Here is a 43,130-nt window from a genome sequence, read left to right as displayed (position 1 = left end):
TTTCGTATCACGACGAAAACGCGACTCAGCGTACGCCGTACGTCACGCTGGCCCTGATTGCCGTCAACGGCCCCGGGCTATGAGCGAACGTGGCGCACCCGAGCTGCCGATACCAGTGTCGCTGGACAGCGAGCCGTTCCTGAATGACACCGACGTTGTGGCCGTTGGCCACCAACTCTTCCGCTTCCATGAGCGCCATGCGCTGCGCGAGGTGCGGACATTCTGCATTCACCCCGGCTGCGAATCGGGCCGCGCGCGGCGCGAGACCGTCTGGCCGCTTGACCGCGGACGGTCGCCACGTCGCCCCCGAGCCGTCATCGCTCGGCGCGTGGTAGGCCATACGATCGGGCGCCGCCGGCCGATTCACACCGGGTAGCCGGATCGCATCGACCTTTTCCGCATCCGGGCAAGGCGCATCCGTGTAGCTGATCTGCCCCGCGGTTTCGCATCGAAATATCGTGCGGCCACTCGGTGCCTGACTGGCGGCATGGGTGGGCAGCAACAGCGCGCCGAGGGCGATGCAGAGGCCTGCGAATCCGGGAAACGCCTTGGCGCTGCGCCTGGGGTCCACTGCGGGGAAGCTGCTTCAGCCCGAGATCCGCCGCGGCTCAAACCGTGGCGCGTCTCTTGGTGACGGCGCGATAGATGGCGAGGATCACGATGGCGCCGATGATCGAGCCGATCAGGCCTGCCCATGTCTCGCCATCGCCGATGCCGAGCACGTTGAAGAGGAATCCGCCGAGCAACGAACCCGCGATCCCCAGCAGGATCGTCATGAAAATTCCGCCCCCGTCGCGGCCCGGCATGATCAGCTTCGCCAACGCGCCCGCAATAAGACCGAGAAAAATCATCGCGATGAATTCCATGACGCACCTCGCCGCTGGGGATGACCGGTGACGGATATGCAGCGACCATGCCCGCGCGGTGCTTGCGAATGCACCGTTCCAGCTCCTATCCTTGGCATCGCGACAGCAGCTGCAACACACGCGTCATTGCAAGGCCTGTTCATCCCTTGGCGTAGCACCAGGCGCCCAACCCGGTTAAGCGAGAGGAGCGATGACCATGCAGAGCCGAGCAGCACGGATTCGCGCGGGGCTTAAGCACCCGGTGATCGACGGCGACGGGCATTGGATGGAGCCGATCCCGATCTTTCTGGAACATCTGCGTGAAGTGGCCGGTCCCGGCGCAGTCGATCGCATCCGCGAGCTATGGCATCGCAATAGCGCGTGGTACCGGGCCACCTCGGCAGAACGGCAACACCAGCGGCTGCGCCGCGGCATCTGGTGGGGGGTGACCGCCAATACCCTCGATAAGGCCACCGCGCTGCTGCCTGCCTTGCTCGATGAGCGCCTGCCCGAGCTGGGCATCGACTTCGCCCTGATGTATCCGAGCTTCGGGCTCACCATCAACACCGTCGCCGACGACGAGCTGCACGCGGCCACGGCGCGGGCCTACAACCTCATGACGGCCGAGATGTTTGCGCCCTTCGCGCAACGATTCGCGCCGGTGGCGATCGTTCCGGCTCGCACGCCGCAGCAAGCGCTAGAGGAGCTCGAACATGCGGTCGGTACGCTGGGTTACAAAGCGATCATGCTGCGTGGAAACCAGGAGCGGCCGATCCCGAGCGCGGCGCAGGACGTCGACCCGCAGAAGGCAGCGTGGTACTGCGATACGATCGCGCTCGACAGCCCGTTCGACTACGACCCGTTCTGGCGCCGTTGCGTGGAGCTGGGCGTGGCGGTGACCCAGCACTCGGGCAGTCCGCGCTGGGTCGATCGCGCTTCGATCAGCAACTTCACCTACAACCATGTCGGTCACTTCGCCGAGTCGAACCACGCGTTCGCGCGCGGGGTGTTTCTCGGCGGTGTGGTACGGCGCTTTCCCAGCCTCAATTTCGGCTTCATGGAAGGCGGCGTGAGCTGGGCCTGCCAGATGTGCGGTGACATGATCGAGCACTGGGAGAAGCGCCGCCGCGCCGGACTGCAGGATCCGGGCACCACCGATATCGCCGAGCTGCGCCGGTTGATCGAGCGCTATGGCAATGCACGGCTGAAAGCCAACGCGGACGCGATCATGCGTAACCTCGATGCATTTCGCCCTGAAGTGGAAATCGCCGAGTTGAGCCGGCCGGAGCATGTCGTGGACGATTTCGAAGCGTCCGGCGTCGCATCCAAGGCCGATATCCGGGCGGTTTTTTCGGACAACTTCTACTTCGGCTGCGAGGCCGACGACCGTGCCACCCTGTGGGCCTTCGACCCGCGCATGGGCGTTCGGCTACGCCCGCTGTTCAGCTCCGACTTCACGCACTTCGACGTGCCCGATTTCAGAGACGTGATCCCGGAGGCATTCGAGATGGTGGAGCACGGCTTCGTGACGGAGCAGGATTTCCGCGAGTTCACCTTCACCAACGCCGCACGCCTGCATACGCGCAACAACCCGAATTTTTTCGCCGGCACCGTGGTGGAGAAGGCCGTGGCCGACGAACTGGCGCCCGAACCGACCCTCTCCGAGAGATAGGCCGGGATAAGGAAGTCACGCCCCGAAGCTCCCCTTTATTCGGGAGAGCCGGAGGTAAGGGGAGTTACGGCCCAAGCTCCCCTCTCCCTCCGGGAGAGGGGCCGGGGGTGAGGGAAGGTTCGAGCGCATCCGCGGCCGTCGTCCACGGCAGCAACGCGCAGCGCGCGCGCGCAGGAAATCGCCTCACGGTATCGAGCATTGCAATCCACTCCACGCGGGTCGTGGCCGCAGGCTGCGTGGCAGGGTCTTCGAGCATCGCGATGAAATCCCGAATCATCCGCCGTGCGTCTTCGACCGGCGCTCCCTTCGCCGTCTCGGTCAAGATCGAAGCGGAGGCCATCGATATGCCGCAGCAGCTGCATTGAAAAGCAAGATCGGCGATCCGTTCGTCTTTCAGCTCGAGATACAGGCGCACTTCGTCGCCGCACAGCGGATTGGTACCCACGGCGATCCGCCCGGCAGCATCGAGCACGCGATAATTGCGCGCGTTCTTGATGTGCTCCATGACGAGATCGTCGTACAAGAATGCGTCCTCCTGGATCGCGACCGCTCGACGCCTGTTGCGGCGGCCAGCGGACAGCGAAACGCGCAGCCGTGCGGGCGTTGCACACGCCGCGGCCAATCGTCCGCTTGTAAAGCTTGGCGCGCTCGATAACCCGCGACCTGCGATGCGGGGCCTGCTGGATCAGGATCATCCAGCCGGTCGGATACGCTCGGCGCGAGAAAGTTCCTGCTCGCAATTGCGCTATCGAGCGTTCCCTATTTCATGTCACGCTCGTCCCTCACCCCCAACCCCTCTCCCCGGGGGGAGAGGGGAGCGTCGCGTCCGTACTGGACTGTCGTCCAATACGGAACGATCAATAGATGGTGGCGCGTGCGGGAGCGAGCGCTTCCAGGCTCTGCAGAATGCGCCCGATGTCCTCGTCGGTGTGCGCGGCGGAGAGGCTGATGCGCACGACGCTCAAGCCGCTGGGCGTTGCCGGAGGCACCATCAGGTTGGTGTAGATTCCGGCGTCGAGCAATGCCCGCCAGTGGGCGATGGCGGTCTCGCGCTCGGGGTAGATCAGGGCGGCGATGGGGCCCGCCACGTTGGATCCGAGGCAGTAACCGAGCCGCTCGAGCTGGGTGTGGAGACGATGCGCGTGCCGCCACAGGCGCGTGCGCAAATCGGCGCCGGCGAGCACGCGCCGCAGCGCCTCGCGCGTGGCACCGATCACGGCGGGCGCGGGCGAAGCGGTGAAGATGTAGGGCCGGCTCGTCATACGCAGCAATTCGAATTGCGCGTGCCGGCTGACGCAGAATCCGCCTACGCCGCCCAGGCTCTTCGAGAACGTGCCGACGACGAAGTCGACGCAATCGAGCAGGCCGAGCTCCTCGCACAGCCCCAGCCCGCGCGCACCGAACAGCCCGAACGAGTGCGCCTCGTCCACGATCAGCCAGGCGCCGTGGCGCGCCTTGATCTGCGCGATCTCGCGCAGCGGCGCCCGATCGCCCAGCGTGCTATAGAGCGCCTCGACCACGATGAGCGCACGCCGGGCCTCATGGCCCAAACGCGCGAGGCGCCGGTCGAGATTGTCGGGGTCGTTGTGCCGGAAGCGGATGGTGGTGGCCGGGCTCAGGCGGCAGCCGTCGTGGATGCTCGCGTGGCTGTCGCTGTCGACCAGCAGGTAATCGCCGGCGCCGGCCAGGGCGGAGAGCGTGCCGAGGTTCGCCTGGTATCCGGTCGAGAACACGATCCCGGCCGGCCAGCCGAATGCATCGGCGAGGGCACGTTCCAGACCGCGGTGGGGCTGGTAGTTGCCGCTCGCCATGCGCGAGCCGGTGCTGCCGGTGCCGTAGGCCTCGATCGCGGCGATGGCGGCAGCGCGGCAAGCCGCGTCGAATGTGAGACCGAGGTAGTTGTTGCTGCCAGCGAGCAGTAGCCGGCGTCCCTGGACGGTCGCTTCCCGCGCCGAATGGACCTCGTCCATCGGCGTCGCGACAGCCGGCACGCCGGCCGTTTGCACCAGCTCCAACTGCAGCGATCGTAACGCTTCGAGCTTGTCGAGCAGGCTCACTCAATCGAGCCGCATGATGCCGGCGCAGAGCTGATCGAACGTGCGCGAGTCGGCCAGCGTGTCGACCGGGATGGAGATGTCGAGGCGCTCCTCGATCTGCATGATGAGCTCCATGGCCTGGGTCGAATCCAGCCCGAGCTCGCCGCCGGGGCCGATATCGGCCTCGCCGGGGCGCACGGCATCGAGCGCGTCGCGAACGACCTCCTCGACCGCAGCCTTGTCCCTCATGCCGCGCTGGTCCCTCGTGCCCGCTGGTCCTTCATGCCCGCTGGTCCTTCATGCCCGCTGGTTCCTCATGCCCGCTTTCCTCATGCCCGTTGGTCCCTCATGCCGCGTTGATGCCGATGTTTCCCCCTGTCTGCAGGGCACCACGAACCGCCGCCAGGGATGCCGCGGGCATGGCCGTGCCGCGATGGACGACGAAGCCGCTTCGAACCCACGGCAGGTCGCATGCGCGTTCGACACCGTGCCGTTCGAGAAATTGCTTGCGAGTGGAGCTGCGTGAGAGCTTGCCCGACGAGGTACGCGGCAGCGTGCGCGGCGGAACGATGTCGACCAGACACTCGATGCCGAGCTCGGCGTAGACTGCCTGCCGCAAACGCTCCGCGAGCGACGCGGCCGAAGCCGGGTCCATTTCGCGGCACTGGACCACCAGCACCGCCGCTTCCCCGCCGTTGCCGCCGGGAATCGAGAACGCCGAGGTATCGGTTGCGCGCAACTCCGGCTGCTGTTCGGCGAGATGCTCGATGTCCTGCGGCCAGATGTTGCGCCCGTTGATGATGAGCAAATCCTTCGCCCGACCGGTGAGAAAGAGCGACCCGTCGACGCGATAGCCCAGGTCGCCGGTGTTGAGCCATCCATCCTCCGACAACACTTCGCGGCTCGCCTCGATGTTGCCGAAATAGCCCGACATGATGCTCAGCCCGCGCAGGTAGATGCGGCCGCAGTGCCGATCGGGGAGCGTGCGACCCGCTTCGTCGCGAATCTCGACTTCGTAGCCAGGCAGCGCTTTGCCGCAATTCACGAAGCCCGAGCGCTTGCGACCGGGGTGGACAAAGCCCGAGCGCGTGGGCTCGGGGTCGACGAAATCCGAGCGCAAGCGCTCGGGGTCGGCGCTCGGCGCGGCTACGGCCTCGTTGTGCCGCGCCAGGCGCTCGGCCTCGACGAAATCGATGCCGAATCCGCCGCCAACGGGCGCGAAGCTCACCGCCAGCGAGCATTCGGCCATGCCGTAGCAGGGCAGGAATGCCCACGGATCGAAGCGGGCGGGCGCCAGGGCGTGTGCGAAGTTCGTCAGCCACTCCGGGTGGATCATTTCGGCGCCCACGCCGGCGATGCGCCAGCACGACAGATCGAGCCCGTCGGCGTCTTTGGCCCTTACGCGGCGCGCGGCCAGCGCATAGCCGAAGGGGGGACTGAACGAAATGGTGCCGCGGTTCTGGGAGATGAGCTTCAGCCACAGGCGCGGTCGCATGGCGAAATCGCGCGTCGCGAGGTAGTCGACCGAGCGCTGCGTGGCAACGCACCCGAGCACGATCCCGACCAGCCCCATGTCGTGGTAGAAAGGCAGCCAGGAGCAGAAGCGGTCATCCGCAGCGATCTCGAAGCCGTGGGTGAAAATGCCTTCCAGGTTCGCCATCGCCGCCGCTTGCGTGATCATCGTACCGCGCGGAAAACGGGTGCTGCCCGAGGTGTATTGCAGGTAGGCAAGCTCGTGAGTCGCAGGCGGCGCGGGCAGCTCGTCGAGCGCCGGCAGCGCCATGAAGTCCTGCAGGGTGCCGACGCGCTGCACCGGAAGGTCGGCCGCTGCCTCGTGCAACATGCCGATGAAATCGGCCGGTGCGAAAGCGGCGACCGCGCCGCAATCGCGCACGAGGTCACTAAGATGCCGGATATAGGCGCTTCGGCCGCCCAGATGGATCGCCGCCGCCAGCGGCACCGGTACGAGCGCCGCGTACTGGCAGGCGAAAAACATCACCGCGAAGTCGGGATGAGTATGCGCCACCAGCGCGACGCGGCTGCCGCGTGCAAATGTCTGCAGGCGGCATGCCAGTCGAAGCGCCTTTTCGCGCAGCTCGCTATAGGGCAGAACGCAAGCGAGCTCGCCTTTGCCGTTATAGAAGTTGAAGCCGGTGCGGCCCTCGGCAGCGTAATCGAGCGCCTCGGTCAACGTGCGAAAGTTTGCTCGACGCAGCGCTATCCCGCTACGCGTCGCAGTGGCTTCGTCCTTGTCCTTATTGCCCTTGTCTTCCCGCAACGACACACCTCCCCGCGCCTCGCGGACTCGTGATTCCGCCGAATTCGACGCGAGATTGTAACCATACTGTCGCGCTGCCGCAGCAGAAAACCGGCAGGCGCGCTTGTTCCGGAGCAATCCTGACGGTATTCTCGCAACGCTATGCCGCAGGCTCTCAGAGAAAGACCCTATGCCGCGGAGGCCTCCGGCGATCGAACCGCCCGCGTCGCGCCCAGCGGCGTCGCCGCCGATGTGAGCCTCGTCGGCGAGGACAACTCCGGGAGCAGTTCCAAACAATCGCCCGCCTGGTTCGAGCAGGCACGCACGGCGGTGAACGACCTGCATACACGTTCCGCGCCCGTCTACTGGATCGACTTCACGCTTGCGACGGCTGCGGCCTGGAGCCTCGCGGCGGCGTATTTCCTGGCACCGAAGTGGAGCCTGCTGCAGATCGCCGCATACCTGGCGAGCATCGTCCTGCTCTTCCGTAGCGGGACCTTCATTCACGAACTGGTGCATACGCGGCGCGATCAGATGCGATGGTTCGCACGGGCGTGGAACCTGTTCATCGGCATCCCGTTCCTCATGCCGTGGATCTTTTATCGCAACCACGCCGACCACCACAACGCCCGACACTTCGGCACGCCTCGCGACGGCGAATACCTGCCGCTCGCGGCCTCGCCGTTGCGCGAAACGGTCAAGTACCTGGCGCAGGCGCCGCTGCTGCCGCTTTTCATGTTCGTGCGCCTCGGCGTGCTGGGGCCACTGTCCTGGCTCAATCGTGGCCTGCGCGAATGGGTCCTTACGCGCGCCTCCGCGGCGGTATCGAACCCCTATTATGCGAAACGCTTTCCGCGCCGCGACGAGAGCCACCTCGTCATCGTCGAAGCGATTTCCTTCGTGTATCTGTTGTGCATCGCCGGCCTGCTCGTGGCCGGCACGATCGACGCGGGACACCTCTTCATGGGTTACCTGCTGGTCGCCGGCGCCCTGGGGTTCAATTGGGTGCGCAACCTCGCCGCTCACCGCTACGGCAACCGCGGCGAGCGCATGAGCCATCTCGAGCAGATGGAAGATTCCATCAACATCACCGGCCAGAGCTGGCTCACGGTGCTGCTGTTTCCGGTTGGCCTGCGCTACCACGCGCTGCATCACCTGTTTCCCTCCCTGCCCTATCACAATCTCGGCAAGGCGCATCGGCGCCTGAGCGCGTTGCTGCCGCGCGAAGCGCCGTACCACGCCACCGCACGGCGCAGTTTCTTCGCGGCGCTTGCCGAGCTGTGGCGGGGCGCAAAGGCTACATCGGTGGAGCGATCCGCAATGCGCAGGTGGACGGACAAGCCCGATCTGCCTCGAACGCCGTGAGCTCGGGAGCAGCGGCGGCGCGGGCAGCACCGGCTCTCGCGCAGCGTGCGCCCTGCCTCCTCGTCAACCCGCGAAGTTTCAGCGCCTCGCGCGGCGGCATGGCGGAGCGAGCCGCGCAACTTGCCGGCGCACAGGGCATTGAAGTCATCCGCGCCACGGATTCCGCAGAAATCGCCGCCGCGATGGACCTTCTTCTCGACAGGAGGCAGCAGAAGATCTTTATCCTCTCGGGCGACGGAACCGTGCAGGCTGTGGTGGATCGGCTTGTTTCTCTGCCGGCCGACGTCCCGCAGCCGCAGTTGCTCGTCCTTGGTGGCGGGCGAAGCAACGTCACGGCGGGTGACCTCGGAGGACGCGGTGACGTGCTGTCGAAACTCGAAACGGCGTTGCAGCGTTGGCGCGACGGCGCCGCGCTCGGCGTCGAGGTTCGGCATGTGCTGCGGATCGAGCAGCCGCCGGCACCCGCAAGGCATGGCTTTTTCCTGGCAGCGGGGCTCGTCGACTATGCGATCCGCACCTGTCACAGCGACCGTGAGAAGGGCAGCGGGACGCTGCGCGCAGGAAGTGCGGCCACCCTCTGGAGTCTGCTGAAGCTGGTGCTGCCTGCCATGCTCGGCCAATACAAGCCGCCGCTCGACGATCTGCGCATTGAGGTGCCCGGCCGCAAAGTGCTGGCGAAGCCCGCGCGCTTGCTGATTGTCACCACGCTCCAAAAGCGCCAAGGACTTTTCAACCCGTATGCGGAGGAAGGGCTAGGCGCCCTGCGCTTCACTGCAGTCGGCGCTCGCGGCATGGGCTTCTGGGCCCGGCTGCCCTTGATAGTCACGGGCCGATTCACGCGAGACATGGACGTGAGGCACGGCTACCTGAGCGGGCGCTGCGATGCGCTGCGCGTGCTGCGGCTGTCGAGCTACACTCTGGACGGCGAAGAGTTCGACATCGATCCTGCCCGGCCGGTCACGATCCGCGCGGGATCGCGCCTGACCTTTCTGACGCTATGAGCGCTTTTCCCGCCGCAGCCCGCAGCCGTGGCACCATCGCGATGATCGGCGCCGTGCTGCGCCTGTATCCCGGCCGCAGCGCCGCCGGGCTGGGCGCGGTATTCCTCGCCGGCCTGCTCGACGGCCTCGGCCTGTCGATGCTGCTGTCCATGCTCTCGCTCGCAGCCGGAGACGTGCAAGCCGATCCCAGCCTGCCGCAGCGCATCGCGCTCGGCGTAACCGAGCTCCTGCACGTGCAGGCGACGCCGCTGAACCTGCTCGGGCTCGCTGTACTGCTGATCGCGTGCAAGGCGGCGCTCACGCTGGTCGCCAACCGACAGGTTGGATACACGGTGGCACGCATCGCCTCGGATCTGCGCCTGGCGCTGATCCGCGCCGTGATCAACGCCAACTGGCGCTACTACGTGCAGCAGTCGGTCGGGCGCCTGTCCGCATCGATCGGCTCCGAGGCCCAGCGCGCCGCAGAAGCCTTCCAGCACACCGCGCAGGTGCTGGCGCTCGCGCTCAACGCGCTCATCTATCTCGCCATCGCGCTGTCGATCTCCTTGCCGGCGGGTATCGCCTCGTTCGTTGCCGGCGCCGTGCTGCTGCTTGCGCTCAGCCGGCTGATCCGCAAGTCGCGGCGTGCAAGCCGGCACCAGACCGAGCTGTTCAAGTCTCTGCTCGGCGCGGTCGGCAGCCGCCTCGCAGCCGCCAAGCCACTCAAGGCGATGGCGCGCGAAAGCCACGTCGAGGCGTTGCTCTCCGATCTCACGCGCCAGTTGCGGCGCGCGCTGCGCCGGCAGGTGGTCGCCAAGGAGGCGCTGTCAGCCCTGCAGGAGCCGCTGCTCGCGATCATGGTTTGCATCGGGTTCTACCTCGGGCTGGTCGTGCTCGAAATGCCGATGGCGAGCCTGCTGGTGATGCTGTTCCTGCTCGCGCGGGTCGTGAACTACCTGTCCAAGAGCCAACGCGCCTTTCAGCAGGTCGCGATGCGCGAGAGCGCTTACTGGTCGATTGCCGCGGCGATCGATGCGGCGCGCGCGCAGCGCGAGAGCGCCGGCGGCTCGCAACGCGTCGAGCTCGAGCGCGAAATCCGCTTCGAGCGGGTGAGCTTCAGTTATGACGGTGTCACCATCTTGCAGGACCAGTCGTTCGTGTTGCCCGCGCGCGAGCTGACGGTTCTGGCGGGCCCCTCGGGCGCCGGCAAGACCACGGTGCTCGACCTCGTGACCGGGCTGCTGCAGCCCGACCGCGGCCGCATCCTGGTGGACGATGTGCCTCTGACCGAGATGGATCTTCGCGCCTGGCGCTGCCAGATCGGGTACGTGCCGCAGGAATCGGTGATGTTGAACGAATCGGTGGCGTACAACGTCACGCTCGGCGAACCGGTCCCGGAAGAGGAGCTGACAGCGGCGCTGCGCGCAGCCGATGCGCTCGAGTTCGTCGAGGCGATGGCGGAAGGCGTGCACACGTGCATCGGCGAAGGCGGCTCGCGCCTTTCCGGCGGACAGCGCCAACGCCTGGCGATCGCCCGGGCGCTCATCCACAAGCCGCGTCTGCTGATCCTCGACGAAGCCACCAGCAACCTGGATCCCGAAGCGCAGGCAATCGTGCTCGAGACGCTATGCCACCTCAAGGGCAAGCTGACGATGCTCGCGGTCGCGCACCAGGAGCGTCTGATGCAGATCGCCGACCGTCTCTACCGCGTGGAAGGTCGCGAGATACGCACGTCCGTGCCGGCGGCGCCCGCGCCTGCCGCGCGCGCATTCCGGCATGGCTGAGCCCATGCGATGGCTGCGCCGCGGCGGGCGAGTCTGCCTTTTCGTCGCACTCCGGGTCCTCGCCCGCGCGACCGGGTTCCGCCATGCGCCCGCGCTGGCGAAACTGCTCGGCGAGCTCGAATACCGTGTGGCCTGGCGCCGGCGGCGGCGCTGCGCGCGCGACATGGCGCTCGCCCTGGGCCGGTCGGTCGGCGATCCCTGGGTCGAGGCGCAACTGCGACGCGCCCATCACGCGAATGCCCAGACGACGCTCGAAATCCTGGCGATGCTCGATCGCCGCCAGGACGAGCGCGCGCTCGCCTCGCGGCTTGCGCTCGAAGGCATGGAGAATCTGCAGAGCGCGCGTGCCGAGGGCCGCGGCGCGATCCTGCTCGGCACGCACGCCGGAAACGGCATATTGCTCGTGGTGCGTCTCGCGGCGGCAGGCTGGCCGGTGAGTGTCGTGTATCGGCAGTCGCGCATGGCGCCGGCGGGATTTTTCGCGCACGGCCTGGCCCGATACGACATCGAGGGCATCCTCGCGAACGAGGGTTTGCACGCCTACAGTCGGATGCTGGCAGCGGTGAAGCGCGGGCGCCTCGTGTTCGTCACCATCGACCAAGGCGTGAGAAGCCCGCAGGACGGGATCGTCGTGCGCTTTCTCGGCAAGGACATGGCGGTGGCTGCGGGACCCGCACTGCTCTCCCGCCACACGCGGGCACCGGTGCTGCCGATTCTCGCCACGGGATACGACGGCGCCTGGCGCTTTCGCATCGAGCCGCCGCTGCCGCCCGCCTGCGGGCCGCTTGCAACCGACGTCGAGCGCCTGGCACGTGCTTCCGAGCGGCAGGCGCTGCGCCATCCCGAGCTGTGGAGCTGGCATCACCGTCGCTGGCACAAGTACCCGCCGGCGCGTGCGACAATGCCGGTCTGGAAGGAGGAAGGTGACCATGCAGTACCTCGATGAATCGACCCTGAGCCGCCTCGATCCTCAGGCGTTCCGCAACCAGCGCCCGTACCCGTGGTGCAATCTCGCCGGCGTGCTGCGCGAGGAAGCCTTCCAGCGGCTGCGGGAGGCGCTGCCGCCGCTCGCGATGTTCCAGGAACTCTTCGGCAAGGCGCGCCGCTACGGCCAGCAGAGCCACGACCGTTACGCCCTGGAGTATCAGCCGGGCCTGGCCCTGCCGCCGAGCTGGCAGTCTTTCATCGACGAATTGCAGGGGCCGGTCTACCAGACCTGGCTTGCGCGTGCGATGGGAACCGATGGCTTCGAGCTGCGGTTCCACTGGCACTACACGCCGGCCAGCGCGTCGGTCTCGCCCCACTGCGACGCGAAACGCAAATTGGGCTCGCACATCTTCTACTTCAATACCGCAGACGATTGGGATCCGGCCTGGGGCGGCGAAACCGTCATCCTCGACGACGGCGGCCGCTTCAGTCCGCACTCGGCGCCTGCCTTCGAAGACTTCGCGTCGGTCGAGCCGTCCGAAACACTCGGCAATCGCAGTCTTCTGTTCGTACGCAACGGCAACTCCTGGCACGGCGTACGCGAGATCCGGTGCCCGCCGGAAACGCTGCGCAAAGTGTTCATCGTCGTCATCGAGCGCGCCACGCTCGCTACGCGCCTGCGCAAGCTCCTCGCCGCCTGAAGCAAGACCGATGGCCGGCGCTCCGAAGGTCAGCGTATTCATTCCGGTTTACAACCGCAGCCGCTATCTGTGCGTCGCGGTGAACAGCATCCTGGCGCAGGCTTTCACGGATTTCGAGCTGCTGCTGGTCGACGACGGCTCCACCGACGGCAGTCTCGCACTGCTCGAGCGCTACGCTGCACGCGACCCGCGCGTGCGGGTCGAGTCCAACGGCGCCAATCTCGGCATCCCGCGCACGCGCAACCGGGGATTGGAGCTCGCCCGCGGCGAATACATCGCGCTGCTGGACAGCGACGACTACGCCTATCCCGGACGCCTGGAAAGCCAGGTCCGCTTCCTCGATGCCCACCGCGACCACGTGCAGGTGGGAAGCTGGGGAAGCTTCATGGACGAACAAGGCCGGCTCGCGCGCCGCGTGCGCCGCCAGCCGATCGCCGCACCGGATGTCGACGCCGAGCTCCTGTTCCGCTGCTGCCTTTCCAACCGCTCGATCATGGCGCGCACGGCGGTGCTGCAAACGTATCGGTATGGTGAAGATTTCCCGCGCTGCCAGGACTATGACATGCACGTGCGGCTTGCCGAACGCCATTCGATGGCGAACCTTGCGACCATCCTCGTGTGCGGCCGCCAGCATGCCGGGCGCTACACGGGCCTCACCCAAGACCTCGGGCGCGAACGCAAGATGGCGATCAACCGCGCGCAACTCGAGGCGCTCGGCCTGTCGCCCAGCGAGGCGGACCTGGAGCAGCACTACCTGCTCTCGCGCGGCGGCCTGGCCGAGCGCGAGTATCTGCAGTGGGCCGAGGCGTGGCTCGGCGACCTGCTCGCAGCCAATCGGCAAGTCGGCCGCTACCGGCAAGCCTCGCTCACGCGCGCGGTGGGCAAGCGCTGGTTCGTCCTTTGCAAGCAGGCCGGGCGGGCGATGGGCCCCTGGGCCGCAGCGCGTATGCTCGCTTCGCCGCTTCTGCGCATGGCGGCGCCCTATGTCGACTGGCGCACGCTGCGACCTGCGTTGACGCCGTCGCTCGCCCTCGACCCTTCCGCACCCGCATCCTGACAGAAAAAAGCGCCCGGCTCGCTGCTGCGCTTTTCCGTCAACACCGCGCAGGCCTTGAGGAAGCGCTCCTGCGGGAAATCGCTGAACGCGAGCGTCGGAACGAGCCCATGGCGCGGCAGATCGGCGATTCTGCCGCGCAGGTAGTCGCGCCCGAGCACGTACAGCCGCTCCCAGCCGCTGTCGTTGACGTCGCGAAACGGCTCGATGCCGAAGTAATGGCGGTGCGTGACCCGCGCGACTTCGGCCAGCGCGCGTTCACGCACGCGCTCCATCTGTTCCAGTGCGAGCACCGTGTAGACCAGGTCGAAGCTGGCCTCGGGAAACGTCAGTGCGGTAGCGTCGCCCTGGCGGAAGTCGATGCGGCGAAACGCCGTCAGGTCCTGCAACGGCTCGGGCGCGAAGGCAACCAGGTGTTCCGGAAGCCGCTCGAGCTGCTGCAACTTGCGTGCGGCGCCGTGGCCCTCGCCGGTCAGCTCGACGCCGGTGAACGCAATCTGCGGAAACCGGCACGCCAGCAGGATCAGGTGAATGCCGAGCCCGCATCCCACCTCGAGCACGCTGCGCGGCTGCAGCCGCTCGATCAGCCGCACCAGCACGAGCTGCCGGAAACGCGCGGCGCCGAAATCGTTCGCGAGCAGGCGCTCCTCGCCCCAGTGCCAGGGACGGTAGCGCGCGGGCGGGTTGGCCGGATCGTAGCTGCCGTAGCCGACGCGCCATACTTGCGTGTACTCGTCGATGATCGAAGCGGGCCGGCGCTGATGCCGCGGCAGCCAGCCCAGCGTCATGCGACGAAAATTCCGCCGCAGGATGTTCTTCTTGCGCTTGCGCACGATGGCGTCCCACTCGGCATCGTCGCCCTCGATGCGCCGCTTCACGAATGGCGCCATGACCCGCATGATGTCGTTCCGGGACAATTGCAGGTCCGCCTCGGACAGGCTACTGAAATGCATCGTACCTTGTGCTCCCTTGGGAAGCCGGGCTTGCGCGCCGGATCGGCCAAAAACCACTCATGAAGCTTTCATCCCGGCGCGGGTCGGCCCGGTGAAAATTTCCGGGCTAGCTCAGCCGCTGCACTCCGAGCCGATCGAGCGTGCGTACGTACCAGGCATCGTCGCCGCGTCCCGCGAGCTCGAGCGCCGAAAACGCATGAGCATGCGGCACCAGCCAGCGCGCGGTCAGGAGGGTCGTCCCGGCGTCGCCGATCACGCGGCTGAGCCGGGCGCCGCTGGCGAGATAGACGAGCTCCGCCGGGATCGCCGCGGGCAGCAGGCGGGCGCCCAACGCCGCCGCGCCGAGGAAGTCCTCCCGTTCGCGCGGATGATACTTCACGATGCAGTCGCGGCCTGCCTGCCGCGCCGCTCGGATCTCCTCACGCAACCCCCCCCGCAGCCGTTCGCGCGCCTGCGCCGTTCGGGTGCGCGCCGGGGCATACAGCTCGTCACAGACAAGCGCATCGTGCGAAACGCCGTAGTGCGCCAGGAACCGGCCGATCCAGCTCGAAGCAAGCAGATCCGGCAACGCCGTTGGCTGCAGCGACCACACCGGCTTGCGCTGCAGCTCGGGACGTACGAGCGTGGCGTGCAGGGCGAGGCAGGTCTGTACGTGGCGGCTGCTGCCGCTCGCGGTCACGTTCTGGATCCACGGACCGAAGCGCACGACCCGCTGCCAATGCAGCCGCCATGGCGCAGCGGCGCTCTGCGAGGAATAGGCGGCGCCGCCATCCTCCGCGCAGAAAGTGAGCGCGCCGCGCGCGCGCGCGCGCCGGCAGAGCAGCTGCAGCTCGGGCGTCAGATCGGTGAAAACGAATACGCGCTCGACGCGAACACGGTCATCGAGCTGTGCAAGCCAGCGGCCGAGCGCGCGTTCCCGCGCGGGCTTGCGGCCGTCGACCTCGGGCAGCGGCATGGTGGCGGCAAACGGACTGTCGGCTGCCTGTGCGAGCGGCTCGCACAGCGCGGCCATCTGCTCACGGCGTGCATTCACGACCAGCAGGCTCGGCCCGGCGAAGCGTGCATCGCGCGCGATCAGGCAGGCCAGTATGACGTGGTAGCAGGTGGAAGCGACGATGAGGTTTGAGAAGCGGCCGGCGGACGACGACAAGATGAATGGCCTCTATATCGGTGCATCGTAGCACGCGCTGTGACAGCGCCCGCAAGCGCGGCCAGGTGCGAACGAACCGGCATCGATCCATGTCGGCTGCATGCCGCATCAACTTTCGGTTGTGGTCGCCGGCAGCAGCCCGTCCAGCAGTTCGAGATACCGCTGCGCACTTCGTTCCAGCGTGAACGCTTCGCTGCGCCGGCGCAGCATGTCGGCGGCCGGCGGTTGGTCGAGCGTGCGGGCCATGGCTTGCGCCAGAGCCACGGCATCGCCTGCGGGGACGAGCGTACCGTAGCGCCCGTGCTCCAGGATTTCGGCCGGACCACTCGGGCAATCGGTGCTCACCACCGGGCAGCCGCAGGCCAGTGCCTCGATGAGGACCGTCGGCAGCCCTTCCCAGTCGGACGAAAGCACGAAAAGCGACGCGCGCGAGTACGCGGCATAGGGGTTCGCCACATGCCCCGGAAGCGCGACGTCGGCAGCGATGCCGAGCTCGTGCGCAGCCGCTTCCAACCGGGACCGCTCGCGCCCTTCGCCCAGGATCAGGAGGCGGGCCGGACGCTGGGCCCTAAGCCGTGCGAAGGCGCGTTGCAGCAGCGCAAAGTTCTTCTGCGGGGCAAGGCGGCCGGCGGCCACCACGACCGGTGGATCAGCGCGTGCCTCGAGCCACGGATGCGGCGGCGGCTCGGCCGCGCGCGCGGCGAGCGCCGGCGTAACGACGGGATTGTAGATCGTCGTCAAGCGCGATCGCGGCAATCGGGCGGTGCGGGCGAGATCGTCCGCGACGCCATCCGAAACACAGACGATGGCGTCGGCCTCTGCGTAGGTGCGCCCGACCAGCGGCGCAATGTATCGCCAGCGCCACTTGTGATTCCGGGCTATCGATTGCGACAGCTGCGTGTGCTCCGCGACGACGACGCGCGTGTGAGCCTTGCTCCAGCGGCGCGCCCACAGGGCGAGCAGGTTGGTCGGCGTCTTGGCCGAAAGCAGGACGTCGGGTCGAACACGATCGAGGTAGCGGGCCAGGTCGCAGAGATACGGCTGCACCGGGGCGGGACGCCAGGCAAGCAATGCCGGGCGCGCCAATTCGGCCGCGCCGCGCGGGTCGAGTCGCAGAAGCCGCGCGCGGGCGACGAGCGGGCTCTCGCGCCGCAACGCCACCACGTTCACTGCGTCAGGCACCGACTCGATGTACGGTCCTTCTGCCTTGCAGAGCACGAGATCCACCGCATGCCCGGCATTGCGGAAGGCGCCCGCGAGGTGGAGTACCGAACGGGCCACGCCGCCTGCAGCCAGGGAAGGAAGCAACAGCGCGATTGTTCTTGGCTGCGTTGCGAGCGCCGGAGCCTCGAGCCGCGTCATGGCGCCGCAGCTCGGCCGCTCGAGAGCAGGCGCCGCACCGCGGCCACGGTGCGATCGAGATCTTCCGAGGCCACCCGCTGCATCGACGATGACGGCTCGCCGAGCGGCTGCGCCAGGCCTGCCCAACGTAGCGCCGCGTGCAGCGCGCCGAGGTCGCGGCGCGGCCGCAGCACGCCGGCAGCGAGCAGCTTGTCGAGCCACCGCTCGACGCGGTCCTGCTGCTTCGGCGTGCCGCGCTCGCCGAGGCGGTTTCGCCGGCGTGCGAGCAGCCGTAGCGCGAGCTCGGAGACGCGTCGACGTTTCTTCGGCCAAGGCAAGGCGACGTAATGCACGGGACGGCCGGACGCGCACGCCTCGGCAAGCATCGAAGCGCTATCGCCGGTGACGATCAGCTCGTCGGCTCGTGCCAGGAATAGCGGGTAGGGGTTTTCGGGATCGTGCGCGCGCCAACGGTAGCGCGCACCCGGAATGGCGGATTGGGCGAGCAGGATGTCCGCCGCTGCGGCGGGCGTTCGGGGGCTCGTGGCGACGAGGAGCGACCCGCCCCGCGTCTTCGCCAGCGCTTCGGCCTGTTCGCGCAGCCGCCGGGCGGCCGCTTCGTTCAGCTCGCTCGATGAACTGTTGCCGCCGACGAGCAGACCGATCCACGGGCGCGGCAGCGGCTCGAGTCGCGACAGCCATGCCGCAGCGGCACGTTCGCTCCACCCTGGAAGCGTGCGGTTGAGCGGCAGCACGTTGTGCAAGACGTTCGCGCGCCCGGGCAGGCCGTACTGCGGCGTTGTCACCACGAGATCGAAGGCATCGAGCGGCGCTTGCGGCCGCCCGAGCTGCACCAGGCGCGCCATGCCCCCCGAGCGGCGCCGAATCCAGCGCGCCACGGGCGCACTGTAGCGTCCGCACGCAAGCACGAGATCGGGCCATGGCGGACTCAGTTCCTCGGAGCGACGTCGATCCAGCCGCGCGAGCGAGGCGCCCTGCAACCACATGGGCAGGATGAGGCGCCGCCGCTTGAATACGAGCCTGCGCGTCTCGAAAGGCGAGCCGAGCGCTTCGGCGAGCGCGAGCAGCTGACGGTTGTCGCCTTCGTGCCGGCCGAGCAGCACCCATACGCGCGGCGCGCCCTGCGGCGGCCGGTACTCGAAGCAGCGCGAGCCGCCGGGCTCGATGAGCTCGAGCTCCCATGCCACGCCGGGCCGGCGCTCGGCGGCTTCGGCGAGGCCCTCGCGCCACCACTGCGCCGCATCCGTCAGCCGCGGCGGAGCCGACCGATCGGCTGGCGCGGCCACCTGCCGCAAGTCGACGCGCAGCCGTACGGAGCGCCGTGCCGCGGCAAACAGCCCTTCGAGAAACCATGCCCGGTCCACTGGCGGCAGCAACTCGAGGTACCCCAGGACGGCAACCGTCTCCGCGGGGGCTGCAGGTAGCAGCGGTGCCCGCCGCTCGGCGAGAAGCCGGCGATAGGCGCCGCTCGGCCGCTCGCGCGTGAACGGCTGGTAACGCTGCGCGTCGGCTTCACGCTCGAGCTGCAGCCAAAGCGCGCCCAGCGGATGCGGATGGTAGGAGTATTGCTCGGGGGTCGGCCGCCACGGCTGCAAGTGCAGCGTCGTGTAGTGAAGTAGCCTCGACTCGCCCGGACGGTACTCAAGATCGCGCGCATTCCAGCCGCCGTCGAGCGCCCCCCAAAGACCGGGCTCTGCGGCAGGTGCATCAACCAGATCGCGCTTACCGCCGGCCTGCGCGGACAGAAGGTTCCACCAGCGCAGCATGCGCGCGCAATCCATGACCATCACGGAGGTGTCGTTGGCCGCAACCGCCCGATAGCCGCAGCCCTGCAAGTCGAGATCGAACAACGCCGCCGGGTCGGCGAGATAGATCTGGTCGACGTCGTTGTAGATGGCGTGGCCGTGTCCGCCCGCGAGCTCCGGAATTGCGAACCGGTACTGGGTGAAGCCGGTGCGCCAGGTCCTGCGGTCGAATCCGGGCAGGTCCTTCATGAGATAGACCTGGTATACGCGCGCCGGGTCGCGGTGCTTGTGCACCGTGTAGAGAAAGACCCGCTCGGCGCGCTGCTGCGCCTCCTCGGTGCCGAGGAAGATGCGCACCGGCGGCTTGCCGCTCGGGATCGCCCCCGGCGCGACGCCGAAGGTCAGGCACTCGATCGCGAGCGCCTCGGCCGTCTGCAGCGCTGAGGCCGCACTGTGATTTCGCAAGGTAGCTGACATCGACGGCGCGTCACATGATGGTAAAGGCGCGCCCGTCCGGCAATCGGTAGCGAGAGAAATCAGCAACGTCAACGGTCATGACGTCCGTAACGTCCGTTTCGATTGCCAGCCAATAGAGGGATGCGTCCGCCAGATCCATCTCCCGTTTGCTGCGTGTGGCGTAACGCTTCATCCAACCCACCATATCCCCGAGGTGATACGGTTCGAACGGGTACACCAGAGTGCCTCCTGTTTCGATCCAGGTAAGCATTTCGTAGCGTTGCGGGGTATCGAGCAGATAAGCGGCCTCGACGACACAGGGCCAAGTGGTGAGGAGCCGCAGTCCTTGCGGCGCCAGGTTCTCGATGATCCGATCGAAGCGCTTGTGATGCCGATCATCGACCGCGAAGAGCGCGATCATCGGCCCCGCATCAATCAGCACGCTTCGCACGAAGCTTCGCCTTCATCCTTGCAGAGACGTTCTCGGACGCTCTCGGATCGCCCATGGGCCTGAGGCTACGCGTGGCCTTGAGCAGGGTGTATGGGTTCTTCACCCCGAGCACACGCTCCAGCGCATCTTTCACGAAATCCGACTTCGTCATACCCAGCCGCTTGGCTTCCTGATCCACTCGAGCCTCCAACGCCGGGTCCAACCTCACCGACAGCGCCATTGCAACCTCCGTATGCACGTATTACAAGCACACAGTACGCAATCCAGAGAGCCTTTGCAAGGTGATAGCGCGACGGGGGAAGCTCCTGCACTACCTCTTCGGAGGCACACCAGTTGAAGCGACCTCGTAGCTTCCGGCGAGTGACCTGAGGGATCCGGTGATCTCGGGGACGGGCGCAACGCAACCGAGCGATAGTAATATGCGCCACAACAACAGGCCAACGGCATCCTGCATCGAAACCCATTTGTGCCTCAATGATTTCGACTGAACCGGCCAGCCCCGACGCGCCGCTTGCGGCGGTGACGGGCGCGACGGGTTTCATCGGCCGCCATCTCGTGTCCGCGCTCGCGCAGGCCGGGTGGCGGGTGCGGGTGCTTGTCCGGCGCGAGCCGCGCATACCGGATTGGCGCGGGCTCAGCCCCGAAGTCGTGCCCGGCACGCTAGCCGATGCGGCGGCGCTCGAGCGCCTGGTCGAAGGCGCGGACGCGGTGATCCATGCCGCGGGCCTCATCAAGGCCGCAAGGCGGCGCGAGTTCTTCGAGGTCAACGGCGCGGCGAGCGCCTCGCTTGCCGGCATCGCACGGCGGCTCGCGCCGCAGGGCCATTTCGTCCTCGTCTCGACGCTCGCCGCACGCGAGCCGGGCATCTCGGACTACGCCGCGAGCAAGCGCGCCGGCGAAGACGCCGTGCGCGAAATCCTCGGATCTCGTGTCACGGTGCTGCGCCCGGCGGCCGTATACGGTCCCGCCGATCCGGAGACGCTGCGATTCTTCCAACTTGCGCGTCACCGCATCGTGGCGCTGCCGGCACCGCCGCAGGCGCGGGTGGCGCTCATTCACGTGCAGGATCTCGCACGGCTCATCGTGAAGATGGCGGCATCCGAGCCGCAGGGCGAGGTGCTGTCAGCGGCGGACGCGCAGCCGGCAGGCTACGGTTGGGCCGAGATTCTCGGCATGGCCGCGCGCACCGTCGGCAATCCGCATGCGCGGCTCGTACGGGCGCCGCGGGCGCTGCTGCACACCGTCGCATGGGCTGGCGATGTCGGGCGGCTGCTCGGCTCGGCGACGATGCTGAACTCGCACAAGCTGCGCGAAATTTCCCACCTCGACTGGTCCGTGTCGCCCGCGGAGCAGGCGAGGCCGGCGGGCTGGACCCCCCGCTTCGAGATCGAGTCCGGATTCGCCGACACCGTGGCCTGGTACCGCGCGGCCGGCTGGCTGCCCCGCTAGCGAAGCAGGCCGCGGCGGCGCAGCCGGTAATACACGCCCGGGGCGGCGAGCAGCGGAAAGCGCCGTTCCCACGGCGCGACGGGAAGGCGCACGCCCGAATGGCGTTCGACTTTCCATACGACGTAGTCCAGCGCTCGGTCGAAGGTGAACGCCGCCTTCAGGAGCCGCAGCACATTGAGCGGGCGCCCGAAGCGGCGCCGAAGCGTCCATTTTCGCAGCGCACCGGCGCGGGCGCGCAGCGTAAGGATCGGACGCAGCTCACCCGCATGCTCTTCGTACGCGACGCCGGCGGCCTGCCACGAAGCCGGGAGCAGGCGCGCATAGCGCCCGCGCGCGCGCGCAACGACCGCGTCGCTGCGGCTCGCCGACTCCACTCGCAGCTCGAGCTCGTAGGTGCGTGCATAGAGTGCATTCCAGTACGCAACGGCTTCGCCACGCCCGGGACCCAGCACGGCGGCCCAGTATCCGGCCGCCATCGCCGCGCTGCAGACGGCGCCGAGCACCTCGGTGCGGTCCGCATCGCTGCGCGCGTAGATGCAAGCGCACGGCTGCGAGAAGCGCGTCCATAGCGTGGTGTCGAGCGAGCGCGCGGCCATTGCGCGGCGAAACTGCGCAGTTGTCATGACTGCGTACTTCGCCCGCAACATGCGCCCTTCGATTGTCTCCTCCGCATAGCCTACATTCGGCGGCAGCACGCGATTGGAAGCGGCGGCAAAGCGGCTTTGCGGCCAGGCGCCGGCGCGATCGACCAGCAGATAGAAGTCGAACAGCGTATCGAGCGCTTGCTCGCGCAGCGCCGACCCATAGAAGAGCACGGCAGCGACCCCCGCGGGCGCGCGCGCGGCAAGCCGCTCGGCGAACACCGTGATCTCACGAGGAACCGCGGCTCGAAGCTCCGGTTCGATCAGCGCCGCGAGCGCCGGGTGCGGCGGCGAATCAGCCCTCAGGGCGCGAGCCACGAGCGCAGCGGCCGCTGGCGGCGCACCCATGCCGCCTGCGTGAGGCGCACCGTATGAATGAGCAGCGAGAGCATCGTCCAGACTGCAACGGCCACGATGCCGATATCCGGCCGTCCCGCGACGGCCGCCACGGTGAGAATGACGAGGTTCGGATTGCGCCGGGCCGTGATCAGGCGGAAGCGGCTATCGAATCGCTGCCAGGTGTGCATGTCCATGCGAAACCACGCGATGAACACCCCTTCCTCCAGCCGCTGCAATACGTAACCCGCCACAAGTGCCGTGAGAACCGGCGAAGGGTCCGCCAGCTGCCAGCCGGCGGCCGGCAGCCCCACCATCCACGTCCACCACCAGAACGGCGGATGGATGAGATCGATGCCATGATCGAAGACGTCGCCGAAGCGCGTCGACTGCAGCGTGACGCGAGCGAGCTTGCCGTCGACCGTATCGAGGAATGTCATCGCCCAGGCGGCGACCAGTCCGAGGCCGTAGCGGCCGGTCCAGAACAGCCACATCGCGGCCAGGACGAGCAGGAGACTTGCGAACGTGACCTGGTTGGGCGTGATGCGGTGGCGCGCACAGAAGCGCGTCGCCGCCCGCGCGGGCGCGGGCCAGAGGTAGAGCGTGACCGCATCCGTCACGCCTTTGTAGGCGCCACCGAAGACGCGGCGCTCGACTGCCGGCAGCGTCTCGGACGTAAGCGGCATGAGGTAGGGCAGCTCGCGCTTGCGCAGCTTGTCGTCGTAGCCGCTGGCGACCTCGGCCACACTCACGGCGCGCACGCCCGGCGGAACGCCGTAGGCGGCGAGCGTTGTTGCGGTCTCGTCGCGCCGCTCGGCACGGATGCTCACCCCCACGCACTTGCCGCCGTCCGCGACGAGCGCGCAGTCTTCATGCGCCGCGACCAGGCCGCGCACGATCGCCTGGTCGTAGACCCAGTCGGCTCGCAGCGACACGACGCGGTCCGCAAAGGACTCGCCGGCGCCGGCGCCGGCGCGCTCGAGCTGACGGCGCAGCCGCAGCGCCGAAGGCAAACCCCAGATGCGCAGCGGCGATTCGCCGACGACGTGTCCGGACACCTCGCTCATGGCTGGCGACGGCGCGCTTCGCGCGCAATGTATGGCACAATCATCCCGCTTCGCAAAGGCCCGCATTATCGATGAAAACGATCACCGTTGCGCACGTCTCCGACCTGCACCTGCCGTTCGAGCCGAAGCTCGGGCTGGCGCAGCGGCTGTCGAAGCGCCAATTGAGCGCCTGGGCCTGGCGGCGCCGGCGCAACATCCAAAGCGAAACGATCCTGGCCGCGCTTGCCGCAGAGCTGCGCGCAGCCGACCTCGACCATATGGTGATTACCGGCGATCTCGTCAATTTCGCCCTGCCGGAGGAGTTCGCGCGTGCGGCTGCGTGGCTGCAAGCGCTCGCCCCCGCAGATCGCATCAGCGTCGTGCCCGGTAATCACGACGCGCTGGTCCGCGTCGCCGAGTCCGAAGGGCTGGGCCGCTGGTCCGCATGGACCAGCACGGACGGCAACTGGCCCTTCGTTCATCGGCGGGAAGGATTGGCGCTGATCGGCCTCAATTCGGCGCGGCCGACCGCGCCCCTGCTCGCCCGCGGACGCATCGGCGCAGACCAGCTTGCCCGGCTGGAGGCCGTGCTGAACGAGGAAGCGCGCACCGGTCGCATCCGCGTCGTGGCTGTGCATCACCCGGTGGCAAGTGGCGCGGTGAGCTGGCGCCGCGCGCTCGCCGACCGTGCCGAGCTGGGCGCCGTGCTGCAGCGCGCGGGCGCCGAGCTCGTACTGCACGGCCACGCGCACAATGCCCGTCTCGATGCGCTGCCGGGGCCCCATGGAATGCGCGGCATGATTCCGTGCCTGTGCGTGCCGTCGTCCTCTGCGCTGCCCAACGCGAAGGACGAGGCCGCGCGCTGGCATCGGCTAAGTTTGTCGCCCGCCGGCCGGGCCGAGGTCGCCATACGGCAATGGTCGGCAGCCGAGGGGCGCTTCGTCGATGCCGGCGGCTACGAGCTCTGCCTTCCCCGCCGCATGACGGACGCGAGTCCCGTCCCGGCTTTCATCGATCGCACCTCGATGCGGCTCGCACGAACGGCGACCTGACGATGGCAAACGCGACCGAGATCAAGTTCGGCGACCCGGCGAACCGCATCGCACAGAGCGAGCGCTGGAGCGTGCTGCTGCGGCCCAGGCAACCCACGCTCGGGTCGCTCGTGCTGGTATGCCGCGAGCCGGTGCTCGCCTTCTCCGATTTGAGCCCCGAAGCCTTCGCCGAACTGCGCGACGTGGTGCGCAAGGTAGAGCACATGCTGCGCGATTACACGGCGTACGAACGCATCAATTACCTGATGCTGATGATGGTGGACCCCGACGTGCACTTTCATGTCATACCGCGCTATCCGGGCAAGCGCAGCTTCATGGGCATGGAATTTCCGGATGTGGGCTGGCCGGGGCCGCCCGCGCTCGAGCCCGCGGTGAACCTGGATGATGCGGCCCGCGACGCGCTGGTCGGAGAGCTGCGCCAAGCCTGGCACCGAGCCGCCGCGTAGGCGTCGAGGTCTTAGTTGAGCCTCAGGGTCGCGTACCGGCTGGACTTCTACATGCTGCGGGCGCTTGCGGCCCCGCTCGCCTTCGTTCTCGGCGCCATCCTGATCGCTCAGCTGCTCGAGCGCTTGCTGCGGCTATTCGATCTGGTCGCGGCTACCGGGGCTCCGGTCTCGTCGGTATTCACGATGGCGGCCCAGCTCGTGCCGCACTACCTCGGCGTCGCGCTGCCGGCGGCGTTCACCGTGGCCATGTTCCTGGCGCTGGCCCGGCTGAGCGACGACAGCGAGCTCGACATCGTGCTCGCCTCGGGCCGCTCGCTGATGCGCGTCGCGGTGCCGTACTTCGCGCTCTCGATCGCGCTCGCCGCATTCAGTCTCTACCTCTTCGGTCATCTGCAGCCGCTCAGCCGCTACGCCTACCGCGCTTCCGTGCACGAGGCCCTGCACGCCCGATGGGACGCCCGTGTGGAAGAGAATCGGTTCGGCGACGCCGGGCGCGGCTTCGTGTTCCACGCCGAGTCGGTAGCCCCCGACAAGCGGAGCCTGCAAGGCGTCTTCGTACACCGCCGCGTCGGCAACGGGGAGGAAGTCACGACGGCGCCTCGCGGGCGGCTCGTTCCAGCCGCCGACGGGCGCCTGCTGCTCGAGCTCGAAGACGGCCAGATGATGCGGGAGTACGAGCCAGGCAAGGCCTGGTTCGGACGCTTCGTGAAAGCCGTCATCAACGCGGATTTCAGTCCTGCCCCACCGCCGTTTCGCGCGCGGGGCAATTCCGTGCGCGAGCTGACGCTGCCCGAGCTCTGGGCAGGGATGCACGACCGCGACACGACCGACTTGTCGCCGCAGCGCCTCGCCGGAGAATTCCACGGCCGTCTGGCACGATCGTTCGTACTGCCCCTGCTGCCGCTTCTCGCCATCCCGCTCGGCATGGCGGCAAAGCGCGGCCGGCGTGCGCTGGGCGCGGTATTCACTGCGCTCGCCCTGCTCGTGCTGAACCACAGTTTGCAGTTCGGCGAAAGCCTGGCGGAAAGCGGCCGCGCCGACGCGGCGCTGGCGGTCTGGACGCCGCTGATCGTGTTCGCGGCCCTTTGCCTGTGGCTGTTCCGGGGTAGCCTCGCCTGGCCGGGCGATAATCCGCTCACCCGTGCGGAGAGCCGCCTGAGGGAGACGTTGCAGCGCTTGCGCCGCCGCGCACCCGGAAGGCAGCGATGACAGGCGCGCTTGCGGCCTATCTGCGCCGGCGCGTCGCCGTCCACACGCTCATGCTGACCGGGTTTTTCATCGCGCTCATGCAGGTGCTCGAGTTGATGGACATGACCACCGACGTGCTGGACCGCGACCTGGGCATCGGGGGCCTCGCCTACTATGCCGCGCTGCGATCGCCGAGCCAGGTCGTGGTGGCGCTGCCGCTGGCGGCGTTGCTCGGCGCCATGTGGGCGTTCCACGACCTCGCGCGAAACCACGAAATGGTCGCGATCCGGACCGCGGGGGTCAATCTGAAGCAGATCGTGGCGTACCTGCTTCCCGTCCCGCTGGTCGTGGCGGCGGCGTATGTCGTGTTGTCGCAGGGCGTGGTGCCGGAGGCGGAGGCCGCGCTCCAGTCGTGGTGGGTCGCCACGGCGCCGCACGACGATTCGCCGCGGTCGAGCTGGATCCGCACGAGCGCAGGACCGGTCTCCTACCTGGCCGCGTCGCCCGACGGCGAGCGCCTCACCGGCGTGCGCATCTACATTCTTGGCGAAGACGCCTTGCTTTCCGAGCGGATTTCCGCCCAAACGGCGCACTGGCAGCAAGGCGCCTGGCATCTCGAAGACGTCGAGCGCTTGGATACGCCCGGCGGGCAGGCGCCAGCCCGCAACGAGCCCGTGCGGACATGGACGACCAATCTCAGCCCGGACGACGTGCGGCTCGCCGACATCGCGCGCCCGAAGCTCTCCAGCGTCATGCTGCTCGACGTCATCGGCGGCGAACGCGCCGCCAGTCAACCGCTCAGCTACTACCAGACCGCGCTCTTTCGCTCATTCGTGGCACCACTCGCCCCTTTCATCATGCTGCTGCTCGCATTGCCGGCGGCGCGCGGCCTGCCTCGACGCAGCGACGGCGGTGGGGCTCTGCTGCTCGTGCTCGGGCTCGGCCTCGCCTTCCTGCTCTGTGACGGCTTCATGGGGGCGCTCGGGACCAGCGGGCGCGTGCCCGCTGCCGTCGCCGCGCTCGCCGCGCCGTTGCTGTTCTCGGCCATCGGCCTGCTGCAACTACATTTTTCCGAGGGAAGATGAATCTCTGGATCGAGACCGGCAATCTCTCACGCGCCCAAGCATTGTTCGGCGTGCCGCCGCTCGAGCGCCTGCGCCGCAGCGTCGGCCGCTTGGCGCCCGGCGACACGGTGACGCTGTCCGGAGCGGGGGCCGCGGACGCTTCATGGGCCGGTGCGCAAATCGATCCGGACGCATCGCCGTTGGGAACACGCCTGCGACGCGCACTCGTCGAAGCGGCCGGCCCGCTCGTCGTGCTGGATGGATCGCACGTCACCGACCCGCGCCTCATCCGTTTTCTTGCCTCGTCGGGCCCCTGCGTCGCTTCGCGCGGCGAAGGTGCGCAGCGCGCCACGGCCCTGCGCCTGGATCGCTCGCACGCCGATGCGATACCGCCCGACGCGACCAGCCTGCAAGCGGTGGCCGACGCGCTGCTCGCCTCGGGGCGCATCGCGCCGCTGGACGAGCGCACGTTTCCCGCTTACATCGACAAGCTGCGGCGCTCGCTGCCTTGGTGGCAATACGCGGTCGAAGACCGCGCCACGCGCAGCCGGCTCGAAAGGCGGCTTTTCTGGGACAACTACAAGGGCTCGACCGACCTTCTGACGCGCTGGGTGTATCCGCCGCTGGTGTGGCCGCTGGTGCGGCTGTGCACGGCCTTGCGGATTCATCCCAATGTGCTGACAGCGCTGTCGGTGGTGCTCGCGTTCGCGGCCGTTCCGCTTTGGGCAGGCGGGCATTGGCTCGCCGGTTTCGCCTGCGCCTACGCGATGAGCATCCTGGACAGCGTCGACGGCAAGGTGGCGCGCCTGACCTTTACCGATTCCAAGATAGGCAATGTGCTCGATCACGGGCTGGATCAAGTGCACCCGCCCTTCTGGTATTTCGCCTGGGCCTGGGGTCTGGGCGCGCACACAGCGAGCGATCCACTGTACGTGGCTGCGATTTGGCTCATCGTTTTCTACATCGCCGACCGGCTGGTGCTCGCCGTGGCCAAGCGCAGGATAGGTTTCGCGCTGCATGCCGCGACACGCCTCGACACGCTCGCCCGCTCCGTGATTGCACGGCGCAACATCACCATGACCATCATGGCGCTCGCGCTTCTCATCGGCGCGGGCAACGCGGGATTGATCCTCGTGACTGCCTGGCAGGGGCTTACGTTCGCATGGCACACGGTACGCACCGTCTGGCTCGGATTCCTGTCTCCTCGTCCTGCGCGGCCCAAGCCGCGATGAGCGGAGTCTCCGTCGTCCCCGTACGCACGCGCGCGGAGCTCGATCGCTTCATCCGGCTACCCCAACGTCTCTACGCCAACGATCCCTGCTTCGTTGCGCCGCTGCACCTCGAGCGCAGTCAGGCACTTTCGCCGCGCAAGAATCCGTACTTCCAGCACGCTGAAGCGCAATTCTTCCTGGCGCAACGCGCAGGCCGCGACGTGGGGCGCATCAGCGCCCAGGTCGACCGGCTCGCGCCGGACACAGAGGGACATTTCGGTTTGGTGGCGGCCGAGGACGACGCCGGGATATTCAGCGGGCTGTTCGCGGCGGCGGAGGCGTGGCTGTGCGCGCGCGGGCGCCGGCGCGCGCTCGGCCCGTTCAATCTGTCCATCAACGAGGAAAGCGGGCTGCTCGTCGATGGCTTCGGAACGCCGCCGATGATGATGATGGCGCACGACCCGCCGTACGCGGCGCAGCGCCTGGAGGCCTGCGGCTACGTCAAGGCCAAGGACACGATCGCGTATCTGTACGACATCGAGCACGATCTGCCGCCGGCCGCGCGCCGGCTCATCGACACGCGAACGCCCGCGACGCTCGAGGTGCGCGGCCTCGATGCGGCCCGTTACATGCAGGAATTCGACCTCGTCACGAACATCTTCAACGTGGCCTGGTCCGCCAACTGGGGCTTCATTCCGTTCACCGAGGCCGAGATCCGGCACATGGCGAAGGAGCTCAAACCCCTGATCGCCCCGAGCTGCGTCGCGATCGCGCAGATGCATGGAAATCCGGTCGGATTCGGCGTGCTGCTGCCCAACCTGAACGAGGCGATCACCGGCTTCGAGGGCCGCCTGCTGCCGTTCAACTGGCTGCGCCTGCTCCTTCGCCTCAAGCGCGGGACCCGCAGCGCGCGCGTGCCGCTGATGGGTATCCGCCCGGAATATCAGGGCGGCGTGCTCGGCGGACTGATCGCGTTCCTCATCATCGACCGGCTGCGAAACGGCGCCCGGGCGCGCGGCGTGAAACAGGTCGAGCTCTCCTGGATCCTGGAGGACAACTGGCCTATGCGGCGGGTCATCGAATCGCTCGGCGCAACTGCGTACAAAACTTACCGGCTCTACGAGAAGGCGCTCGCTTGAAGGCGGCCGATGGTCTGAACGCCCTCGTGCTCGCGGCCAGCCGACCGGGCGGGGATGCCCTCGCAAGGCACGCGGGCGTGAGCCACAAGGCGCTGATCGAGGTCGACGGCCGCAGCATGATCGAACGCGTCGTGGCCGCGCTCGCCGCCGTGCCCGAGGTAGGGCGCATCCTGATTGCGATCGATAGACCCGAGGTGTTGTCGGCGCTTTCCGGATTGCGTGCGCCGCAGTGTCCGAAGCCGATCATCACCGTGCCGGCCGCGGAGAGCCCGAGCGCGAGCGTTGCCGCCGTGCTCGAGCGCGAGGGCACGCCGCTCATCGCCACCACCGCGGATCATGCGCTCCTCATGCCGCAGTGGCTGCAGGCGTTCATCGACGCCTGCCCGCCCGAGGCCGATGTGGTCGCCGCGCTGGCGCGCAAGAACGCGGTGCTTGCCTGCGCGCCCGGCACGCAGCGCACCTACCTTCGCTTTGCCGACGGCGAGTTTTCCGGCTGCAATCTTTTTTTCTTCCAGCGCCCGGCCGCCGCGCGCGTGGTGCATCTATGGCGCGAGATCGAGGCGCATCGCAAGTCGCCGCTCAAGATGATGCTGCGGCTGGGGATAGGAACGGCGCTGCGCTACCGGATCGGACAGTTGCGCCTCGGGGATGCGCTGGCGCGGCTGGAGGCGCTTTGCGGTGCTCAGGTTCGCGTCGTGGAACTGGCGGACGGCCGCGCGGCCATCGATGTCGACAAGCCTGCCGACCTCGAGCTCGTACGCTCGCTCGCCGCTAACCTCTGAGCCCGGCGAAACTCGGCTCGCCCTCGTCGGGCAGCGGACGCTGGGCAATCCAGGCGGCAGTGAGTGCGCGGCAGCGCACGAGGTCCGCGGAAAAGTCGAGCTCCGCCCACTGCAGCTTCTCGATCGATTCCACCCGCACGTCCACCTCCGCCTTCGCCAGGCGATCGATGGCCGAGAGATACCAGAGCTTCGCGCCCTCCGCAGTGCGCATGATGCGTTCCAGCTCTACGACGAACCGGGCCGCACCCGCGGCATCGAAGCGCAGGAAGCCGATCGACTCGCCCGTGACCTCGGCGGCGGGCAACGTCTTGCCGATGGCGGCCAGGCGCCCGCCCTGCTCGCACACTTTCATGTCATCGGCATCGTAGCTCGGCTTGCGGTCGATCGTGACCGTGATTGCGGCCCCCGGCGCTGCCAGCAGGCGGCGTGCGATTTCCGGCTCGAACAGGGTGTCACCGTTCAGGATCAGGCAGGCACCGGCGAGCTCGGTACGCGCCATCCAGCAACTCGCGAGATTGTCGGCGAGCTTGTAGAAGGGATTGAAAAGCGTGCGTACCTGCAGCGACCGGGGAGCCCGGTTCTCGATCTCGCGCTGCACGAGATCGTCGCGAAAGCCGGTGACGACCACGGCCTCGCGCACGCCCGCTTCGGCCAGACCGTGCAGCTGCCACTCGAGCATGCTGCGTCCGTTGAGCGGCAGCAGACACTTCGGGATGTGCTCGGTATGAGGAAGAAGCCGGCTGCCCTGGCCGGCGCTGAGGATGACGGCTTTATGTGCGCTGCGCGAGGCCATTCTGCCTGGTCAATGGCTTTGGTGATTGCGGAATCGGCGGAAAACCGGTCTTGCAGGACCTCGTGCCCAGTTACTCTTGTTCGCGCATGCCGCGGAACACGGAGCGATATCCGGCCTGTTCGAGTCGGGTAATTTCGCCTAGTTTAAGTCAGACGGAGGAGAAATGTCTCGCAGCAAAGTGATGCGTTCGCCGGCCAGCATCGAACGCATGCGCGCCATGGCGGTGGACATCGTGCTCACCAGCCCGGAGGAATTCGGCAGCCTGATCGAGTCCGAAATGCGCCGGTGGGGCAAAGTCGTGGCAGCACTCGGGCTGAAGAAAAACTGACGCGTCAGCCGGCCTGCGCCTCGCGCACCACGCTGTCATCGATCAGCGCGGCGAGCGCTTCGCGCGTGCGCGGCGAGCGATTCTGCGTCCTGGCGATCCATGGCTCCTGGCGCACGAAAACATCCAGCAGGTCGGTGGCCAGCCTGCCCACGTAGTCGAAGTAGGGCCACGCGCTGCGAACGGTTTCCACGTCCAGCTCCGCCGCCTGCGCCACCAGGCGCCAACCGATTTCCGGTTCGATCTTCAAACGCCGCGTCGCGGCGATCAGCGAGCGCACGAAAGCGACAATTTTGGGCCGCATCACCGGATCGTCCAGATTCGCCTGCGTGGTGCAGAGGCAGAACTTCTCGGTGTAGACCGCGGGATCGTAGAACGCTATGGCGTCGGCTCCGATCGCCATCTTGGCGTTTTGCACCTGCGGCTCCCACAGCGCGACGGCATCGATCTGGCCGTCGCGCAGCGCCTGCGGCAACAGCTTGATCGGCGCTTGCGTGTGCGCCATGAAGGGCACGCGGACGACATCGTCCGCCGTGAGGCCGACGCTGCGCAACATCGCGTCGAGGAAAAATTCCGCGGAGGACTCGAGCTGCGTTCCCACCCGCTTGCCGCGCAGGTCGGCCAGCCGGACGATGCCTGCCGAGCGACGAGCGACGATACGATAAGGGCATTCGGCAACCGTGAAAATAAACCGCAGGTCCGGATGATCGGCCGAGCCTCGCAGCGCCTGGGTCTCGGAATTGAGCGCGATGTCGGCCTGGCCGGCCGATTTCAGGCTGGCAAGATCGCTCGCCTTACCCCACAGCGCCATCACGCTGCCGTGGCTGAGCAATGTCTTGCCGGCATGGATCTGCTCGGCGGCCAGCAATACCGGCGCCATCTCCAACAACGAAAGATTACCGTAGACGCGAAGCGTTTCCGCGCAGCTCCGATTCGCAGCGTTCATGGGGGACTCGATGATCAACAGCAACGACTGTATTCGAAGGCGGTGCGCGCGTCCATCGGTCCGATTCCTGCAGGCGCCCCTGACCATCGCCAAGCCTGCTGGCGATGGCGTCCTCTTGTGCGCCAGCTGCGGCGCGCCACCGGCCCGACCGGAAAGCCGGCGTCGCCTATGAAGGCGGATACAGCCACGGACGTTGCGAACGATATGCGCGCTCGAACGATTCGAAGGCATCGTCGTACTGCGCCGTGCGCGCGATATCGTCGAGACCTTCCAGCAGGCACTTTGCGCACCGGATGGATGTCGAAGTGCATGACCTTTCCTTGCGGATCGGTGACCGTCTGGGCCGCGAGGTCGACGCTGACGGTCGCCCCCGGGTGCTCGCGCAGGTGCTTGCGCATGGCCGCGCACTCCGCCTCCGGCAGCACCACCGTCAGCAGGCCGTTCTTCGCGCAGTTGTTGGCGTGGATGTCGCCGACGCTCGGTGCGATCACGCAGCGGATACCGAACTCGTACAGCGCGTAGACCGCGCTCTCGCGCGACGATCCACCGCCCCAGTTGCGATCGGCGACGATGATCTGCGCGCGATCGAACGGCGCGACGTTGAGCAGGTGCTCCTTCTCGGAGCCGTCCGGGTTGAAGCGCCGGTCGTGCAGCAGGATGTTGCGGTGTCCGGGTCCCCGCGGCACCTTGTTGAAGCGCGTCGGGCAAAGCTGATTGGTGTCGACGTTGGGCTCGTCGATCGGCGCCGCGATGGCGATGAGTCGGGTAAAGGGTTCCATCGTGCCTGCGCTACTGGAGCAGCTCGCGCACGTCGGTCAGACGACCTTTGAGCGCCGCCGCGGCCGCCATCGCCGGACTTAGCAGGTGCGTCCTGCCGCCGATGCCCTGGCGGCCGCGGAAATTCCGGTTCGAGGTCGAGGCGCAGCGTTCGCCTGGTTTCAACTGATCGCCGTTGAGCGCGGTGCAGAGCGAGCAGCCCGGTTCGCGCCATTCGAACCCCGCCGCCCGGAAGACCGCATCCAGCCCCTCCTTCTCGGCCTGAGCCTTGACGGTGCCGGATCCCGGCACTACCCAGGCTGGAATCACCGCCCTGCCGAGCCGCGCCACCGCGGCGGCCGCGCGCAGATCCTCGATGCGCGAGTTGGTGCAGGAGCCGATGAACACGCGGTCGATCGCGATATCCTGCAGCGGCATGCCGGGCTGCAATCCCATGTAGTCGAGCGCGGCTTCGTACTCGCTGCGCAGCTCGACATCCAGGTTTCGCATGTCCGGGATCTGGCCGGTGACCGGCGTCGCCTGCTCCGGGTTCGTGCCCCACGTCACCATCGGGGCGATCGCGGCGCCATCCAGCGCAACCTCGCGATCGAACGCCGCACCCGCGTCGCTCGGAAGCGAACGCCAGAACGCCAGCGCCTGCGCCCATCCCGAGCCGCTCCTCGGGGCATAGGGCCGCCCTTCCATGTAGGCGTAGGTGACCTCGTCCGGAGCGACCATGCCCGCGCGCGCGCCGGCCTCGATGGACATGTTACAGAGCGTCATGCGCCCTTCCATGGTCAACCCGGTGATGGCGCTGCCCGCGTATTCGATGACGTGGCCCGCACCGCCGAAGACGCCGATCTTCGCGATGATGGCGAGGATCACGTCCTTGGCAGAAACGCCGGGGCCGAGTGCGCCGCCGACGCTGATGCACAGCGTCGCCGATTTGCGCTGCCAGGTCCGTTGCGTCGCCATGACATGCTTCACGTCCGATGCGCCGGCGCCGAACGCCAGCGCGCCGAATGCGCCATGCGTGGACGTATGCGAGTCGGCGCCGACGATGAGCAGCCCCGGCTGGGTGATGCCTTGTTCCGGCGGCACCACGTGCAGGATGCCTTGGCGCGGATCGTCGATACCGAACAGCGTCACGCCGTGCCGGGCGGTGTTCGCCGCCAGCAGCTTCACCATGTTGCGGATCTCGGGAATCGCAATGGCGTCGACGCCGCCCGCGCGGCTTGCCGTCGGGACGTAGTGGTCGGCGTGCGCGAACACCTGGCGCGGCCGCGCGAGCTTGCGGTTGGATGCATCGAGCGCGGCGAACGCGTGCGACGAGCCCTCGTGCACGTACAGGCGATCCACGTACAGCAGCGCTTCGCCTTCCTCCGCCGCAATCAGGTGGCTCGCCCAGATCTTCTCGAACATCGTTTTCGCCGCCATGGCAACGTCTCCCTCGGCAGTCCGGAAGTGGGAATAGCGTACGGTACTCCCTGGTTTCGACTTCGAACAGCCTGCGCGTTGTCCCGGCTCGTGTGGCGAATCGCAAATTCGTCGCGATTCGTCATTTCCGCGCAAGCGGGAATCCAGAATCGGCTGGGCGTGAATGACCGCGCGCGCACGCACGCTGAACGGACCGCAGTCGACCACGTCGTCGGCAGCGATTTCGCGCACGACCGGACGCGGTTTCGAGCGCGGCAGCGTCCCGCCGCGCGCCACGAACACCGCCTGGCTCATCGGCAACTCGGTGCGCGCCGCGAGATCCGGGCCGAACACGCCGCCTTCTCCGACGACGAGCTCGGTCATCCGCGCGGTATGCGCGGGTCCGTAGACATTCAGCTCGGGGATCTTGTCGGCACCCTGGTCCCAGCGCGTCATCAGCAGCCGGATGTAGTCGAGGCAGTGATCGTAGTGCAGGTGAGTGAAGAATATGTCCGTGACCTGTGTGGGCTTTACGCCCGACTCGAGCAGCCGGTGGTAGGCGCCCGGGCCGAAATCGAACAGGATTTTCCGCTCGCCGACCTCGACCAGGTAGCCGGAGCTCATGCGCTTCAACGACGGCGTGGGTGTTCCGGTGCCGAGCAGTCTGATCCGCATTTTTGTGTTCCACCCGTTCAAGAGGTCGAGGGTCGCCGCGTGCTCACAGGTTCGGACGGCTCGCCAGCGCCGCCTTCAGCGTTGCGAGCGCCGCTTCGCGCTCGCCGCCAGCCAGCACGAGCCGCGGAGGACGCACGCGCTCGTTGCCCATACCGACCTCCTGCTGCACGAGTTTGATGAGTTGCACGAACTTCGGCAAGGTATCCATGCGCAGAAGCGGCAGGAACCAGCGATAAAGCGCGTCCGCCGTTTCCGTCTCGCCGCGCCTGGCGCGATCGAATAGCACCACCGACTCGCGCGGCAATGCGTTCACCAGGCCGGCGATCCAGCCCACGGCGCCCATGCGCACCGCCTCCACGACCATGTCGTCCAGGCCCGCGAACAGCGCCAGGCGCTCCCCGCACAGCGCCTTGACGGCCGTGATGCGCCGCACGTCGCCGCTCGACTCTTTCACGGCATGCAGGTTTTCGTTCTCGGCGGCGAGCTCGGCGATATGGGTCGCAAGAAAATCCGTCTTGTAGGCGATCGGATTGTTGTAGAGCATGCAGGACAGGCGCGTCGCCCGCACCACGGCCTGCACATGCGCCTTCATCTCCCGCCAATCGCTGCTGTAGACGTAGGGCGGCAGAACCATCAATGCAGCGCACCCCACCTGCTCGGAAGCTTTCGCCAGCGCGACCGCCTCGGCCGTGCTCAACGCCGCAATGCCCGCAACGACGGGCTTCTCACCCAGCGCGGCGACGAGGGTCTTCAGGATCGCGACCTTCTCGTCGAACGTGAGAGTCGCGGCTTCGCCGAGCGAGCCCAAGGCGACGACGCCCTCGCACCCCTGTGCGACCTGCCATTGCGCATGCTTCGCCAGGAATGCATGATCCACGCTGTAGTCCGGGTGGAACGCAGTGGTGATCGCCGAAATCACGCCAGTCCATTTCATCGCGAAGATCCTTTCCAAGGTCGATCAGTGGTAGCGATCGGGCGAAAGCAGGGTCAGATCGAGCTCGGGCTGCTCGCCGGATAAAACCTGTGCGACCAGCTGGCCGGTGATCGGACCGAGCGTGACACCGAGCATTGCGTGTCCGGTTGCGATGGCCAGATTGGCGCAGCGCGATGTCCGCCCGACATAGGGCAAACCGTCCGGCGAGCATGGACGTAACCCCCGCCACGGCCGAATCCCGTCGAAATCCGCCGGCGTGAAATCGGGGTAATAGCGCGGCACCGCAGCGACGATGCTGCGAACCCGGATCGGATTCACGCTCTCGTCGAGCCCGCACATCTCCATCGTGCCGCCGAATCGCAATGCGCCGCCCATCGGGCTGACCGCCACGCGCGCCTCAGCCAGTATCGCGCACATCCTCGGCGACTGGCGCGGGTGCGCCAAAGTGAGACTGTAGCCTTTGCCCGCCTGCAACGGCAGTTTGAGACCGAGGCTGCGTGCCAGCTCGCTCGACCATGAGCCCGCGGCAAGCACGAATGCGTCCGCTCCGATTTCCGCCTCTGCGCCCAGCTTCACGGCGGCGATCCGCTCACCGTCGAGCTGCCATCCAACCGCCTCGGTGTTCCATGCAAAGCGTACGCCATGCGCCGCCAGACGGCGCTGCAGCCCGGCGATCAGGCGCTCGGGGACGAGATTGCAGTCCTGCGCAAAGTGGACCGCGCCCGCCACGTCCATCCGTACGCCGGGATCGAGCGCCGCGGTGGCGGCGGCATCGAGCACTTCGACGCGCAAACCGAGCGCAGCCGCATGGTTCGCGACTTCGGCTTCGTCGTCGAGCGCTTGCAGGGTCTTGCAGAGCACGAGGACGCCGGTCCGGGCGAGTTGAAAGTCATTGTCGGTGTCGGCAAGCGCCTGGTAGCACTCGCGGCTCGCCAAGCTCAGATCGCGCAGCACCGGCGCCGCGCGGCGCACGTGCTCGGCCTTCGCTGCCCGCCAGAACTTGAACCCCCAGTCGATCAAGTCCCACGATGCTCGCGGCTGCACGTAGAAAGGCGAGCCGGGATCGCGCATCCACTTGAGCCCCTGGGATACCACGCCTGGCGCCGCGAGCGGCACGAAATGGCTCGGAACGATCAGACCGGTGTTGCCGAAAGAGCAGCCGTCGCGCTGCTCGGGCTGTCGCTCCACGACCGTCACGCGCCAGCCGCGTTGCACGCAGTAAAGCGCGCTGCACAGACCGACGACCCCGGCGCCGATGACGACGACATGTCCACTCACCTCAACGAACGCCCCAGCAGAACGGATCGTCCTCGTCGAGGAGGTGCGTAAGCTCCGCGGTCACGAACGCCCTGCCGCGGATGACCGGCGCCACCTTGCCGCCTTCCCGGTCGAGCCATCGGAACGAGCCCGTGAAGACGCTGCCGAGGATGCTTTCCTGTACCCAGGCCGCGCCCTCCGCCAGCTTGGCGTCCGCAGCCAGGCAGGCGAGTTTCGCGCTCGTGCCGGTGCCGCACGGCGATCGGTCGTAGGCGTTGCCCGGACAGAGCACGAAATTGCGCGACTGGGCGCCCGCGATCTGCGGCGAACCGAACAACTCGACATGATCGACTTCGGGAAAGCCTTGCGCATTGACTGCCCGGCGGATACGCGCGCACAAGTCGGTCAGGCGCCCGACGTTTGCGAGCGTCAATTCCTGCCCGTGGTGCTCGACCAGAAAGAACCAGTTTCCCCCATAGGCGATATCGCCCGTGACGGCTCCCGCGTCGGGGACCTGCACGGTTACGTTCTTGCGCGCGCGCCAGCTCGGCACGTTTCGCACGCTCACTTCATGATTGTCGTGCAGCGTCGTGGTGACGATGCCGACCGGCGTTTCGATCCGGTGCTCGCCTGGGCCGATGCGTCCCAGGTGCGCCAGCGTCGTCACCAGGCCGATGGTGCCGTGGCCGCACATGCCGATGTAACCGACGTTGTTGAAGTAGATCACGCCGGCTGCGCAGGACTCGTCCTCGGGCGCCAGCAGCAGCGCGCCCACGATGACTTCGGAGCCGCGCGGTTCGTTGACGATGGCGGATCGATAGTGGTCGAGCTCGCTCCGGAAGCGCTCGAGGCGCGTGGCGATCGGGCCCGAGCCCAGATCGGGCCCGCCGTCAACCACCACCCGGGTCGGTTCGCCGCCCGTATGTGAATCGACGATCCGCAGCCGTTCCATTGCCGTAACGTTGCTATGCCGAGGGACTATTCCGGCCTGACCCCGAGCTCCTGAGCGACCTTGCTCCAGTGCTCGATCTGCGATTTGATGACGCTGGCGAACTCCCGAGGCGTGCTGCCGACCGGCTGCAGAGCCGACTGGGCAAGTCGGTCCTGCACATCCTGCAACGCCAGCGCCTTCACGATCTCGGCATGCAAGCGCTGGACGACTTCGTCGCTCGTGCCGCGCGGCGCAAGCACACCGAGCCATTGCGTGGAATCGATCGGGAAGCCCGCCTCGCGCAGCGTGGGGATCTCCGGCATCGGCGGGAAACGCTCCTTCGATGTAAACGCAATGATGCGCAGCCGACCCGACTTGTGATGCGCAACAAAAGGCGTGGCGCCGAGCAGCCCCACCGGCACGTGGCCCCCGATCAGATCCAGTACCGCTTGACCACCGCCTTTGTAGGGCGGGTAGCATGGGCATAATCCTCCTCGACCGCGAATTTTCCCGGTGGAGCGAGACGGCGTCTTGTCGATTTCGGCAGCGGCGACTCCAGTTTCAGCACAATCGCATTCGAGCATGAACGAAGCCGAGCTTCAGACGGAGTTGTTCCGGAAACTCGCGCAGCCCTTTACCGCCGAGGCGTTGTTCGATCGCTTGCCGGACGTCGTTTTCTTCATCAAGAACGACCGCGGTCAGTATGTCGTCGTCAACCAGACGCTGGTCGAACGCTGTGGGCGCAGCGACAAGCGCCAGCTGATCGGCCGCAAGGCCGACGAAGTCTTTCCGGCATTGCTCGGTCAAAGCTTCCGCGAGCAGGACGAGGAGGTTCTAAGCCGTGGGCATGCGATCCGGGATCAGCTCGAGCTGCGTTTCTATCCGACCGGCCAGTGCGGCTGGTGCGTCACCAACAAGCTGCCGTTGCGGGGGCACGAGGGCAGCGTGGTCGGACTTTACGGGGTATCGAAGGATCTGCAGGGACCCAACGAGCGCAGCGCTCATTTCGCGCCCGTGGCCGAAGCCGTCGGACGCATCCGCACCCAGTACGATCAGGCGCTTCACGTCGGCGATCTCGCAAGACACGCGGGTTTGTCGTCGTATCAGTTCGAGCAACGAATCCGGCGCATCTTCCACATCTCCGCGGGCCAGCTCATCCAGAAGACGCGATTGGAAGCCGCGGTCGAGCGGTTGACGGGAAGCGACGAATCGATCGCGGCGATCGCGACGAGCTGCGGCTACTCGGACCAGAGCGCGTTCACCCGCAAGTTTCGCGAGGCGGTCGGCATACTGGGCCTGGGTGCGATCGGGCAAGAGGTTGCGCGCAAGGCGGCCGTACTCGACATGCGCGTCATCGGCGCGAAGCGAACCCCCGAGCCCGTTGCTCATGTGGACAAGGTTTACGGCCCGGAGGCACTGAACGACGTTCTGCAGCAATCGGATTTCGTGGTGTTGCTGTTGCCTACCACGCCGATCACCGAGAACCTCGTCGACGCGACTTTCTTGCGCGCGATGAAGCCGACGGCATGGCTCATCAACTTCGGTCGCGGCGCGCTCATCGCCGACGAAGACCTGATCGCCGCCGTGCGCTCGAAGACGATCGCCGGCGCCGTGCTCGACGTCTTCCGCGAGGAGCCGCTGCCCAAGACCCATCCGTTCTGGACCACCGAAGGCATTCTCGTCTTGCCGCACATCGGCGGCGGACACCCGAAGCGCGGCACCCGGGCCGCCGAAATCTTCGCCGCCAACGCGAAGTGTTTTCTCGCCGGTGAACCGCTCGTATCGGCGGTGGATCGGGAGCGGGGGTACTAGCTCACCACCAGGTCCAGGTCGCGTTGCGGCGATGCCGCGCCTGGATCACCGGCTTCTGGCGACATACTATGTCCCCTCCAAGAAGGTGACCTCGGACGAGCGCAGGATCGTCGTCATCCGCTGCATCTGTTCGATCACGGCAAGGTGCTGCTCGTCGGTGAGCGCTGCACAGCAGTCTTCGAGCACGAACACCTCGTAGTCCCTGTCGTGGCCGTCTTTGGCCGCCGACAAAACCGCACCGCTAGTCGATACGCCGCACACGTACAGGCGCTGCACCGAGTTCGCCCGCAGTATCGGTTCGAGGCGTGTCGCGTAGAAAGGGCTCACCCGATGCTTCACGATGTCGTAGTCGGAAGCCTGCGGTGCGAGCGCCGGATGCACCTCCGTGCCCCATTCGCCCAGCTTGAACAGACCGGCCTTCTTCGCACCCTGAAAGATGCGCGAGGTCGGCGGACATTCGCGATAGTCCGGTGAGAACCCGACGCGCACATAACCGATCGGGACGCTTGCGGCACGCGCTTTCCGAATGGCTGCGGCGGTGTTCTCGATGACCTTGCGCCGCGCCAGAATCGGTCCGTAGCCTTTCGTGCCGCCCTTCTTGCCATTGGGTCCGTCTTCGTGCACGAGATCGTTGATCATGTCGCACACCAGAAACATCGCGTTGTTGGCCATGAGCGCTATCCCTATCGGATCGGCGGCAACTCCAGATCGACTACCGTGCCGTCGAAAGGAAGCTTGGTGTCGATATCACGCGCGGGCAGCATCACGGTCGCAAATCCCGGAGACGAAAGCTCACCGCGCTGATTGACACCTTTCATCTCGATGTCGATCAGCGCACAGCGATCCTTCACGTACTTCTTCACCACCGTGCCGCCGATGAAGGTCGTGTCGCCCTGACAATTGAAGAGCCTTGCTTCCATCCGCAGTCGCTTCAAGACGCCATCGTCGCTCATCCAGTTGGTAATGGCGCTCGCAAACCAGCACGCCCGCTGCGGCAGGTAGTCATACATGCCAGGGACGCCCACGTGCTTTGCGAACTCTTCACGATGGTGTCCGATGCCCGTGTACTCCACGCCACCGCCCATGGCTTGATTGCGGATGTAGTGCTTGGGGTGCTTGGCAGCGTGCTTGAGCAGCGCACCATGCGCCGCACCGCGCCCCGAGGCAATCACGAAGGCCATCGTGTCGGACATCGATAGCGGACCGCGCGCGATCTCGTCGATCTTGTCGCCGACCTGCACGTCGTCCCAATGGCGCGTGTTTGCGCCCCGGATACGATCGGTTTCGGTCATCACCATTTCATCGATGCGCGCGCGCTCTTCCGGCGTGTAGACGTAGGTCTTCACGTCCTTGTATTTGCCTTTTTCGCGCGAGGCCTTGCGCTCGTGCCGAGCCGTGAGGCCCAGGGCGGTGCAGATCGGTTCGTCGCGCTGATTCAGATACGTGGATTGAAGGTATTGCATCGCCATGCGGCCGGAAAACTTCGATGGCTTCTCTTCCACGCCGAGCACGCGGTTCCAGATGTTGATGCGATCGCCAGGACGCACGTTGCGATGCCATTCGCAGTCGATCGCCACGCCGAAGCCGTGCACGCCGGGCAGACCCCAGTAGGAACGGCCGGGCCAGTGGTGCGTCCAGGGAAAGCACGGATGCGCAATCAGTCCGCCGAAACGCGTCCAGCGTGCGTATTCGAGATCGCGATAAAGCGGATTCAGATCGCCGACGCCATTGGCGAAGATGCTGATCGAGTCCACGCTCGCGTCGCGCAAGTACTGCTCGGGACGCAGCTTGTTGCCGATGAGGGCGCGGGCCGCGGCCAACGATTCGTCATTGATCAGGCCTTCCGCCGCAACGTCGCCGATCTGGAGTTTGTCTACTCGCTTGTTCATCGTTCACCTTGAAATGTAAAAGCTGCTCGTCTACTTGATCGTCAATGCTTCGCTATCGTTGTACTTGCGCAGCTTTTCTTCGGACACGGTCACCCCCATGCCGGGACCAGTCGGTAGCGATACCGTGCCATCCGTGTTCATCTCCAGAGGCGGATCGCAGATGTCGTCGATGAGCCGCTCCAGCGGCGAGCCGTAGCCGAGCACTTCGTGCACGCACGGCACCGCCGCGGCGAAATGCAGAATGGCTGCCGTGCCGGGCGACAATGGATGCTTGCTGCCCGTCAGCACGCCCATGCCTGCGGCCTCTGCAATCTCAGCCATGCGCCGGCTCAGGAACAGCCCGCCGTTCTTCACCGGTTTGAGACAGATCGTATCTGCCGCCCCTGCCCGTGCGATATTCACGACGTCGTGCGGCGTCCACGCGCTCTCGTCTGCGGTGATGGGGGTATCGAGTGCGATGCGCACTTCCTTCATGCCCTGAAGATCCCACCATGGCACCGGTTGCTCGACCGCCTCGATGCCGTAGCGCTCCATCTTCTTGAGCGTCGGTATGGCCACTTCCACCGTATAGGCGCCGTTCACGTCGATCTCCAGAGGGAAATTCGCGCCCACGGCATCGCGCACCGCTGCCACGCGCTCGATGTCCTCCTTCACATCGAAGCCGACCTTGATCGTGAGCATCGCGTAGCCGGCGGCCTTGAGCTTCTGCGCATCCTCGGCCATCTCGCGCGGTGTTTTCACGCCCAGGCTGCGGCTCACCTTGAAGTTGGTGCGGTGTATGCCCCCCAGCAACTGCGCGACCGGGCGATTCACCGCCTTGCCCATGATATCGTACAGCGCGGTATCGATCGCTGCCTTGGCGCACAGAAAGCCGGTGCGGCCCTGGTTGAAGCCTTCGAGCCGGTCGATGACGAGCCCGATGTCGAACGGATCCAGGCCCATGATGAGAGGCGCCATGTATTTCTGGATCGAGAAATAGATCGCTTCCTGCGTCTCACCCCCGCGCTCGATCAGCGTGACGCCGGTCTCGCCGACACCGCTGATGCCTTCGTCGGTGTCGATCAGCACGATGATCTGCCTCTTGTGCCGCGTCTCGCCGGGTGCCATGCGGTAAGGATTCTTGTACGGAATCGTCACCATATGGCATTGCACGCGCGTGATCTTCATGATGTGTTCGCCTCTAGTGTGCTGAGTCAGAAGTTCGTCACCCCCGCGAACGCGGGGGTCCAGGCGGAGTCCCGTTCTGGCTTCCCGCTTGCGCGGGAATGACGAATTACGACGAATTTACGATTCACCACGCTAGT

General features: G+C 66.9%; 40 protein-coding genes and 1 pseudogene. 16 read left to right on the top strand and 25 right to left on the bottom strand.

The window, feature by feature from the left end; genetic code table 11:
* Positions 1–25: 25 nt before the first annotated feature.
* Together GEV05_15710 and GEV05_15705 are read right to left on the bottom strand one after the other, a co-directional pair.
* Positions 26–571 (bottom strand): DUF4124 domain-containing protein, encoded by a 546-nt coding sequence (locus GEV05_15710; GenBank protein ID MPZ44814.1) that lies wholly within the window; start codon positions 569–571, stop codon positions 26–28.
* Between the two features lie 37 nt (positions 572–608).
* A complete protein-coding gene (locus GEV05_15705) occupies positions 609–866 on the bottom strand; it encodes a GlsB/YeaQ/YmgE family stress response membrane protein (GenBank protein ID MPZ44813.1) in 258 nt (85 codons plus the stop codon).
* 190 nt (positions 867–1,056) lie between these two features.
* Here GEV05_15705 and GEV05_15700 point away from each other — a divergent pair, with 190 nt between their 5' ends.
* Positions 1,057–2,517, top strand: a complete 1,461-nt coding sequence (locus GEV05_15700) for an amidohydrolase family protein (GenBank protein ID MPZ44812.1) — start codon at positions 1,057–1,059, stop codon at positions 2,515–2,517.
* A 64-nt stretch (positions 2,518–2,581) separates the two neighbouring features.
* Here the strand turns inward: GEV05_15700 and GEV05_15695 are convergent, their stop codons facing one another.
* The 4 genes from GEV05_15695 to GEV05_15680 form a co-directional block, all read right to left on the bottom strand.
* Positions 2,582–3,040, bottom strand: a complete 459-nt coding sequence (locus GEV05_15695; GenBank protein MPZ44811.1) for an SUF system NifU family Fe-S cluster assembly protein — start codon at positions 3,038–3,040, stop codon at positions 2,582–2,584.
* Positions 3,041–3,374: 334 nt separating this feature from the next.
* Entirely contained in the window at positions 3,375–4,574 is a 1,200-nt protein-coding gene (locus GEV05_15690) for an aminotransferase class I/II-fold pyridoxal phosphate-dependent enzyme (GenBank protein ID MPZ44810.1), read from the bottom strand.
* On the bottom strand, positions 4,575–4,802 hold the full coding sequence (locus GEV05_15685; GenBank protein MPZ44809.1) for a hypothetical protein: 228 nt from the start codon (positions 4,800–4,802) through the stop codon (positions 4,575–4,577).
* Between the two features lie 97 nt (positions 4,803–4,899).
* Positions 4,900–7,155 (bottom strand): fatty acyl-AMP ligase, encoded by a 2,256-nt coding sequence (locus GEV05_15680; GenBank protein ID MPZ44808.1) that lies wholly within the window; start codon positions 7,153–7,155, stop codon positions 4,900–4,902.
* On the opposite strand from GEV05_15680, the gene GEV05_15675 reads away from it, so the two are divergent.
* From GEV05_15675 to GEV05_15650, 6 genes are all read left to right on the top strand, one after another.
* The gene (locus tag GEV05_15675; GenBank protein MPZ44807.1) at positions 6,973–8,175 is read left to right on the top strand and encodes a fatty acid desaturase; all 1,203 of its coding nucleotides are present in this window, start codon (positions 6,973–6,975) and stop codon (positions 8,173–8,175) included. The two genes, GEV05_15680 and GEV05_15675, sit on opposite strands and share 183 nt — an antisense overlap.
* A 98-nt stretch (positions 8,176–8,273) precedes the next feature.
* Positions 8,274–9,176 carry a hypothetical protein gene (locus GEV05_15670; GenBank protein ID MPZ44806.1) on the top strand — a complete coding sequence of 301 codons (903 nt, stop codon included), beginning with the start codon at positions 8,274–8,276 and terminating at the stop codon, positions 9,174–9,176.
* A complete protein-coding gene (locus tag GEV05_15665; GenBank protein MPZ44805.1) occupies positions 9,173–10,939 on the top strand; it encodes an ATP-binding cassette domain-containing protein in 1,767 nt (588 codons plus the stop codon). Before GEV05_15670 ends, GEV05_15665 begins: the two co-directional genes overlap by 4 nt.
* Complete coding sequence (locus GEV05_15660) at positions 10,932–11,885, top strand: hypothetical protein (protein MPZ44804.1); 954 nt, start codon at positions 10,932–10,934, stop codon at positions 11,883–11,885. The genes GEV05_15665 and GEV05_15660 overlap by 8 nt, the downstream gene beginning before the upstream one ends.
* Complete coding sequence (locus GEV05_15655) at positions 11,869–12,567, top strand: hypothetical protein (protein MPZ44803.1); 699 nt, start codon at positions 11,869–11,871, stop codon at positions 12,565–12,567. The genes GEV05_15660 and GEV05_15655 overlap by 17 nt, the downstream gene beginning before the upstream one ends.
* A 10-nt stretch (positions 12,568–12,577) precedes the next feature.
* Positions 12,578–13,624, top strand: a complete 1,047-nt coding sequence (locus GEV05_15650; GenBank protein ID MPZ44802.1) for a glycosyltransferase — start codon at positions 12,578–12,580, stop codon at positions 13,622–13,624.
* On the opposite strand, the gene GEV05_15645 is transcribed toward GEV05_15650, so the two are convergent.
* The 6 genes from GEV05_15645 to GEV05_15620 form a co-directional block, all read right to left on the bottom strand.
* Positions 13,549–14,574, bottom strand: a complete 1,026-nt coding sequence (locus GEV05_15645) for a methyltransferase domain-containing protein (protein MPZ44801.1) — start codon at positions 14,572–14,574, stop codon at positions 13,549–13,551. The genes GEV05_15650 and GEV05_15645 overlap by 76 nt on opposite strands.
* 106 nt (positions 14,575–14,680) lie before the next feature.
* Complete coding sequence (locus GEV05_15640; protein ID MPZ44800.1) at positions 14,681–15,724, bottom strand: hypothetical protein; 1,044 nt, start codon at positions 15,722–15,724, stop codon at positions 14,681–14,683.
* A 108-nt stretch (positions 15,725–15,832) separates the two neighbouring features.
* Complete coding sequence (locus GEV05_15635; protein ID MPZ44799.1) at positions 15,833–17,086, bottom strand: glycosyltransferase; 1,254 nt, start codon at positions 17,084–17,086, stop codon at positions 15,833–15,835.
* Positions 17,083–18,852, bottom strand: a complete 1,770-nt coding sequence (locus GEV05_15630) for a hypothetical protein (GenBank protein MPZ44798.1) — start codon at positions 18,850–18,852, stop codon at positions 17,083–17,085. The genes GEV05_15635 and GEV05_15630 overlap by 4 nt, the downstream gene beginning before the upstream one ends.
* A gap of 466 nt (positions 18,853–19,318) precedes the next feature.
* On the bottom strand, positions 19,319–19,738 hold the full coding sequence (locus GEV05_15625) for a hypothetical protein (GenBank protein MPZ44797.1): 420 nt from the start codon (positions 19,736–19,738) through the stop codon (positions 19,319–19,321).
* On the bottom strand, positions 19,719–19,958 hold the full coding sequence (locus GEV05_15620; GenBank protein ID MPZ44796.1) for a ribbon-helix-helix protein, CopG family: 240 nt from the start codon (positions 19,956–19,958) through the stop codon (positions 19,719–19,721). The genes GEV05_15625 and GEV05_15620 overlap by 20 nt, the downstream gene beginning before the upstream one ends.
* Before the next feature lie 254 nt (positions 19,959–20,212).
* Here GEV05_15620 and GEV05_15615 point away from each other — a divergent pair, with 254 nt between their 5' ends.
* Positions 20,213–21,187 (top strand): SDR family NAD(P)-dependent oxidoreductase, encoded by a 975-nt coding sequence (locus GEV05_15615; protein ID MPZ44795.1) that lies wholly within the window; start codon positions 20,213–20,215, stop codon positions 21,185–21,187.
* Here GEV05_15615 and GEV05_15610 read toward each other — a convergent pair.
* Together GEV05_15610 and GEV05_15605 are read right to left on the bottom strand one after the other, a co-directional pair.
* A complete protein-coding gene (locus GEV05_15610; GenBank protein ID MPZ44794.1) occupies positions 21,184–22,056 on the bottom strand; it encodes a hypothetical protein in 873 nt (290 codons plus the stop codon). The genes GEV05_15615 and GEV05_15610 overlap by 4 nt on opposite strands.
* Positions 22,057–22,130: 74 nt before the next feature.
* On the bottom strand, positions 22,131–23,231 hold the full coding sequence (locus GEV05_15605) for a CDP-alcohol phosphatidyltransferase family protein (GenBank protein ID MPZ44793.1): 1,101 nt from the start codon (positions 23,229–23,231) through the stop codon (positions 22,131–22,133).
* A 71-nt stretch (positions 23,232–23,302) separates the two neighbouring features.
* Here GEV05_15605 and GEV05_15600 point away from each other — a divergent pair, with 71 nt between their 5' ends.
* The 7 genes from GEV05_15600 to GEV05_15570 are packed head-to-tail and all read left to right on the top strand — an operon-like array spanning position 23,303 to position 30,092.
* The gene (locus GEV05_15600; protein MPZ44792.1) at positions 23,303–24,262 is read left to right on the top strand and encodes a metallophosphoesterase; all 960 of its coding nucleotides are present in this window, start codon (positions 23,303–23,305) and stop codon (positions 24,260–24,262) included.
* A 2-nt stretch (positions 24,263–24,264) separates the two neighbouring features.
* Positions 24,265–24,708 carry an HIT family protein gene (locus GEV05_15595; protein MPZ44791.1) on the top strand — a complete coding sequence of 148 codons (444 nt, stop codon included), beginning with the start codon at positions 24,265–24,267 and terminating at the stop codon, positions 24,706–24,708.
* A 15-nt stretch (positions 24,709–24,723) separates the two neighbouring features.
* Positions 24,724–25,917, top strand: a complete 1,194-nt coding sequence (locus tag GEV05_15590; protein MPZ44790.1) for an LptF/LptG family permease — start codon at positions 24,724–24,726, stop codon at positions 25,915–25,917.
* Positions 25,914–26,981, top strand: coding sequence for an LptF/LptG family permease (locus tag GEV05_15585; protein ID MPZ44789.1), 1,068 nt, complete (start codon positions 25,914–25,916; stop codon positions 26,979–26,981). The genes GEV05_15590 and GEV05_15585 overlap by 4 nt, the downstream gene beginning before the upstream one ends.
* Positions 26,978–28,192, top strand: a complete 1,215-nt coding sequence (locus GEV05_15580; GenBank protein MPZ44788.1) for a hypothetical protein — start codon at positions 26,978–26,980, stop codon at positions 28,190–28,192. The genes GEV05_15585 and GEV05_15580 overlap by 4 nt, the downstream gene beginning before the upstream one ends.
* Entirely contained in the window at positions 28,189–29,310 is a 1,122-nt protein-coding gene (locus tag GEV05_15575; protein ID MPZ44787.1) for a dATP pyrophosphohydrolase, read from the top strand. The genes GEV05_15580 and GEV05_15575 overlap by 4 nt, the downstream gene beginning before the upstream one ends.
* Entirely contained in the window at positions 29,307–30,092 is a 786-nt protein-coding gene (locus GEV05_15570) for an NTP transferase domain-containing protein (GenBank protein ID MPZ44786.1), read from the top strand. Before GEV05_15575 ends, GEV05_15570 begins: the two co-directional genes overlap by 4 nt.
* On the opposite strand, the gene GEV05_15565 is transcribed toward GEV05_15570, so the two are convergent.
* The 8 genes and pseudogenes from GEV05_15565 to GEV05_15530 all read right to left on the bottom strand — a co-directional run bounded on the left by GEV05_15565 (position 30,082) and on the right by GEV05_15530 (position 38,709).
* Positions 30,082–30,885: an NTP transferase domain-containing protein gene (locus GEV05_15565; protein ID MPZ44785.1), complete on the bottom strand. Its 804-nt coding sequence runs from the start codon at positions 30,883–30,885 to the stop codon at positions 30,082–30,084. The genes GEV05_15570 and GEV05_15565 overlap by 11 nt on opposite strands.
* Before the next feature lie 332 nt (positions 30,886–31,217).
* Positions 31,218–32,387 (bottom strand): ABC transporter substrate-binding protein, encoded by a 1,170-nt coding sequence (locus GEV05_15560; GenBank protein ID MPZ44784.1) that lies wholly within the window; start codon positions 32,385–32,387, stop codon positions 31,218–31,220.
* Positions 32,323–32,935: pseudogene (gene leuD, locus GEV05_15555) on the bottom strand (3-isopropylmalate dehydratase small subunit). Before leuD ends, GEV05_15560 begins: the two are co-directional and overlap by 65 nt.
* A gap of 10 nt (positions 32,936–32,945) precedes the next feature.
* Complete coding sequence (leuC, locus tag GEV05_15550; protein MPZ44783.1) at positions 32,946–35,003, bottom strand: 3-isopropylmalate dehydratase large subunit; 2,058 nt, start codon at positions 35,001–35,003, stop codon at positions 32,946–32,948.
* A 43-nt stretch (positions 35,004–35,046) separates the two neighbouring features.
* The gene (locus GEV05_15545) at positions 35,047–35,937 is read right to left on the bottom strand and encodes a dihydrodipicolinate synthase family protein (protein MPZ44782.1); all 891 of its coding nucleotides are present in this window, start codon (positions 35,935–35,937) and stop codon (positions 35,047–35,049) included.
* Positions 35,938–35,961: 24 nt separating this feature from the next.
* Positions 35,962–37,215 (bottom strand): FAD-dependent oxidoreductase, encoded by a 1,254-nt coding sequence (locus GEV05_15540; GenBank protein ID MPZ44781.1) that lies wholly within the window; start codon positions 37,213–37,215, stop codon positions 35,962–35,964.
* Between the two features lies 1 nt (position 37,216).
* Positions 37,217–38,146, bottom strand: coding sequence for a hydroxyproline-2-epimerase (locus GEV05_15535; protein MPZ44780.1), 930 nt, complete (start codon positions 38,144–38,146; stop codon positions 37,217–37,219).
* A gap of 26 nt (positions 38,147–38,172) precedes the next feature.
* Positions 38,173–38,709: a hypothetical protein gene (locus GEV05_15530; GenBank protein MPZ44779.1), complete on the bottom strand. Its 537-nt coding sequence runs from the start codon at positions 38,707–38,709 to the stop codon at positions 38,173–38,175.
* On the opposite strand from GEV05_15530, the gene GEV05_15525 reads away from it, so the two are divergent.
* Positions 38,708–39,937: a PAS domain-containing protein gene (locus GEV05_15525; GenBank protein MPZ44778.1), complete on the top strand. Its 1,230-nt coding sequence runs from the start codon at positions 38,708–38,710 to the stop codon at positions 39,935–39,937. The genes GEV05_15530 and GEV05_15525 overlap by 2 nt on opposite strands.
* A gap of 66 nt (positions 39,938–40,003) precedes the next feature.
* On the opposite strand, the gene GEV05_15520 is transcribed toward GEV05_15525, so the two are convergent.
* Genes GEV05_15520 through GEV05_15510 form a run of 3 tightly spaced genes read right to left on the bottom strand, consistent with a single transcriptional unit; the run spans position 40,004 to position 42,993 of the window.
* Positions 40,004–40,609 carry an isochorismatase family protein gene (locus GEV05_15520; protein ID MPZ44777.1) on the bottom strand — a complete coding sequence of 202 codons (606 nt, stop codon included), beginning with the start codon at positions 40,607–40,609 and terminating at the stop codon, positions 40,004–40,006.
* An 11-nt stretch (positions 40,610–40,620) separates the two neighbouring features.
* Entirely contained in the window at positions 40,621–41,826 is a 1,206-nt protein-coding gene (locus GEV05_15515; protein ID MPZ44776.1) for an acyl dehydratase, read from the bottom strand.
* A gap of 30 nt (positions 41,827–41,856) precedes the next feature.
* Positions 41,857–42,993 (bottom strand): hypothetical protein, encoded by a 1,137-nt coding sequence (locus GEV05_15510; protein ID MPZ44775.1) that lies wholly within the window; start codon positions 42,991–42,993, stop codon positions 41,857–41,859.
* Positions 42,994–43,130: the final 137 nt, after the last annotated feature.

Source organism: Betaproteobacteria bacterium (genome assembly GCA_009377585.1).
GTDB lineage: Bacteria > Pseudomonadota > Gammaproteobacteria > Burkholderiales > WYBJ01 > WYBJ01.
The sequence above is the reverse complement of the archived record's forward strand: the minus strand, read 5'-3'. Positions and strand labels throughout refer to the sequence as shown.

Excerpts from the sequence above, each read along its gene's own strand:
- GEV05_15650 (MPZ44802.1), top strand. The coding sequence starts at position 12,578 with ATGGCCGGCGCTCCGAAGGTCAGCGTATTCATTCCGGTTTACAACCGC.
- GEV05_15700 (MPZ44812.1), top strand. The coding sequence starts at position 1,057 with ATGACCATGCAGAGCCGAGCAGCACGGATTCGCGCGGGGCTTAAGCAC.
- GEV05_15660 (MPZ44804.1), top strand. The coding sequence starts at position 10,932 with ATGGCTGAGCCCATGCGATGGCTGCGCCGCGGCGGGCGAGTCTGCCTT.
- GEV05_15685 (MPZ44809.1), bottom strand. The coding sequence starts at position 4,802 with ATGAGGGACAAGGCTGCGGTCGAGGAGGTCGTTCGCGACGCGCTCGAT.
- GEV05_15605 (MPZ44793.1), bottom strand. The coding sequence starts at position 23,231 with ATGAGCGAGGTGTCCGGACACGTCGTCGGCGAATCGCCGCTGCGCATC.
- GEV05_15560 (MPZ44784.1), bottom strand. The coding sequence starts at position 32,387 with ATGCCTTCGAATCGTTCGAGCGCGCATATCGTTCGCAACGTCCGTGGC.
- GEV05_15565 (MPZ44785.1), bottom strand. The coding sequence starts at position 30,885 with ATGGCCTCGCGCAGCGCACATAAAGCCGTCATCCTCAGCGCCGGCCAG.
- leuC (MPZ44783.1), bottom strand. The coding sequence starts at position 35,003 with ATGCGGATCAGACTGCTCGGCACCGGAACACCCACGCCGTCGTTGAAG.
- GEV05_15525 (MPZ44778.1), top strand. The coding sequence starts at position 38,708 with ATGAACGAAGCCGAGCTTCAGACGGAGTTGTTCCGGAAACTCGCGCAG.
- GEV05_15620 (MPZ44796.1), bottom strand. The coding sequence starts at position 19,958 with ATGGCGCTGTCGGTGAGGTTGGACCCGGCGTTGGAGGCTCGAGTGGAT.
- GEV05_15515 (MPZ44776.1), bottom strand. The coding sequence starts at position 41,826 with ATGAACAAGCGAGTAGACAAACTCCAGATCGGCGACGTTGCGGCGGAA.
- GEV05_15580 (MPZ44788.1), top strand. The coding sequence starts at position 26,978 with ATGAATCTCTGGATCGAGACCGGCAATCTCTCACGCGCCCAAGCATTG.
- GEV05_15585 (MPZ44789.1), top strand. The coding sequence starts at position 25,914 with ATGACAGGCGCGCTTGCGGCCTATCTGCGCCGGCGCGTCGCCGTCCAC.
- GEV05_15655 (MPZ44803.1), top strand. The coding sequence starts at position 11,869 with ATGCAGTACCTCGATGAATCGACCCTGAGCCGCCTCGATCCTCAGGCG.
- GEV05_15530 (MPZ44779.1), bottom strand. The coding sequence starts at position 38,709 with ATGCTCGAATGCGATTGTGCTGAAACTGGAGTCGCCGCTGCCGAAATC.
- GEV05_15520 (MPZ44777.1), bottom strand. The coding sequence starts at position 40,609 with ATGGCCAACAACGCGATGTTTCTGGTGTGCGACATGATCAACGATCTC.
- GEV05_15645 (MPZ44801.1), bottom strand. The coding sequence starts at position 14,574 with ATGCATTTCAGTAGCCTGTCCGAGGCGGACCTGCAATTGTCCCGGAAC.
- GEV05_15705 (MPZ44813.1), bottom strand. The coding sequence starts at position 866 with ATGGAATTCATCGCGATGATTTTTCTCGGTCTTATTGCGGGCGCGTTG.
- GEV05_15575 (MPZ44787.1), top strand. The coding sequence starts at position 28,189 with ATGAGCGGAGTCTCCGTCGTCCCCGTACGCACGCGCGCGGAGCTCGAT.
- GEV05_15675 (MPZ44807.1), top strand. The coding sequence starts at position 6,973 with ATGCCGCAGGCTCTCAGAGAAAGACCCTATGCCGCGGAGGCCTCCGGC.
- GEV05_15615 (MPZ44795.1), top strand. The coding sequence starts at position 20,213 with ATGATTTCGACTGAACCGGCCAGCCCCGACGCGCCGCTTGCGGCGGTG.
- GEV05_15665 (MPZ44805.1), top strand. The coding sequence starts at position 9,173 with ATGAGCGCTTTTCCCGCCGCAGCCCGCAGCCGTGGCACCATCGCGATG.
- GEV05_15630 (MPZ44798.1), bottom strand. The coding sequence starts at position 18,852 with ATGCTGCGCTGGTGGAACCTTCTGTCCGCGCAGGCCGGCGGTAAGCGC.
- GEV05_15510 (MPZ44775.1), bottom strand. The coding sequence starts at position 42,993 with ATGAAGATCACGCGCGTGCAATGCCATATGGTGACGATTCCGTACAAG.
- GEV05_15635 (MPZ44799.1), bottom strand. The coding sequence starts at position 17,086 with ATGACGCGGCTCGAGGCTCCGGCGCTCGCAACGCAGCCAAGAACAATC.
- GEV05_15680 (MPZ44808.1), bottom strand. The coding sequence starts at position 7,155 with ATGCAGGTCGTTCACCGCCGTGCGTGCCTGCTCGAACCAGGCGGGCGA.
- GEV05_15670 (MPZ44806.1), top strand. The coding sequence starts at position 8,274 with ATGGCGGAGCGAGCCGCGCAACTTGCCGGCGCACAGGGCATTGAAGTC.
- GEV05_15595 (MPZ44791.1), top strand. The coding sequence starts at position 24,265 with ATGGCAAACGCGACCGAGATCAAGTTCGGCGACCCGGCGAACCGCATC.
- GEV05_15535 (MPZ44780.1), bottom strand. The coding sequence starts at position 38,146 with ATGGAACGGCTGCGGATCGTCGATTCACATACGGGCGGCGAACCGACC.
- GEV05_15600 (MPZ44792.1), top strand. The coding sequence starts at position 23,303 with ATGAAAACGATCACCGTTGCGCACGTCTCCGACCTGCACCTGCCGTTC.
- GEV05_15545 (MPZ44782.1), bottom strand. The coding sequence starts at position 35,937 with ATGAAATGGACTGGCGTGATTTCGGCGATCACCACTGCGTTCCACCCG.